We start from the raw sequence: 57,671 nt of genomic DNA on the forward strand, positions 1-57,671 counted from the left end.
TGAGTTTATACTCATCCTGTGGAAAGGATGGTGAGGTCTTTTTTCTACGTCCGAATGAATTTTTCCTGCAAAAAACCTAGAAATATTTTACACTATCAATGACTAAAAATAAAATTCTTCCATAAATTGATTTTTTAATATTTGAAGTGATATAATATTTTCATGATGAACAGGGAAAACAAAAGCAAATGGTCTATTCTTATAGCCGTAATGCTTGGAAGCATAATGGCTCCCATAGACGGCAGTATCATGAATATAGCAATGCCTACCTTGACGAAGGTTTTTAATGCTCCGCTGGAAATTGTAAGCTGGGTATCTATGGCGTACCTTTTAGTAGTAAGCAGCACGCTGCTTATGTTCGGCAGGCTAGGCGATATAAAAGGTTATAGGCCTATATACCAAACAGGACTTTTAATATTCACAGTTGCATCGGCCCTGTGTGGATTATCGCACAGCATATCTGCCCTTATAGCCGGCAGAGTTTTTCAAGCCATAGGTGGGGGAATGCTGCTTTCCATGGCACCTGCTATTTTAACTGCTGTATTTCCCGCAACAGAGCGGGGTAAAGCCCTGGGAATGAATGCTATGTCGGTAGCGGTGGGACTTGCAATAGGTCCGAGTTTAGGCGGATTTCTTGTATCAACACTTGGGTGGGAATATATCTTTTTCATTAATGTGCCGATAGGCTTTATAGCACTGATATGGGCACAAATTGTTTTACCAAAGACTTATGATCGCAGAGATGAGCGCTTTGATACAATAGGCGCTTTACTGGCGTTTCTATTTTTATTTTCCTTGCTTTTATACATAAACCGGGGAAGCCAATGGGGATGGACATCGGCTATAGGAATAGCACTGCTTGCCCTGGGAGTGCTTTCAATATTGGCGTTTATTAGCATAGAGAGCCGGCATCCTGAACCTTTGTTAGATTTGTCGCTGCTTAAGAACAGACTTTTTACAGCCGGAACAATAAGTACACTGCTTAATTTTAGCGCTCAATACATAATGACGTTTTTAACACCTTTCTATCTTACCCAAAAAGGACTGTCAGCAAGTACTGCAGGTGCGGTTATGACAGCTTTTCCTGTGGTAATGCTGATAGTATCTCCTATCAGCGGCATATTATCGGATAAAATAGGCGCCCGCGGGCTTAGCACCCTAGGCGCTGCAATAAGTGCTTTAGGTATATTTTTAATGTCTACACTAACGCTGGATAGCCCAATTTTGCATATTGTGGTAGTTCTAGCAGTATTCGGGATAGGAAATGGCCTTTTCCAGTCGCCTAATAACAGCTCAGTGATGGGCAGTGTGCCGCGTGACAGACTGGGCATCGCATCTTCTTTCCTGGCCACAATGCGAAATGTAGGAATGGTAATGGGAATCGCTATAGGCGGTGCGGTATTTTCTAATTACAACCAATATTTTTCTATAACTAAGGGACTGCCTGAGCCGGATGCATTTATGGCTGCCATACGTATAGCTTACTTAGCCGGTATGGCACTGGATATATTGTGTGCCCTTACATCGGCGGTAAGAGGTAAACCGGATATAAAGAAACAAGAAGATTAATAAGCTATCAATGGCTGCAGGAACTGCAATTGCCGCTGCATGAGCTGCAAGATGAGCCGCCGGAGCCGTTTTTTCTCGTAAATAGAAATCCGGTAAAAAGCTGTTTTACTTCACCTTCGCAAATCGGACAGCGTACTTTTTCTTTATCTTTTATGCTTACAAACTCACTAAAGCGGTGACCGCATTTTTGACATTCAAAATCAAATGTTGGCATTTTTTCACTTCCTCAATAAGCTGATATTATACTTTATTAAATTCTTTAAAAGCCTTTTCTATCTCTCGAGATGCGTCCTTTTGCCGCGCATCTTCCCGCTTATCATATAAAGCCTTGCCTTTGGCTAAAGCAAGCTCGACTTTAACAAGTCCTCGTTCGTTAAGATATAATCTGAGCGGCACAAGAGTAAGCCCCTTTTCCTTTACTTTTGATAAAAGACGATTTATTTCTTTTTTATGCATAAGCAGTTTTCTAGGTCGCAATGGGTCCTTGTTATAAATATTTCCTTTTTCATATGGGCTTATATGCATATTGTATAAAAAAATTTCTCCATTTTCAATTCGCGCAAAGCTATCTTTTAAGTTTCCCTTTCCTTCTCGCAGCGATTTTACCTCAGTTCCGGAAAGGGCAATTCCCGCCTCGAAAGTTTCCAAAATATGATAATCATGTCTGGCCTTACGATTAATTATAAGGTCTCGGGACTTTTTCTCCAAGTTGTCACCTCCGTTTACTGAAAACTATAAATTAGATTAATTTCTAATATTAACGGCTGAAATATTGATAATAATAACATTTTATCATGCCGTTGTATAATTTCCTATTTTTATCTGCCTTTTCACCAAAAAAGTATTCAAAGTTTTTATGAGGGGTCAATATATATTTTGACCATGTATCAAATCGCTTAAAAGCCTTGCCCATTTTTCTGTAAATCTCCTCGACTTCATGTTCCTCTCCCATACGTTCACCGTAAGGCGGGTTGCATACGATGCAGCCGTAATCGCCAAATGGTTCTATATCTTTTACATCTGCTTGCTCAAATATGATATGTTCGCTTACCTGTGCTCTACGAGAATTTTCCTCAGAAAGAGCTACGGCATCTTTGCCAATATCAGAGCCGCGAATTTCGAGTTTTTCATTCTTTATCAAAGAGCGAGCTTCTGTTCTTGCACTATTCCACATTTTTTTTGGAATCTGCGGCCATTTTTCGGATACAAATCTCCTTCTAAGGCCTGGCGCAGTGTTGGTTCCTATAAGAGCAGCTTCAATTGGGATAGTTCCGGAGCCGCAAAACGGATCTAGAAAAGGTTTATCGCTTTTCCATTTAGTTAAAAGTACCAGGGCTGCTGCAAGAGTTTCTTTCAATGGGGCAATATTGGATTTTTCTCTGTAGCCTCTTTTGTGCAGTCCGACACCACTGGTATCTATCATTAAAGTAGCTTCGTCTTTCATTAGGGAGAATTGGACTCTGTATAAAGGTCCGTCTTCTTCAAACCAATTCTTCTTATAAAAAGTTTTCAGTCTCTCAACAATTGCCTTCTTTATAATTGACTGACAGTCAGGCACACTGTGAAGTTGAGATTTTAGGGAATATCCCTTTACAGGGAATTGGCCGTTTTCAGGTATCCATTCTTCCCAGGGAAGAGCCTTTGTTCTTTCGAAAAGTTCATCGTAGGTGTCAGCGTGAAATTCTCCCAATTTTATCAAAACCCGTTCAGCAGAACGCAGCCAGATATTTGATCGGCAAATTGCCTCCTCGTTTCCTACGAACTCAACTTTGCCGTCTTTTACAGATATATCTTCATACCCTAGTTTCCTCAGCTCTCTTGCTGTAACAGATTCTACCCCAAAAACCACAGGTGCTATAAATGTGATTGTTGCCATGCTCTTTCCCTCCCGATACCGATTAATATTTTGCATTAATTATATCAGATATACAAGCGAAATTAAAATAGAACTTAAAGCCTTGAAACAGTTGAAAATGATTATCGGATAAGATAAGCTGTAGGTACAATGGCGACAATGCAAAGTTGGAGGTCATGCAAGTGAAAGAACAATTAAAAGAAGTGTCAAAAAATTGCTATACAATGGTACCAAAAGGAAACAATATAGAAATCCGAGTTTATCTGAGCCAAAGACTTTTTAATGAATTTACCGAGGATGAATCCATTTTTCAACTTTACAATGCTTCACTTCTTCCCGGTATAGTAAGCCCTGTAATTGGCATGCCTGACATCCACACAGGCTATGGACTGCCAATAGGAGGGGTCATGGCTGTGCGGTACGATGGAGGTGTAGTTTCTGCCGGAGCGGTGGGCATGGATATAAATTGCGGTGTTAGATTGATGACAACAAAAATTTCAACTGATGAAATTGACAAAGAAATTATTGGTAAAATTTTAAAAGAAATCGCAAAGAAAGTACCAGCCGGAGTCGGGAAATCCAGCGAAATAAAGGAATTTAAAAAACCGGATATGGAGAGCATAGCATTAAAAGGCGCAAAATACTATGTCGAAAAAGGATTTGGCAGAAAAACAGATTTAGAGGCTACTGAAGATAATGGATGTATTGAAGGCGGAGATATTTCTGCTATACCGCAGGAGGCCTTAAACCGAACCGACCAATTGGCTACAATTGGAGGCGGTAATCACTTTTTAGAGATTGGAAGGATAGAAAAGATTTTTGACGAGAAGCTTGCATCAGAATTCGGGCTTAAGAAACAACATTTATATGTAATGATTCATACAGGCAGCCGCGGTTTTGGTCATCAAATTTGCACTGATTACACAAATATAATGTGGAAAAATTCAGACAAAAATGGAGTAAGACCTCCGCAAAAAGGTCTGGCATGTGCGCCGATTCTTTCAAAAGACGGTCAAAACTACCTAAAAGCTATGGCCTGTGCAGCAAACTACGCTTTTTGTAACCGTCAGTTAATAATGCATATAGCAAGAGAAGTCTTTGTCGATGTATTAAAAAAACCAGAATCTGAGTTGGGGTTGGATTTGCTTTACGATGTGGCACACAACATAGCAAAAATAGAAAAACATAAAGGCATCAAACTTTTAGTTCACAGAAAAGGAGCAACAAGAGCTCTGCCCAAAGGTCATCCGGCAAATCCGCAATGTTACAGCGAAACAGGACACCCCGCCATTATTCCGGGAAGCATGGGCACGGCTTCGTATGTTGTGGTGGGCACAGATAAAATAGAGGAAACCTTCTGTTCAGTAAACCACGGAGCAGGAAGATCGATGTCAAGAAAGAAAGCCAGGTCGGAATTTAGCAAAAGAGATTTCCGAGAGCAGGTAGGCAATGTGATAGTTAGCACGAGCAACATCAAGTCCTTGCTCGATGAAGCTCCCCTTGCATATAAAGATATTGATGAAGTTGTTTATACACTGGTGGAAGCAGGTCTTACAAAGCCTGTCGCAAGACTTAAACCCTTAGGAGTTATAAAAGGCGAGGGCGAGGAAGCATGACTTAAATTTTTTAAGCCTTATATGAGTAGCGATAATCCCTTCTGTCATTCTGAACGAAGCAAAGAATCTAGAAGACCTAATCTACCTTGGCTCTCCTGCCATGGCAAGGATTCTTCGCCGGTGCTTGGGATAGTATTTTGCATCAGAAATTTTGCGGTTTTATAAGCTTAGCCGGCAAAATATAGCCGGTGCTCCAAATGTAAGCCATATTCCTACAACAAAGTATTTTAAAAGGGAGAAGAAACTATGTTGCGGCATTATAAGTTTTAAAACGGTGTATATTAATAGAAATCCTCCCAAGCCTATCGCATATTTTTCCAATGTTTTAAGTTTATTTTTCGACTGTGGCTTAAAACCTATCAAATAATCTTCAAACTTGTAGCCCGCAAAGCTTCCCGCTGAAAGACCCATATATATAAAATTATCCTTATATGGAAAAAGAAACGCAAGCCCAAAAGGTATCGCTATCATAAGTATTATGCTATAAAGCATTGGAAGAGGCTTTAATTTTTTTGGCACTACTGTAAATATCCATGACATTAAAAGACCCAATATTATTCCCGCTGCCACATCCCAAGGCCAGTGCAAGCCTAAATACAATCTTGATAAACTTACCAAAAAAATCATTATAATGCCTATAAAATATATTTGTCTGCTCCTGTAATACTGCATAACAACTCCCCAAAAAGTAGCGGTTCCTTGGGCATGGCCGCTGGGAAATGAAAACCCTCCGGCTGATGATACAAACAAACTCCGAATCCCTGGGTTGCCGATAGGCCGCGGGATGGCTGTAATATTTTTTAGTGTAACATTCAGATACATTGAAAACATTAGTGATATAACTAAAGTTATTCCGATTTTTTTATCTATGCTCCAATAAAATATAGGTATCATTATAAGATAAAAAATTGCGCTGCCAAAGTTTGTAATTATAATAAAGAAAATATCAAGAAACGGATTACTAAATGATTGAATAAATTGAATAATTTCAGCTTGTAGTTCCATATCTGCCCTCCAAAATCACATTTCATAATTAATAATAGCATTTTTATAATGTCTTGCCGAGTGATTGCTTTAAAGATATAATCATATAAAAAGTCAATAAATTTTGTAGGAGGTAATCTCATGGATTATCAAAAATATGTTGCCCAAAGGGCAAAAGATATCGAAATTTCTACCATACGCTATTTTTTCAACATGGTAAATGAAGTTGAAGGAGCTATATCGCTGTGCATCGGCGAACCGGATTTTACGACACCCGAACACATAAATCAGGCTGCAGTCGAAGCACTAAATCAGGGACATACGTTCTATACGCCTAATGCCGGACTTTTAGAGCTTCGAGAAGAGATAGCAAAATATTTAAGCCGCCGCCATAAAGTTGATTATAAGCCGGAATCAGAAATAATTGTTACTATCGGAGCAAGTCAGGCCATAGATGTGGCAATAAGGACTTTAATTGAGCTGGAAGATGAAGTGTTAATACCCCAACCTTCCTTTGTAGCTTACAAGCCTTGTGCCATTCTTGCCGGAGGAAAACCGGTATCAGTGCCTACATATCAGGAGGATGACTTTGTGCTGAGGCCGGATGTACTGGAAAAATATATAAGCAAGAAGTCAAAGGTCTTAATACTGCCTTATCCGAACAATCCTACCGGTGCGGTAATGACAAAAGAAGCATACGAAAAACTTGCACCAGTGATAAAAAAACATGATCTTCTTGTTATAGCCGATGAAATATATTCAGAGCTGACCTATGGTGCGGATTACATGGCTTTTGCCGGAATTTCTGACATGAGGGAGCGGACGATTACCATAAACGGATTTTCCAAATCTTACGCAATGACCGGTTGGAGGCTTGGATATATTGCTGCCCCTGAAGACCTTGCAAAAGAAATGCTGAAAGTTCATCAATACAACGTGACCTGCGCTGCTACTATGGGTCAATATGCGGCTATAGAGGCGCTGAGAAAAGGTGATGAAGATATCAAAAGAATGCGCAGCGAGTATGACAAGAGAAGGAAATTTTTATTTGAAAGCTTAAGAGAAATGGGTTTGGAAAGTTTCGAACCAAAGGGAGCATTTTATGTTTTTCCATCTATAAAGAAAACCGGACTTTCTTCTGAGGAATTTGCCAAAAGGCTTCTTCATGAAGCAAAAGTGGCTGCGGTGCCTGGCAATTCCTTTGGGGAAAACGGTGAAGGCTTCGTGAGAATGGCTTATGCCACTTCCATGGAAAATCTTGAAGAAGCAGTGAAGAGAATAGGAAATTTCATAAAGAAGTTTTGAGCATTTTTTTCCAACAAAAACCGCACATTATTATAAAAATGAAATAAAATGTTCGTAAAAACTATTGATTAATGTTCGCTACTGTGATAATATGTATTTACTAAAATTAAAAAATGCCAGTAAATTTATTCTCTATATAGACAGATAATACTTTTGGCCAGAGTATTATCTGTTAAAAATTTTATTTAAAAGGAGAGCTGCATATGTTAGTAGCAAAGATTTTTACTTTTCCAAAGGCGGGAGTTTTAGATCCTCAGGGCAGCGCAGTAAAGCCGGTTATTTCAAATCTGGGCTTTACAAGCGTTAAGGATATTCAAACAGGCAAGTATTTTGAGGTAAAAATAGACGCCTGTGATGTGGCGGAGGCGCGCAAGACAGTGCAAGAGCTATGCTCAAAGGTTTTAGTAAATTCGGTTGTTGAAGATTATGAATTTGAAATATTGGAGGCTTAAAGATGAGGTGTGCGGTTATACAATTTGCCGGAAGCAGCGGCGATGGTGACTGTTGTCATGTATTTAAAAATATTTTAGGTCAATCCGCAGACTATGTCTTTCACAAAGAAACCTTTAAACCTGCGGATTTTGATATTGTGGTTTTGCCGGGAGGAGCATCCCATGGAGACTATCTAAGGCCTGGAGCTCTTGCTGCACATACAAAGGTTATGGAGTCGGTTAAAGAAGCGGCAAATTCCGGAAAACTCATACTTGGAATAGGGAATGGGTTTCAAATATTACTTGAAGCCGGCCTTTTGCCCGGGACAATGCTCATTAATAAAGATATAAAGTTTTATGCCGATGAAGTGCTTGTTAAGGTGGAAAATAATGCCACTCCATTTACCAATCTTTACAAAAAAGATGAGGTAATCCGATTGATTCTTTCGTGCAAATACGGCAGCTATTTTGCCGATGCAAAGACTATAGAACAGCTCAAAAGTCAAAATAAAATAGTTCTTACTTACTGCGGTTTTGGAAAAAACGGTGACGAAGAAGATCCGGTAGCTTCTATGGAAAATATAGCAGCAATAGCAAATCAAGAAGGAAATATTTTAGGCCTTATGCCTCATCCTGAACGCTGCGCGGAAGAAATCTTAGGCAACACTGACGGCCTTAGAATGTTTCAGTCTATCTTGCAATATTTTGAAGGAGGCAAAACGCTATGACTGCTAGAGAAGAAGCTAAGAACCTTGGTTTAACTGATTTAGAATTTGACGAAATAGTTAAAACTCTCAAAAGAGAGCCTAATTACCTTGAACTAAGTTTGTACAGCGTAATGTGGTCTGAACACTGCAGCTATAAAAATTCAAAGGCAGTGCTTAAACGATTTCCTACAGAAGGACCGCAGGTATTGCAGGGCCCTGGAGAGAATGCGGGAATAGTTGATATCGGCGATAATCTCGCGATTGCTATGAAAACAGAAAGCCATAACCATCCCTCGGCAGTAGATCCGTATCAAGGCGCGGCTACAGGTGCAGGCGGCATGCTTAGGGATATTTTTACAATGGGCGCAAGACCTATTGCGCTTCTAAATTCATTGAGGTTTGGAAAGCTCGACGATGACAGGGCAGAATATCTGTTCAGAGAAGCTGTAGCAGGCATCGGTGATTATGGAAATGCCATAGGAGTGCCGACGGTAGGCGGAGAAGTTTATTTTGATGACTCTTATGAAGAAAATCCTTTGGTAAATGCCATGTGTCTTGGTATAGTACCTCACGATAAAATAGTTTTAGGAAAAGCGGCAGGAGTAGGCAATTCCGTTATGATAGTCGGCGCGGCTACAGGGCGCGATGGTATGCACGGTGCAAGTTTTGCATCAGGTGAGCTTACGGAAGGCAATGAAGATCAGGGATCACCAATGCAAGTCGGCGACCCTTTTAAAGAGAAACAACTTATGGAAGCATGCATGGAGCTTCTCCAAAAAGAATGGGTTGTAGGAGTTCAGGATATGGGTGCTGCCGGAGTAGTCTCATCAACAAGCGAAACAGCTGCCCGCGCAGGAAATGGTATAGAAATCGATGTGGCTTTAGTTCCTCAAAGAGACAAAGATATGAAGCCTTATGAAATAATGATCTCAGAGTCCCAGGAGCGTATGCTGGTAATTGTTGAAAAAGGTCACGAGGATGATGTTAAGAAAATCTTCGAAAAATGGGATTTAGACGCAGTGAAATTTGGCACCGTAACTGATGATGGCATGCTGAGAATACTTGAAAATGGTAAAGTAGTAGGCGAGGTACCCGCAGCTTCATTAGCAGGTGGTGTGCCAATAGTTAAAAGAGAAAGCAGAAGACCGGAATATCTGGATAAATTACAGACAGATTTTTCAAAAATCCCAGTGCCTTCAGATTTAAATGATATACTTCTTAAGTTACTGGATTTACCGAATATTGCCAGCAAGGCTATAGTTTATCGCCAATTCGATCAAACTGTAGGCACAAATACTGTAGTTACTCCGGGTTCGGATGCTGCAGTGCTCAGGATAAAAGGCACAAAACGCGGAATTGCAGTTACAATAGATGGCAATGGTTACTACTGTTATCTGGATCCTTATGAGGGAGGAAAGCAGATAGTCGCAGAAGCTGCAAGAAATCTCGTTGTAACTGGCGCTAAACCTGTTGCGCTTACTGATGGATTGAATTTTGGAAATCCTGAAAAACCTGAAGTTTATTACCAATTCGAAAAATGTGTTGATGGTTTGTCAGATGCGGCAAGAAAACTAGGTGTTCCTGTTATAAGCGGAAATGTCAGCTTCTACAACGAAGGCAAACACACTGCTATTTATCCATCGCCTGTTGTCGGCATGCTCGGAGTTTTAGAAGATGTAGAAAAACACTGCACTATGGACTTTAAGCAAGACGGAGATGTGGTAGTACTTCTGGGTGAAAATACTGATGAACTTGGTGGATCAATTTACCTACAGGAATTACTAGATATAGTTGCAGGTCCTGCTCCTAAAGTAGATATCGAAAAAGAGAAAAAAGTTCAGGATTGCTGCTTAAAGGCAATACAGCTCGGCCTTGTAAATTCGGCACATGATATTGTTCAGGGCGGTCTTGCCATAGCGCTTGCCGAATGCTGTATAGCAGGAAACATCGGTTTTGAAGGAGAAATAGAAAGCAATCTTAGACCTGATACATTGCTTTTTGGAGAAGGACAATCAAGAATTATAATGAGCCTCAAACAAGACAACCTTTCTACTTTAAATAAGCTTGCATCAGAACTAGGTGTAAAAGTCAGCGTAATCGGCTTTGTAAAAGGCGACAGCTTAAAGATCACCATAAACCAGAAGGATAAAACAGTAGGCAATATTGAAGTTCCCGTGAAAAAAATGGCAGAGGTCTCTAAAAATGCTATTAAAGGAAGAATGAAAAAATGAGTGATGAATTAAAAGAAGCCTGCGGTGTATTGGGCATATATGAAAATCGAAACAATGCCGGCCTGGGGCGCGATATATTTTACGGCTTATATGCTCTACAGCACAGAGGCCAGGAAAGTGCGGGGATAGCGGTTAGCTCAGGAAATGGAATAAGATACCATAAAGCAATGGGCCTTGCCTCTGAAGTATTTAACGATGAAATACTAGATGACCTTACCGGGCGCATAGGCATAGGACATGTCAGATATTCTACGACAGAGCCTAATACTTTGATAAATTCTCAGCCGCTGGTAGTGCGGTATAAAAGAGGGTCCTTGGCAGTTGCTCACAACGGCAATTTAGTAAACTCTTTAGAACTTAGAACAGAACTCCAAGAAAACGGTGTCGCATTTCAAACAGAAATAGACAGTGAAATAATAGCATTTTTAATAGCACAAGCTCATTCCGGCGACATTGCTGAAGCGGTAGAAAGCTGTATGGGTAAACTGAAAGGTTCTTATGCGCTTGTAATAATGACAGAGGATACACTTATAGGTATGAGAGACCCTAATGGCATAAGGCCGCTTTGTCTTGGCAAAAAAGGTGATTCATATGTCCTTTCCTCTGAAAGCTGTGCTTTAGATACCATAGATGCTGAATTTATCAGAGATGTAGAGCCCGGAGAAATAGTAATAATTAATAATAAAGGCCTGCAAAGCATAAATAAAAATAAAGAAACTTCAAAAGCAGTTTGTATTTTTGAATTTGTGTATTTTGCAAGACCTGACAGCACGATAGATGGTACAAACGTTCATATGGCAAGGCTAGAAGCAGGAAGACTCTTAGCTCAGGAACATCCTGCTGACGCTGATCTTGTAATAGGTGTTCCGGATTCAGGCACTATATCAGCTATGGGCTATGCCCAGGCGTCGGGGATACCTTTCGGCATAGGCCTTATCAAAAATCACTATGTGGGCAGGACATTTATAAAATCTACACAAAACTTAAGAACCATAGGGGTCAAACTCAAACTTAATCCAATAAAAGAAGTTGTTCAGGGCAAACGTCTAGTAATGGTTGATGATTCAATAGTAAGGGGAACTACCAGCGGACTTATTGTAAAAATCCTAAAAGATGCCGGAGCAAAAGAAGTGCATGTGCGGATAAGTTCTCCCCCGGTAACAGACTCCTGCTATTTTGGCATTGATACTTCTAGCCGCAAGGAACTCATAGGTGCTCAGCGAAAAGTTGAAGAAATACGGGAGTATATCGGCGCCGACAGTTTGGGTTATTTGAGCCTTGATGGACTTGTAAAATCGACGGGATTTCCTCGGGAAAAATTCTGCTTAGGGTGTTTTTCCGGTGAATATCCTATTGATGTTCCTGGAGAAGGCAAGGGTTACCTATTTGAAAAACGGTAAATTTGGAAAGGGTGTGTGTTAAAATAAAGCGCGCAACTTATAGAGATGCCGGAGTAGATGTAGATGCGGGCAATCGTGCCGTAGAACTGATGAAAGAACATGTGCGTTCTACTTACAGACCGGGTGTGCTTGGAAACTTAGGCAGTTTTGGAGGTTTTTTTCAGCTGGATACAAAAAAATACAAGGAACCAGTTTTAGTATCCGGCACTGACGGAGTAGGAACAAAACTTAAAATTGCCTTTATGATGGATAAACACGATACAGTAGGCATTGACGGCGTAGCAATGTGCGTAAACGATATTATAGTTCATGGAGCAGAGCCACTGTTTTTTCTAGATTACATTGCGCTTGGCAAACTCATACCTGAAAAAGTTGCCGATATAGTGAAGGGTGTATCAGCCGGCTGCAAGATGGCCGGCTGTGCGCTTATCGGCGGCGAGACGGCAGAAATGCCGGGTATGTATGCCGAAGACGAATATGACATTGCGGGTTTTGCCGTGGGCGCTGTTGAAAAAAGCAAGGTTATAGACGGTTCAGCTATAGAAAAGGATGACGTAGTTATAGGAATAGCCTCATCAGGCCTGCACAGCAATGGTTTTTCTCTTGCAAGAAAGGTATTTTTTGAGATTGGCAAATTTTCATCATCAGATTATATAGAAGAACTTGGGAGAACCTTGGGAGAGGAACTTTTGGAGCCTACCAAAATTTATGTAAAAACCGTGGAATCTCTTAGCAAATTCGATATTCACGGCATGGCCCATATCACCGGCGGCGGCATTATAGAAAATCTGCCACGCATACTGCCTGAAGGCATACATTTTTCTATCAAAAAAGGTTCATGGGAAATTCCACCGGTATTTAGTTTGATACAGAAAATAGGACAAGTAAGCGATAAGGAAATGTACCGCACCTTTAATATGGGTATAGGATACGCGGTTGTGGTATCTTGCGATGCGGCAAATGAGGTCTTAAATGTCTTGCAGAAAAATGGTGAGAAAGCATGGATAATAGGCAGGGCAGTTAAAGGAAAAGGCGGGGTGGTATTTTGCCGAAGTTAAAGATTGGGGTTCTTGTATCAGGCTCAGGTACCAACCTTCAATCGATAATCGACAAGTCAGAATCCGGTTATATTCCGGGAAGTGTGGAATTAGTAATTTCAAGCAAAAGCGGTGTTTATGCCATAGAAAGGGCAAAAAACCACAATATACCGGCATATGTAGTCGCTCCGAAAAATTATAGCACTAAAGAGGATTACGAAGACAAACTAATAGAGATTCTCCAAAGCTATAATGTTGATTTAGTTGTTTTAGCTGGCTTTATAAAAGTCCTTTCACCACATTTTGTTCAAGCTTTTGCCGGTAGAATCATGAACATTCATCCCTCACTTATTCCGGCATTTTGCGGTGAAGGATTTTATGGCGAGAAGGTTCACAAAGCCGTGCTGGATTATGGAGTCAAAATAACCGGTGTGACGGTTCATTTTGTTGATGAAGGTGCGGATACAGGACCTATAATTTTGCAAAGAGCTGTACCTGTAATGGATGATGATACTGTCGAAACCCTGGCAGCTCGGGTTTTAGAGGAGGAGCATAAGATATACCCCGAGGCCGTAAAATTATTTGCTGAAGGAAGATTGAAAGTTGAAGGCCGAAGGGTAAAAATAATCAAACAGGAGGATGGCAATGATTAAACGAGCATTAATATCAGTTTCAAACAAAGAAGGCCTTATCGAATTTGCCAAAGGCCTTAGCGATTTAGGGACACAGATACTATCGACGGGAGGTACTGCTAAGGCCTTGCAAGATGCGGGCATAAAAGTTACACCCGTATCTGATGTTACAGGCTTTCCTGAAATTCTCGAAGGCCGAGTCAAAACCTTGCACCCAAAAATACACGGCGGTATCCTGGCAAAAAGAGATAGCGAAGCTCATATGCAGCAAATTGCAGAATTGGGAATTGAGCCTATTGATTTAGTCGCTATCAATCTTTACCCATTTAAAGAAACCATAGAAAAACCCGAGGTAACCTTAGAAGAAGCAATAGAAAATATAGATATCGGCGGCCCGTCGATGCTCAGATCTGCAGCAAAAAACCATAAAGACGTTATAGTAATCGTAGATCCGGCAGATTACGAACCGGTAATCCAAGAACTAAAAGAAAAAGGCGATATAGATATAACCAAGAGAATGAAACTTGCCTGCAAGGTTTTTAAACATACAGCTCATTACGATGCATTAATTTCTGATTATTTAGAGAAACAGCTTTTGGCCGGAGAAAAAGAAACCTGCAAAACTTTAGAATTTCCAAATGATCTTACATTAGCTTATGAAAAAATCCAGGATTTGCGTTATGGCGAAAACCCCCACCAAAAAGCTGCTTTTTATGGAGAAATTGGAAGGCATCAAGGCACCCTTGCAGGAGCAAAGCAATTATGGGGCAAAGAGCTCTCATTTAATAATATTAACGATGCTGATGCTGCATTAAAGGCAGTTAAAGAATTTGATATACCAACAGCCGTTGGCTTAAAACATACAAATCCCTGCGGTGTTGCATCAAGCGATAATATCTATGATGCATATGTTAAAGCGTATGCAGCCGATCCTACGTCGATTTTTGGCGGGATCGTGGCCTTTAACAGACCTGTGGATGCGAAAACTGCCCAAGAGCTGGTAAAGATATTTTTAGAAATCGTTATAGCTCCGGCTTTTGAACCGGAAGCCTTAGAAATACTTAAGACTAAGAAAAATTTACGCCTGCTTGAAGTAGATTTTAGCGGCAAAACCGACTTCGGTCTTGACATGAAGAAAGTATCCGGGGGTTTGCTGGTTCAGGAGTTGGATACAAAAGATTTTAACAAGGAAGATTTGAAAGTCGTAACAAAACGTGCTCCATCAGAGAAAGAAATGCAGGACTTGCTGTTCGGATGGAAAGTAGTAAAACATGTAAAATCTAATGCCATAGTTTTAGCCAAAGATCTTGTGACCGTAGGCATAGGCGCAGGGCAGGTGAACAGGATATGGCCCACAGAACAAAGCATAGCTCATGCAAAAGACAAGGCAAAGGGCTCTGTTCTGGCCTCTGATGCATTCTTCCCGTTCTCGGATGTTGCAGAAACAGCGGCAAAAGCAGGTGTTACGGCAATTATCCAACCTGGTGGTTCGCTAAGAGATGAAGACTCTATACAAGTTTGCGATAAATATAACGTAGCAATGGTATTTACAGGAATGCGGCATTTCAAACATTAAAAAGTAAGTAAATTCTAATAAAGGAGGCGCCTTGCGTGAAAGTCCTAGTGGTGGGAGGAGGAGGCAGAGAACACGCGATTGTGTGGAAACTTGCCAAAAGCCCCCAAATTGACGAAATATATGCTGCGCCCGGAAACCCCGGTATCGGCCGATTGGCAACATGTGTAAATATAGCTGCAGAAGACATACCAGGACTTGCTGAGTTTGCAAAGAAAAATAACATAGATCTTACCGTTGTAGGGCCGGAAGCGCCGCTTGTAGCAGGGATTGTAGATGAATTCAAAAACAGAGGATTGACTGTTTTTGGTCCCGACAAAGCTGCAGCTCAAATAGAAGGAAGCAAAATATTTTCTAAAAACTTGATGAAAAAGTATAATATACCAACAGCAGATTACAAGGTTTTCGAAGATCCAAATGATGCCATATCCTATATTGACACTGCTCCGATGCCGATTGTAGTAAAGGCTGATGGTTTAGCTGCAGGCAAAGGAGTTATAATCGCTCCCGACAGAAGCACTGCCAAAGAAGCGGTAAAAACCATGATGATAGATAAAGCCTTTGGCAAATCCGGCTCCCGCATAGTTCTTGAAGAATATTTAGAAGGGCCCGAAGTAACAGTGCTGGCTTTTTGCGACGGAAAAAGAGCGGTGCCTATGGTAAGCAGTAGAGACCACAAAAGAGTCTTTGACAATAATAAAGGGCCAAATACAGGCGGCATGGGGGCAGTTTCCCCTGCCCCTGCATATACTCCCGAAATAGCAAAAATAGTAGAACGCGATATAATACAGGGGACAATTGATGCAATGGCTAGCGAAGGAGCTCCTTTTCAAGGAGTTCTATATACCGGTCTCATGATTACAAAAAACGGCCCTAAAGTTCTTGAATATAACTGCCGCTTCGGCGATCCGGAAGCTCAAGTTGTAATTCCAAGACTTAAAACTGATTTGGTGGAAGTTATGCAAGCTGTAATAGATGGCGATCTAACGAATGCGAAAATAGAATGGAAAAGTGAAGTTGCAGTATGCGTAGTAATTGCCTCCGGCGGATATCCGGGCCATTATGAAACAGGTAAAGTTATAAGTGGTTTAGATGATGCTGAAAAGAATGGAAGCATAGTTTTTCATGCCGGAACAGCAGAAAAAGACGGGAAAATCATTACTGCAGGAGGCAGGGTTCTTGGGGTTACCGCTTTAGGTAAAGATGTTGATGAAGCAAGAAAATTAGCTTATGAATCTGTATCAAAAATACGTTTTGAGGGCATGCATTACCGAAAAGATATCGGCTTGTAAGCAAGGTACACAAGGTACACAGGGGTGAACACAGGGGTGAACACAGGGGGACGGTTCTTTTGTGTTGTCTGACAACACAAAAGAACCGTCCCCCTGTGTTCAAAAAATGACTTGACTTTAGTTAGCTGGTCTCTATGCTGTCCTGTTTAGTTAGCTGGTCTCTGTGTTCCTGTGTTATGTTATGTTTGTTTGTTCCTCCCCTGTGTTAGCTGTTATATAAAATTTAAAAAATGCATAAAAATTATATAAAAATAGTTATTGAATAATAAAAAGTAACGTGGTATTATTACAAATAATTATAATTTTTATTGTTGATAATGAATAATTGTCGCAACTTAAAGGAGGCTAAAGGTATGATAAAAGTAGTAGTAAGCGGCGCTGGGGGTAAAATGGGACAGGCCGTTACAGACCTTATAAACACATCAGATGATATAAAAGTTATAGGAGGATTCGATTTATTTGCAAAAGGCAGCGAGAATTTAAAAATTTATGATGACTTATATAAAATTCCTGAGGTACCTGATGTAATAATAGATTTTTCAAATCCTTCTGCTATAAAAAATCTTACAAAGTATGCTGTAGAAAAAAATGCAGCACTTGTTATAGGGACTACCGGACTTACAGATGAGCATAAGGAGATGCTTCATAATGCCGCAAAATCTGTGCCGGTATTTGTTTCACATAATATGTGCCTTGGGATAGCGCTACTTTCCAACATAACAAGACAAATGACTGAAGTTCTCACAGACCATGATATTGAGATTATTGAAAAGCACCATAATCAAAAAATAGATGCGCCAAGCGGCACAGCGCTTATGATTGCTGATTCTGTAAAAAAAGTGCGCAAAGATGCTTTTTATGTCTATAATAGAGCAGATGTCAGAAAAAAGCGTGACAAAAACGAAATCGGAATACATTCCATTCGCGGCGGTAACCTGGTTGGAGAACACACTGTTCTTTTTATAGGAGAAGATGAGACCATATCAATTTCACATAACTTGACATCTAGGAAAGTTTTGGCCTCCGGAGCTCTTAAAGCGATAAGATTTACCGCAGCCCAAAAACCGGGATATTACTCTATGGATGATTTGGTTCAAAGCAGCTTTTGTCCGCAAAAAGGACAATAAGCAAAACTTGGATTTATAAAGCTTCCACAATTCGGGCAAATATTTTTTGGTATTTTTATCTTTTGAAGACGGTTGAAATCTATTTCACCATCTCGCTTCAGCTCTTTGGCGTAATCCGGGTCTACCATGAATATGGCTCCGCAGCACCTTAATTTAATGTAATACTGACGATTCCATTTAAAAATAGGTATAAAGAAAAAATGAAAGTATGTAAATGACTCCCAAAGTTCTGCCCTAGTAAGCTTACCACATTCAGGGCAAATTACATTATCAAATTCTTTAATCGTACGCTCTTTTTGTTGGATTCCAAAAATGCCAAAGAAAAACATAAAACTCCTCCTGAAATTTTGAGTATTTTGTTAGGCCTTTTTGAATAAATTATACATTATTGAACCTTTAAAATAAAGAGCAGCTTGTATACATAAAATTATATACAAACGACCACTCGCAAAATGAGTGGCCGTTTGTGCATGATAGCGTGAACTTTATATATCTTTTTATTTTGAAGAAACACCGGCTTCACTAAATGTAGCCATTTCCCTTAATATTTTCAGACTTGCATCTACTAAATTCATTGCAAGGGCGGCTCCGGTGCCTTCACCAAGCCTCATGTTCATAATCAAGATAGGTTTGATGCCTAGAAAGTCAAGTATCACTTTATGACCGGGTTCTTCAGAAAGGTGAGAACCCAACATATAATCTTTTGCAAGAGGCGCCATTTGTGCTGCAATAAGTGCCGCTGCGCCTGAGATAAATCCGTCGATGATGACCGGAACGCGGTTTGCTGCGCATCCAAGTATTACCCCTGCAAGACCTGCTATTTCAAGTCCGCCGACTTTAGACAGGACATCTAACGGATCGCTGGGGTCAGGATTATTTACAGATAGAGCTTTTTCAATGGCGGATATTTTTATTTTAAGTCTTTCGTCATCTACTCCGGTGCCTCTGCCTACCACTTCTCTAACCGGCATTTTACTATATGTCGCAACGATAGCAGAACTTGGGCTAGTATTTCCTATACCCATTTCACCTATAGCTGTCAAACCGGCACCCTCGTTTATAGCCATTTCAGCCACTTCTATGCCTACCTCGATTGCCTTGGCGGCTTCTTGACGAGTCATTGCAGGACCTTCTGCCATGTTTCTTGTGCCATAGGCAACCTTTTTCTTTATAATATTAGGCACATCCGGCAAATCTTGGGCAACTCCTACATCTACCACATATAATTTAGCGTTTTCGTGCCGCGTAAGGACACTCATGGCAGCTCCACCGTTTACAAAGTTAAACAGCATTTGGGATGTGACTTCCTGAGGAAAAGGAGCTACCCCCTCTTTTACGATTCCATGATCGCCTGCCATTAAAATTGCGGCTTTTTTTGGTAAATCAGGTATAGGAGTGCGCGTTATACCGGCTATCTGTTTTGCAATAGCTTCCAACATGCCTAAGCTTCCCTGGGGTTTTGTAAGATCATCTAATCGAGCTTGGGCTTTTTTCATAGCATCTTGGTCCAAAGGACCGATCTTTTGAATTGTCTCTTCAATCTTATCCATTTCAAATTACCTCCTTAGGGTAAATAAATAATTTTGTAGTAAAATAAAAAGTCCTAAGATTGAAAGTTCAATCTTAGGACTTTGCCATCATCCTAAAGACTCATAAACATTTTTAGGCAGGTCTCCTGGCTTGCAGTTCAATGCTGATTCACGCCTTCCCGAAAGACTTCTATCTTCGGTGGCAATTGTGAACAGCTCCCTGCTTACAGTGGCGGGTCCGCTGCAGGATTTTCACCTGATTCCCTATTCTCCCGTAATACATTACAGGCACCTAAAAAGTTTATTATTTATTTTCCATAATATATATTCTCCAGAGATTTGGTTTTTCCTCTTTTTTATCTAGTTAAATTTTAAATTTTTTATCTAGTTAAATTTTAAATTTAAAAAGGGATTTTAGACACCATCGAAGAAGTAAGCATTATAAGGCTTTTCATAAAATCTTAAGGAGCTATATAAATGCATCGTCCCTTTCAATTTTTTGTTACATATTTCTCCATAGGAATAATAGCAGCAGCTTATATGGAGAAAATCAATATTATAATTATAGCTACAGTTGCTATCGTTTTGGCTTTAATAGTCTCTTTAACCATTGTGCAAAACAAAAACAATAGAAGGAAAGTCTTATCCGGCATCTTAATCTTTGTAATAGGGATTTGTTACTGCAATTTTAGAGTTTTAGCATCTAAGGGCACAATAGCTGAATTTACAGGAAGCCAACAGATCGTAATAGGAACGGTAAACGATACGCCTACCATAAAAGGCGATCGCGCTATTTATAATGTAAAAGTGTCTTCTGTGCTGCAAAACAGGAAATACATACCTGCCAGCGGAAAAATCAGGCTTTCCACTATTATTAATCAAGACAAGAGTATATATAACTATGGTGATATAATAAAGTTTTCGGGAAAGCTTAAATTGCCCCAGCAAAGGAGAAATCCAAATGGCATAGATTACAGAGCATATCTTTTGCAAAAAGGCATCGGTGCCAAAATGTTTTCTGATAAAGTAGAAAAGATATCCGAGGCTCGGAAAAACCCATTTATGGCAGCGGCTTTTTCTTTAAGACAGCATCTTACAGCATTTTATAGCCTTCATCTTCCCGAGGACATTTCTCCAATAATGACGGGAATTACTCTTGGGATAAAAGATGAAATTCCAAAAGATACAATGAAAGCAGTAAAAAACGTCGGAGCAGCTCACATCTTGGCGGTTTCCGGCCTTCATGCCGGCATAGTTTATGGGGCTCTTGAATTCTTGACTTATAAATTAAAACTTCCACCTGTAATATCTTTTATGAGCAAAACCGGCGCACTGATATTTTATAGTGCAATGGCAGGACTTTCACCTTCTGCGGTTAGAGCTGCCATAATGATAATAACTTTGATGTTTTCAAAACTTGTTGGCAGAAAAAACGATTCAATAAACACATTGTGTCTTTCTGCGACAGTTTTATTAATTATAAATCCGTTAAATCTTTTTTCGATAAGTTTTCAACTTTCATATGCGGCGGTCAGCGGGATTGTCGTTTTATTTGAGAAACTAAGGGCACTTTTTGATAAAATCCCGGCTTTTTTAAAAGACCCATTAGCTGTAATGATTTCAGCCCAGCTTGCAGTAGCGCCTTTTGCAGCATATTATTTTAACAGCATATCGCTTACGGGATCTATTGCAAATCTTCTCGTAGTGCCGCTGGCAAGTGCTGCACTAATTACAGGACTTGTATCCGGGATTACAGGTCTCTTATTTCCTGCTGTCGGAGCCTTTTTTATCAAGGTTCCATATGTTTTACTAAAACTTATTGAAAAAATTGTAATGACAGCATCTAAATTTCCCTTTGCTTCCGTAATAATTTCTACACCTTCTCCTTTGATCATAGCCCTATATTTTTTGTTATTACTCCTTTTATTTGATATTCTGCAGATTGCCGGGATAAGCGAGAAAAATAATGTAAAATGGAAAAAGCCTATAGCACTGATTTTATTTGTTATAATTGCGATTTTTTCTGCTGGGCCTTTCAAGAGTTTCGAGGTGACTTTTGTAGATGTGGGACAGGGTGATTGCATTTTGATAAAAACAAGAGGAAATAAAACAATCTTAATTGATGGGGGAGGAGCTCCTCCATATTATGAAGGGGACTTTGATACTGGAGAAGATATAGTGATTCCGCTTCTTTATTCGAAAGGAATTAAAGAAATTGACCTGGTGATATTTAGCCACTTTGATGACGACCATGCAAAAGGGTTGCTTTCTGTTTTGGATTCCGTGAATGTTGGAGCTATTATGTATGGAGCACCTGAAGACGTTGATATATACAATGAGATGATAGAAATTGCACGAAAAAGAGGAATCAAAACGCTAAAAGTTCAAAGAGGTGATAGATTTAGTGTAGACGGTGCACATTTTAAAGTGCTAAATCCCGATCCGCTTGCACAAGGGAGCCAATCAAGTAACGACAACTCTGTTGTATTAAAAATGAAATACAATGATATAAGTTTTCTTTTCACCGGAGATCTTGAATACCAGGTAGAAAGAGAGCTTGTGGCATCGAGGCTTGACATAAAAGCAGATGTACTTAAAGTGGGCCATCACGGCAGCAGATCATCTACATCCAAGGAATTTCTTGAAAAAGTTCAGCCGGCATGTGCGGTGATTTCGGTAGGAGAGGATAATAATTTTGGCCACCCGACGCCGGAAGTTTTAAATCGGTTGGACGAAAACAATGTAAGGATTTTTCGAACTGATAGCAGCGGTGCTATAATCTTTAAAATTTCCGGTCAAAATGTTAAAATATATAAAACGATTAATGAAGGGCCGAAGTTCTTATGAAAAACCTTATTCTTTTTTTTGGCGAAGAAAAACTGCTAATCGATGAAGCAATAGCTAATTTAAAAAATAAAACTATCCCTCAGGGCTTACAAGCTATAAATTTCATCTCTTTCGACGGTAAAAACGCAAAGGAAGAAGACATACTCGATGCTTGTGACACTGTTCCTATGATGTCCGAAAAGAAAATTGTAGTTGTCTATGATGCATCATTTTTTAAAAATGAAGGCAAGATGAGCAGTGAAAGGCAAAAATGGTTTTTGGACAGGCTAAAAAGGGTGCCTGCACATACTTATCTGATATTTACCACATCTCAAGTCGATAAACGCAGTAAGATTTTTAAGTTTTTTCAAGCAAACGGCGTGGCTTATGAGTATAAACCTCTTTTGCAAAAAGATAAAGCATTTTGGATTCAAAAAAGAGCCAAGCTTTACAATAAAAGCATAGATTTAAGAACCGCTTACTTTATCGCCGAATATACCACAGATTTATATCAGGCAGATAATGAATTAAAGAAGATAGCGTCATTTGTGGGAGAGAGAGTAAAGATTGAACAAAACGATTTAAATGAGATTTTCTCTAAATCCCTTGAAGGTAATATATTTGAAATGATGGACTATATAGGTTCTAAAAGACCTGCAGAGGCTATTAAATCCCTGAATTACCTTATGGAGCGAGGAGAAAAGGGAGCGGTAATTTTATATATGATATCAAAACATATAATGAATTTGCTTACGGTAAAATCTATGAAAGGCATAGAGCGTGAAATGATTCAAAAAAAGACAGGAATGCATCCTTTTGTGCTTAAAAAAGCAATATCTCAAGCCGAAAATTTTTCAGTTGGTGAATTAGAAAAGGCATTAAAACTTTGTCAAGAAATAGATATTGCGATAAAAACCGGTAAAATCGATGAAAAAATTGGCATTGAACTTTTAGCGGCTAAAACAGCTATTTGAGATATATTGTAAGCTTTAATCTTTTATAAAGAAAAAATGCGTAAGCTTTGCTTACGCTAATTTAGCTGGCATTGTTTAATTGGGAAAGTTTCTTGTATAGACTTGATTTTTTGCGAGCAGCTGCATTTTTGTGAATAACGCCGTTGGATGCAGCTTTATCAATAGTCTTAATAGCTTCCCTCAGGCTTGCCTGTATTTGCTCGGAATCAGCTGTACTGATAGCTTCCGAAAATTTCTTTATGGAATATCTTACCTGTGATTTGATCTTGTTATTGTGAAGCGTCCGTTTAATTGTCTGACGTGCACGCTTCTTTGCCGATGCAATATTTGCCAAATGTGTTCACCCCCTTAAACGCTAGGGATATTTTATCACGTCATTTACCAAAATGCAAGGGAAGGCCAAATATTTAAACTGGACTTTTTCACTTTAATCACAGGGAAGAATCTTATCAACTTTTTCAAGGATCCTTTGCTGCGTTCAAGATAGCAAGCACTATTTTCCGGAAAAGAAATTATTTCAGCTTCCAAATAGCATTAACTGCTTTGATATATGGTATATTGCTAAAAAATGCTTAAAAATATATAATTAGATTTAAGTTTAGAAATTAAGAGGAGGAACATCATTGCCCATACCTCGTGAGAGAATAAGAAATTTTTGTATTATTGCCCATATAGATCACGGCAAATCAACACTTGCTGATAGGCTTTTAGAATATACAGGCACTATCTCTGAACGAAAGATGCAAGAGCAAGTAATGGATAAGATGGAGCTTGAAAAAGAAAGAGGCATTACCATAAAAGCTAAAGCAGTGAGAATGATATACAAAGCTAAAGATGGTGAAGAATATCTTTTAAATCTGATAGATACACCGGGGCATGTAGACTTTAACTATGAAGTATCAAGAAGCCTTGCTGCCTGCGAAGGCGCCCTGCTTGTGGTAGATGCTACCCAAGGTATTGAAGCCCAGACTCTTGCAAATGTTTATCTTGCCTTAGAACACAATTTGGAGATTATTCCTGTAATAAATAAGATTGATCTTCCAAGCGCTGATCCTGATGAAACAAAGCGAGAGATTGAAGATATCATCGGCCTTGATGCCCAAGACGCTATATTGGCTTCGGCAAAAACCGGCGAAGGAATAGAAGAGATATTGGAGGCTGTAGTCAAACGCGTGCCTGCTCCGACAGGATCCGCTTCTTTACCTCTAAGAGCTTTAATATTTGATTCCCTTTATGATGCTTATAAAGGAGCGGTAGCTTTTGTCAGAGTTATAGATGGAACCATAAGGGCAAAACAAATGATAAAGATGATGTCTACCGGAAAAAATTTTGAAGTAGCAGAGGTAGGCATGTTCAATCCTGATATGCAGCCGGTAGATTTGCTTGAGGCAGGGGAAGTAGGATATGTGGCAGCCGGCATAAAAAATGTTATCGATACCCGAGTAGGAGATACAATAACCGATGCGGAAAAACCGGCAAAGCAGCCTCTACCCGGCTACAAAAAAGCTGTACCGATGGTGTTTTGCGGCATATATCCGGCAGAAGGGGAAGAATATGAAGATTTAAAAGATGCTCTCGGCAAACTTCGGCTCAGCGATGCTTCACTATTTTTTGAGCCCGAGATATCTGCTGCCCTAGGTTTTGGATTTAGATGCGGCTTTTTAGGCCTTTTGCATATGGATATTATTCAGGAAAGACTAGAACGAGAATATGATCTTAATATTATAACAACAGCTCCAAGTGTTGTCTTTAAAGTTATTAAGACCGATGGAAGTATAGTAGAAATAGATAATCCTACAAATTTCCCTGATCCTTCTGAAATTGACTATATTGAAGAACCTTACGTACGAGCATCTATAATGCTGCCAACAGAATATGTAGGTGCTATTATGGAACTGTGCCAAGAAAGACGTGGGGAAATGAAGGATATGGAATACATCAATGAAAAGCGGGTTATTTTGAGATACGATATGCCGCTTTCCGAGATAATATATGACTTTTTCGACCAGCTTAAGTCAAGAACTCGAGGCTATGCTTCACTAGATTATGAAATAACCGGATACAGAAAATCCGAGATGGTAAAACTTGATATTCTCATTAATGGCGAAATCGTCGATGCACTTTCTTTTATCGTACACAAGGACAAGGCATATATTCGCGGGCGCCAAATAGCAGAAAGATTAAAGGATGTTATTCCCAGACATTTATTCGAGATTCCTATACAAGCAGCTATAGGAGGCAAAATAATCGCCCGGGAGACAGTAAAGGCATTAAGGAAAAATGTGCTTGCAAAATGCTATGGCGGAGATATAACCCGTAAGAAAAAACTTTTAGAAAAACAAAAAGAAGGCAAAAAGAGAATGCGGAAAATCGGCAACGTAGAACTTCCACAAGAAGCCTTTATGTCAGTATTGAAGATGGATTAAGATGAAACCAATAGGACTTTATATTCATATTCCTTTTTGTGTTAAAAAATGCAATTACTGTGATTTTAATTCATTTACAAAACCGGAACTCATATCTTCGTATATTTCTGCTTTAAAAAAAGAAATCGAAACTCTAAAAGACAAAGACTATATTGCGCAGACTATATTTGTCGGCGGCGGGACGCCTACCATCCTCAGTCCCGAGGAACTGGAAGATGTTTTCCATACAGTTTACAAAAATATCCCGGTATCAGATAATGCCGAAATTACGATAGAAGCTAATCCTGGAACGCTGACAGAAGAAAAGCTTCTGGCTTTAAAATATGCTAAAGTAAATAGGCTAAGTATAGGTCTTCAGGCATCTCAAGACAGATTACTAAAAACAATTGGCAGAATTCATACCTTTAAAGATTTTAAAATAAATTTCGAAGCAGCTCGCCGCATCGGTTTTGATAATATTAATATAGATTTGATTTTTGGCCTTCCTACACAATCTGTAAATGATTTTAGAGAAACCTTACAACAAGTTTTGGAATTAAATCCTGAGCATATATCGTGCTATTCCCTTTCTATTGAGGAAGGTACAGTATTTTATCGCCTATTGCAAGAAGAAAAACTTAAATTGCCTTTGGAAGATGAAGAAAGACAAATGTATTATGAAGCGATTAAAATTCTTAATCAAAGCGGTTACGAACACTACGAGATTTCAAATTTTGCGGTGCCGAAAAGGCAATCAGAGCATAATAAAATCTATTGGAGCTATAAGGAGTATCTTGGACTTGGAGCAGGAGCCCATTCTTTTATAGAAAATCAAAGATTTTACAATTATCCACTGATTGAAGACTATATTTATTCCATGAAAAACTTATCAAGTGCTGTGGCTGAAAGAGAAGATATAAGCATTAGAGAACAGCAAGCAGAATTTTGTTTTTTGGGGTTGCGTCTTTTGGAAGGTATAGATAAAAAAGTTTTTAAACAGAGATTTGGTACAGAATTTATGCAGGTTTACAAAAATGCTGTTGAAAATATGAAAAAAGAAGCACTTATTGAAGAAAAAGGCGATAAAGTCAGATTAACCAAAAAGGGATTGGATTTTGCCAATATAGTTTTTGCAGAATTTTTACCTTAAATTCTTGACAAAAAGTAATGTAAGTGGTATTTATATATTAGGTTTAGCACTCTAAAGATGAGAGTGCTAAAGGAGGTGGAACAGGGTGCTTGATGAGAGGAAACTAAAGATACTAGCGGCAGTGATTGAGGAATATATTGCAACTGCCGAACCTGTCAGCTCTAGAACGATAGCCAGGAAATATAATCTAGGTATAAGTCCTGCGACTATACGCAATGAAATGGCGGATTTAGAAGAATTAGGTTATTTATTCCAGCCGCATACATCGGCAGGACGAGTTCCATCACATAAGGGATATAGATATTATGTGGATTTTTTGCTGCCTTCGCGAAAACTTAATGAGATGGAACAGCAGTTAATAAGACGTGTTTTTGAAAAAAGATTAAATGATCTAGAAGAAATTACTAAGCAGGCTGCCCGAGTGATTTCGAGACTTACAAGCTATACTGCAGTAATAATGGGGCCACAACTTGAAAGCAGCTCCTTAAAACACATACAAGTCAGCAGAGTTGATGAAGAAAAAGGATTACTGCTTATTGTTACAAATTACGGCAACATCAGCCACCATATTATAGATCTGCCTAAGAACTTTACAGATTCTGATCTTACCAGAATATCAAATATACTAAACGACAATCTTACAGGAAAAACTTTCTCAGAAATTACGGAAGAATTGATGAATGCTATAAGAAATGAAATGATCGAATATGATGAGCTGCTGAATATATTGTTGGAAATATTACTAAACAATCTTGAAGAAATGCAGCAAAATGCGCCGCTTATTTCCGCGGGCAGTTCAAAAATGCTGGAATATCCGGAATTTCAAGATGTAGAAAAGGTAAAAACTTTCCTCTCATTGTTAGAACATCATGAGTTGATTACAAGAGCCCTAAAGGAAGTATCAAGACCCAATACAATTACCGTAACTATCGGCAATGAAAACAGGCTTGTTGAACTGCAAGATTTCAGCATAATAACGGCCGATGTTTCTATAAACAAAAAGAACGTGGGAATATTTAGCATAATGGGTCCTACGCGCATGGAATATTCAAGAGCGATATCGATACTTGAACAAGTTACAGATTATATTATTAAAACAATAGCCGAAATGCTATAATATTTAAGGCTTATAAAGCAACAAGATCACAAGCAGCTTGAGTAAAAAGGAAAGGGGGAAGGAGATACCATGACTGCGGATAACTTTTGCAGTAACGGTAATGATAAAGAAGGCAATATAGAGCCTAAAGGAAAGGCTTATGATAGTATGCAAAAAAATGGGCCGGATGGTGAGGCTCAAGGAGAAAATAAAGGAGAAATAACTGATAATATGGAACAAAATCTTGATATGAGCCAGATTATTGAGGCTAAAGAAAAGGAAATTGATAACTATAAAAATAAATGGTTAAGAACTCAGGCCGATTTAGAAAATTACAGAAAACGGGTTGAAAGAGATATCCAGGAAATTCACAAATATGCAGGTGAAAAATTAGTAAAAGACATCCTACCCATTCTTGACAACTTTGAAAGAGCTTTGTCTGCAATTGAAGATAAGGAAAGCGACCTTTATCGAGGCGTAGAAATGATATATGAAGAATTTAAAAGAATGCTGGAAAAACATGGTGTTAAAGAGATCGAAGCACTTGGAAAACCTTTTGATCCGTACTACCATGAGGCTATAATGACTGTAGAAAGTAATGAACATGAACCAGGTATAGTTGTTGAGGTTGTAAGAAAAGGATATATGTATAATTCTAAAGTAATAAGACCTAGCATGGTTAAAGTTTCTAAGAATAATTAAAAGGGGTGATTTGATATGACTAAAGCAATAGGAATAGATCTTGGAACAACTAACTCAGTAGTAGCATACATGGAAGGTGGCAAACCTGTAATAATACCGAATGCGGAAGGCTCTAGACTTACCCCATCGGTAGTTGCATTTACAAAAGATGGTCAACTTTTAGTCGGCCAATTGGCAAAAAGGCAAGCTATAACCAATCCCGAAAGAACTATTCAATCAATAAAAAGATATATGGGAACAGATTATAGGGTTCATATAGATGATAAAACTTATACTCCGCAAGAAATATCCGCGATGATTCTGCGAAAACTGAAACAAGATGCGGAGAGCTATCTTGGAGAAAAAATTACGAAAGCAGTTATAACGGTGCCTGCTTATTTTTCAGACAGTCAGCGGCAGGCTACAAAAGATGCAGGTACAATAGCCGGTCTTGAAGTGCTCAGAATAATAAATGAGCCTACAGCTGCAGCACTTGCTTACGGCCTTGATAAAACCGGAGATCATACGATTTTGGTCTTTGACTTAGGTGGTGGTACCTTCGACGTCTCTATCCTTGAAGTTGGCGATGGAGTATTTGAAGTAAAAGCTACCAGTGGAAACACTAGACTTGGCGGCGATGATTTCGATCAACGCATTATCGATTATATAGCAGAAGAGTTCAAAAAAGAGCACGGTATTGATTTAAGAAAAGATCGTATAGCTCTACAGAGATTGAAAGAAGCAGCTGAAAGAGCCAAGATAGAATTGTCAAGTGTTTTAAGCACTGAGATAAATCTGCCTTTTATTACAGCAGACGCGAATGGTCCCAAACACTTAGAGATGACCTTAACTAGAGCAAAATTCGAAGAACTTACAAGAGATCTGGTAGAGGCTACTTTAGGTCCTACAAAGAGGGCATTATCAGATGCTGGTTTAGAGCCTAAGGACATTGATAAAGTAATATTAGTGGGCGGTTCAACGAGAATTCCGGCAGTACAAGAAGCAATCAAAAAATTAATGGGTAAAGAACCCCAAAAAGATCTTAATCCGGATGAAGTTGTAGCCCTTGGAGCTGCAATTCAAGCCGGGGTTTTAATGGGAGAAATAGATGACGTGGTTCTCCTTGATGTAACACCACTGTCTCTTGGAATTGAAACTTTAGGCGGCGTATTTACGAAGATAATTGATAGGAATACAACTATTCCCACATCCAAGAGTCAAATATTTACAACTGCAGCAGATGGTCAAACAAGTGTTGAAATCCATGTGCTTCAAGGCGAACGTCCGATGGCTGCAGACAATATTACGCTTGGAAGGTTCCAGCTTACCGGAATTCCGCCGGCTCCAAGAGGGGTGCCGCAAATTCAAGTTACTTTCGATATAGATGCTAATGGTATTGTAAGCGTAAGCGCTAAAGACCTCGGAACAGGTAAAGAACAGAAGATTACAATTTCTGCGACTTCAACCCTTAGCCAAGATGAAATTGAACGAATGATAAAAGATGCAGAAAGATTTGCCGAGGAAGACAAGAAGAAGAGAGAAAAAATCGAGGCAAAAAATAAAGCTGACTCGTTAGTATACGAATCAGAAAAAATGCTGTCTGATTTAAAGGATAAGATTAGCAAAGAAGATGAAGAGAAAGTCAGAAATAAGATTGCAGATGTGAAAGCTGCTATCGAATCTGATGATATCAATAGAATCAAAAGTGCAACAGATGAACTTACAAAAGTATTCTATGATATTTCTTCCAAATTGTACCAGAGCGGAGCTCAAGCTGGTTCTACTCCTCATGATTTTTCAGGTTCTAGCCAAGAGGATGCGGGAGCCGGCGCTGCAAGCGATGAGAAAGTTGTAGATGCTGATTATAAAGTGGTGGATGATGATAATTAACGGCTCTTTTCGGGCTGACTTAGATGAGGTGATGCCGATTGGCACAAAAAAGAGATTATTATGAAGTGTTGGGCGTCAGCAGAGATGCAACCGAAGAAGAAATAAAAAAAGCATATAGAAAGCTAGCCCGTAAATATCATCCTGATGTAAACAAAGAGGATAAGGATGCTACTGAAAAATTCAAGGAAATAAATGAAGCTTACGAAGTTCTTAGCGATCCCGAAAAGAGAGCGCAATATGATCGATTCGGCCATGCAGGAATGGGTGAAGGTGGTTTTAGCACAAGCGGTACCGGTGGATTTGGCAATTTTGGTGGATTTGGCAATTTCGGTGGTTTTACTGATTTTGGTGATTTTGGCGGCGGTAGTATCTTTGATGATATATTTGATATATTCGGCGGAGGTTTCGGAAGCACAGGTTCCAGAAGGAGCCAAAGCAGAAGAAAGGCCCCTATGCGGGGAGCCGATCTTCAATATGAATTAGAGATAACTCTTGAAGAAGCCGCCTTTGGTGCGGAAAAGGAAATTGAACTTTACCGTATGGAGAATTGCGAGGCTTGCGCCGGCACTGGAGCTAAAGCCGGCACCGGCGCAAAGACATGTCCCACATGCCAAGGCACTGGTCAGGTAAGGCAAGCTCAAACAGTAGGTAATATACACTTTACCAATGTAACTACATGTCCAAAATGTGGTGGCAGTGGTCGTATTATCGAGGAAGTATGTCCTGAGTGCAACGGCCTTGGGAAAAAAAGAGTTGCTCGCAAAATTAAAGTAAATATTCCCCCCGGAGTAGATAGCGGTTCTAAATTGCGTATTGCAGGTGAAGGTGAAGCGGGAGAAAACGGCGGACCTCCAGGAGATCTGTATATTGTGGTTCGGGTAAAGCCCCACAAGCTTTTTGTAAGAGAAGGAGACGATCTTGTTTATAAAGTCCCGATTTCCTTTGTCCAGGCAGCTCTGGGAACCGAAATAGAAGTTCCTACTTTAGACGGCAAAGTTAAGCTTAAAATACCGGAAGGAACACAGCCGGGAACTCGATTCCGCTTAAGATCAAAAGGCATGCCGCGCAGTAAAGGCCGTGGCAGAGGGGATATGTATGTGGAAGCAGAAGTGATAATACCTAAGAATCTAACTGAGGAACAGCGAGAGCTTTTGGAGCAGTTTGCTAAAATCAGCGGAGAAGATGTAAAATCCTCATCAAAAGGTTTTTTTGGTAAAATGAAAGGCGCCTTTGGCGTATAATATCAAGCAGGAGGGTTTAAATGAACTGGGTAGAAATAAGAGTAAAGACTACAACAGAGGCCATTGAAGCGGTTTCGAACATTTTTTACGAAGCCGGCGTAGCCGGAGTTGTTATCGAGGATCCAAAAATCTATCTTCGCCCTCATGATACAGAGGAATGGGATTATATAGAAATCCCGGAAGGATTAGATTTTGAAGTAGCTCAAGTGACAGGGTATTTAGTAGAAGACAGCAGCCTTGCCGAGAGGGCGGAAACGATCCGAAAACGAATAAATGAACTTCCGAATTATGGTCTTAACATCGGTAAGGGTGAAATAATTCTAACAACTATTTCTGAAACCGATTGGAGTACCGCATGGAAAAAATATTACAAACCTACCCATATAGGAAATAGAATTGTAATTAAACCTTCCTGGGAGACATATACTCCAAAACCCGAAGAAATTGTTATAGAACTGGATCCGGGTATGGCCTTCGGCACAGGCACACATGAAACTACAGTTTTATGCCTTGAAATTTTAGAGAAATACGTAAAACAAGGAATGACAGTAATTGATGTAGGGTGTGGTTCCGGCATATTGTCCATAGCAAGCGGGAAGCTGGGAGCAAGCCAAGTGTTAGCAATTGATACAGATGAAAACGCTGTACGTATTACCCAAGAAAATGCCGAAAGGAACGGACTGGATACAGTTATTCAGGCTATAAAAAATGATAAATTAAAAGACATTGATTTTAAAGCCGATATAATAGTTGCCAATATAATAGCCGACGTTATAATCGATTTGAGTAAAGAAGCAGCATTATGCTTAAAAGATGGCGGCATATTTATAGCGTCCGGAATTATAAAAGACCGAAAACTTTCTGTAATTGAAGCTTTAGAAAGGAACGGTTTCGACTTGGTTGAACAATTTGAAAAGGGCGAATGGGTTGCTCTTGTGTCAACTCAGACCCCCATCGGCAAGTAGGATGGGGGTGTTTTGTTTTATGCCAAGATTCTTTATATTTAAAGATTTGAATATAGGTGAACACACTGGGATTTCGGGAGAAGAAGCCCACCACATTGCCCGAGTGCTTAGGTATAAAAAAGGCGATATTATAAGTATTTCTGATGGCAAAAATATAGAGTATACAGGCTTAATTTTAGATATCGACATTAAAGGTCCTATAATCGAAATTGAAATTATAGATAAGAAAAATGCAGATCCAATTCGACCTTATATTACATTATATTGCGGCTTGCCTAAGGGTGAAAAGTTTGAATGGATACTCCAGAAAAACACAGAAATAGGTGTAAGCGAATTCGTACCCATGATAACTGAGCGAACAGTAGCTAATATCATGCCTTCTAAATCTGAATTTAAATTAGCGCGATGGAGCAAAATCGTTCAGGAGGCCGCAAAACAATGTATGAGGATTAATATACCAGAAGTAAGAGAGATATGCGACTTTGACACGGCTCTTAGCAAAACTGGCGACTGCCAGCTAACCATAATTCCCTGGGAAAATGAACGTGAGACTTCATTAAAAGATGTATTAAAATATAAAGGTAGAGGTGCTTCGAAAGTTGCGGTATTTATAGGTCCTGAGGGCGGTTTTTCCGAAAAAGAGATAGAAAAGGCAGTGGCTATAGGAGCAACGCCTGTAAGCTTGGGCCCTAGGATTTTGAGAACAGAAACTGCTTCATTTGCAGTATCCAGCATTATTATGTATGAAATAGGCGACATAGGAGGAAGATAATGCCTAAAGTAGCTTTTTACACATTAGGGTGTAAAGTTAACCAATACGAGTCGGCAGCGATGGCCGAACTTTTTGAAAATAGAGGCTATACCATAGTGGATTTTGATAGCGAAGCAGATGTCTATATTATAAATACTTGCAATGTTACAAACGAAAGCGCCAGGAAATCGCGCCAAATCATCCGAAAGGCTATTCGCAGCAATCCGACGGCAAAGATTGCGGTAGTCGGCTGCTATGCTCAGACAAATGCCGACGAAATCCTTAAGATACCAGGCGTATCAGTTATTCTAGGGACTAAAGACAGACAAAAAATTGTAGATTTACTGCAGCAGTCAGATAAAACCGAGGCCCCTGTAGTCGATATTAAAAATGTAATGAAAGAGGAGACATTTGAGGAAATAGCAGTAAAGGGACATCGCCAAAAAACAAGGGCTTTTTTAAAGATAGAAGATGGCTGCAATATGTTCTGCTCTTATTGTATAATCCCATATGCAAGAGGACCGGTTAGAAGCCGCATGCTTAATAACATTCTAAACGAAGCCGAGAATTTGGCTAAGGATGGTTTTAAAGAAATAGTGCTTACCGGCATTCATCTTGGCTTGTATGGGACCGACTTAAAAGATAAAACAAGTCTGCTGGATGTAATCTCTGAAATTGCAAAAATTCAAGGCATCGAAAGAATAAGGTTAAGCTCTATAGAAATCATAGAACTTACTGACGAATTTCTATTAGGACTTTCAAAAATAGATAAATTCTGCCATCATTTTCACGTGCCGCTGCAAAGCGGATGTGATAGCGTTCTACAAAGGATGAATCGCCGTTATACTACAGCTGAATTTGCAGAAAGGGTAAGCCGCATAAGAGAATTACTGCCGGATGCATCCATTACTACAGATGTAATTGTAGGATTTCCGGGAGAAACTGATGAAGAATTCGAACAAACCAAAAACTTTATAAAAGCAATCGATTTTTCAAAACTACATGTGTTCCCCTTTTCTCCCCGCAAAGGAACACCGGCAGCCGCTATGACAAATCAAGTTGAAAAAGATATTAAAAGTACAAGATGCCATGAACTCTTAAAACTGAGCGAAAAACTCGAGGGAAACTTTCGAAATAAATTTTTAAATTCTTCACAAAAAGTACTCTTTGAGGATAAAACAGGTAACGGCCTCTATGAAGGTTTTACTGAAAACTATATTAAAGTTGTAGCACCCTCGACTTCGAATGCCAATCTTCACAATAAAATAGCTTGCGTTAAGTTAATAAAGAACCTAAACGATTGTGTTTATGGCGAAATAGCAGAACCATAAAAAATATTTGCCGAAAAGAAGGAAATTGATAAGTCGATGTTGAATAAATTTAAATAAGCTTTTATTTAATTACGAAATAGTAAGGAGGTGGAATTTCGATGGACTGTGTATTTTGCAAGATAATAAACAAAGAAATCCCGGCTAAAATTGTTTACGAAGATGAAGATCTAATTGCTATTAACGACGCCAATCCCCAAGCACCCATCCATCTCCTTTTGATTCCAAAGCAGCATCTAAAGTCAATCATGGAAATAAACGACGAGAACGCACAAATACTTGAGCAAATTATCAAACTTGCACAAAAACTTGCAGGAGAATTTGGGATAGATGAAAAGGGTTTCAGGCTAGTAGTAAACACAGGTAATGATGGAGGCCAAACTGTCCCTCATTTGCATTTTCATTTACTGGGCGGCAGATTTATGAAATGGCCCCCGGGTTGATATTGACGATAACAAAATGAAGGCATATAATAAGCTATAATCCCAGCGTATTATATAATTAAAGCAATGTTTAAGGCAGAAAGTGCAGCGGAGGGAGGGAATAAAGAATGTCAGAAGAAGTAAGAGTGGGAGAAAATGAGTCGCTTGATAGCGCGCTTCGCAGATTTAAAAGAAAATGTCAAAGGTCAGGAGTACTTTCCGAAGTGAGGAAACGCGAACATTATGAAAAACCCAGCGTTAAACGCAAGAAAAAATCCGAAGCAGCCCGTAAAAGAAAAACCCGTAAGTTTTAAGGAGCGTATGCGGCATGTCGCTAAAAGATATGTTGAATGAAGATATGAAAGTTGCTCTAAAATCAGGAGATAAAGACAGGCTTTCCGTTATTCGGATGGCAAAGTCCGCTATTGTCTATGCTGAAAAAGAAAAATGCCACGAGCTAAATGATGAAGAAGTGGTAGAGGTTCTTTTAAAGGAAATAAAAAAACGCAAAAACGATATTAGCGAATATGAGCGATTAGGTAAATCCGAAGTTGTAGAAAGTCTGGAAAAGGAAATAGAAGTTCTATCAAAATATCTCCCTCAGCAATTAACTGCAGAAGAACTTGAAGAAATAGTGCGTCAAAGTATTCGTGAGGTTGGCGCGACAAGTATAAAAGATATGGGCAAGGTTATGGGTGCCGTAATGCCCAAAATAAAAGGCAGAGCTGACGGCAGCTTAGTCAGTGAGACTGTAAAAAAGTTTTTACAGCAGTAAATATAATTTAAGAGCTTGGTGTCTTGTGATACCAGGCTCTTTTAACAATTAGGCAAGAAAGCACATACACAGATTGAGAATTTAAGGAGAAAAGCATGAGATATAAAAAAGCTTTAATCACATTTGTTTCGATTTGCTTGATATTTACTTTTCTTCAGATATGCAAAGCTGAAAACAATTCGGATGGCAAGACATATATATATGTTATTCCGGTAGAAGGGGTAATAGATAACGGTGTTGCTGTATTTACTGAAAGAGCTATAAATGAGGCTGAAAAAACTCAGGCAAAGGCCCTGATTTTTGAAATAGATACACCTGGTGGCGAAGTCAATTCAGCTATAAAAATTAGCAACAATATTCTTCGCACATCTATTCCTACAGTTGCATTCATAAATAAAGAAGCTACTTCGGCTGGCGTTATTATCGCGATATCTTGTGAGAAAATCATGGCAGTTCCGGCAGCGACCATAGGGGCCGCTGAAACTCGCCCGAATGAGGAGAAATATATTTCTTATTGGTCTTCGGCCCTAAGAGCAGTAGCGGAAGCAAGAGGTAGAGATCCACAGCTGGTTGCGGCGATGGCAGATTCAGATATAGTTATCGAAGGGGTAAAAGAAAAGGGCAAGATTTTATCCCTTACTACCAAAGAAGCCCTAAAACTGGGGCTCATAGATGAGCAAGTGGAAAATTTAGACGAAGTTATACAAAAAATCTTGCCAGAAAACAAAGGCAATGCCGAGATTATTAGAGCAAAGATGAACCTTCCGGAACAAATTGCGCACGTAGCCTCAAATCCCTACATAGCACCGATTTTATTAATGATTGGGATAGTAGGCATTGTGACCGAGATACTCTCACCGGGTTTTGGAATTCCTGGAGTAATCGGACTTATAGCCTTTGGTTTGTTTTTTGGCGGAAGTTTTATGGCAGGGGCTGCGCCTGCTTGGGTTCTCGGCCTGTTTATATTAGGAATGGCACTTCTTTTAATAGAAATATTTATGCCTGGTTTCGGAGTTTTCGGAGTAACAGGGATTTTATCAATAATTGCAGCTATAATAATGGCTTTTCCAAATCTTGAGCAGGCACTGATATCTGTCATTTTTGCTATAGCAGCAAGTAGCATCATAATATACTTTTTGATGAAGAGAATTACCGTAAACCCGATCTTTAACCGTATAATATTAGGCACAAAACAAGAAAAAGCCAAAGGTTATGTAGCAACAAGTAAAGATGCAAGTGAATTTCTCGGAGCTAAAGGCAAAACAATTACCCCATTAAGACCTACCGGTGCAGCAGTAATAAATGGAGAAAAGGTCGATGTTTTGGCAGAAGGAGAGTTTATACCAAAAAATTCAGAAATCGTAGTTATAAAAGTTGAGGGAAGCAAGATTATAGTAAGAAATGCTAACAATAAGGAGAGTGAATAATTTATGGGATTCACGATAGGAATGCTTTTAATTGTTGCTGTAGTTTTTATTTTCTTAGCAGTTGTTTTAAGCTTTGTCCCCTTGGGCCTTTGGATTTCGGCCTTAGCTGCGGGAGTAAAAATAGGGATATTCAATTTGATAGGCATGAGACTTCGCCGCGTCCCTCCACATAAGATCGTAAATCCATTGATAAAAGCAGTGAAGGCCGGATTAGATGTGGGAGTTGACAAACTTGAAGCTCATTATCTTGCAGGCGGTAATGTAGACAGAGTGGTAAATGCTTTAATAGCAGCTCAGAGAGCTGAAATTCCACTTACCTTCGAAAGAGCCGCAGCTATAGATTTGGCAGGTAGAAATGTTCTAGAAGCTGTCCAAATGAGCGTAAATCCTAAGGTAATCGAAACCCCTGTAGTAGCGGCAGTAGCCAAAGATGGCATTGAGGTGAAAGCGAAAGCCCGGGTTACCGTAAGAGCTAATATTGACAGACTGGTAGGAGGTGCAGGCGAAGAAACAATTATTGCAAGAGTTGAAGAAGGAATAGTTACAACAGTAGGCTCAGCGGAAAGCCATAAAGCTGTTTTAGAAAACCCTGATTCCATATCACGGACAGTTTTAAATAAAGGCCTTGATTCAGGAACAGCCTTCGAAATCCTTTCAATAGACATAGCAGATGTTGATGTAGGCAGAAACATAGGCGCACAACTTCAAACAGATCAAGCCGAAGCAGATAAGCGCATTGCCCAGGCGCGAGCCGAAGAACGCAGGGCAATGGCAGTAGCAAAAGAACAAGAAATGAAAGCTATGGTACAAGAAATGCGGGCAAAAGTTGTTGAAGCAGAAGCGGAAGTTCCAAAGGCTTTAGCTGAGGCCCTAAGACAGGGAAAGCTTGGAGTTCTGGATTATTATAATATGAAAAATATCATTGCAGATACACAAATGAGGGATTCTATATCAAAACTTGCACCTAAAACCGACGATGATTCTCAACATAACAAAGAGTAGGTGATTTGGTGGAAGATCTAATTGTAATAATTCTTCTTGCAGTGCTTGGCATGATAGCCAAAGGGCGAGAACGATCTCAAAAATCAAAAAAGCCGGATATAAAGCCGATTCCAAAGAAAGAAGTCATTGCTCAAAAAAGCACCTCTCCCCTTCCTACAGCTGATGTTTATAATCCAGTAGGAGAAGCTGCCTTGGCTTTTGAAGAGTCTGTAGGAGTTGAAGAGAAATCTAATTTATTACATGCTCAAATTAAAACGAGACTTCCGGAAAAACAAACAGAGGTGAAAAATGAGCAAAAACCTAAGGAAGGCATAGATCTTTCCGATGCTTTTGATCGTGAAGGCATTCTTAAAGGGATAATAGTGCATGAAATACTTTCACCACCGAGAGCACTGGATAATAAAAGGCGCTGACTAATAAATGTTTGGTTATTAAACCTTATAGCTTAACTGCTGTAAGGTTTTTTACTATAAAATATGGAATTCTACTCAATACTATGGTATATTAAAAGTACAAAGAGAACAAAACAGAATGTTCTCGAAGTAATTTATTAATCTATATCAGGGAGGAAAGAATTTGAGAGATAACACAGCAGAAGCCAGGGTTGCCGTAGATAATATAAATAAAATGACATCCTTGTTTGGCAACCGCGATATAAATGCAAAATATATCGAAGAGCAATTCGATGTGAGAATAGTAACTCGCAATGACGAGATTTCAATAATCGGAGAGGAAAAGGATGTTAAAACCGTAGAGCAGCTTTTAAATCAGATGGTTGAAATGCTGCAAAAAGATGATGCTCCTACGGCAAATGATGTAAAATATTTTGTAAGACTTGCAAAGAATGGAGAGGGAGAAAAGATAAACGAATTATATGATGACGTGGTATGCTATACCCACCGTGGAAAACCGATAAAACCGAAGACAATTGGCCAAAAGCTTTACACACTTGCAATGAAGAAAAACGATATAGTTTTTGGAATAGGCCCCGCTGGAACCGGTAAAACCTATCTTGCTATGGCGATGGCAGTTACAGCATTTAAAGAGAAAGAAGTCAACAGAATTATCTTGACAAGACCTGCTGTTGAAGCTGGCGAGAAACTCGGATTTTTGCCGGGAGACCTTCAAGATAAAGTTGACCCGTATTTAAGGCCGCTGTATGATGCTTTATATGATATTTTAGGAGTAGAAGCTTTCCGCCGTTACATGGAAAAGGGATTGATTGAAGTGGCTCCCCTTGCCTACATGCGCGGACGAACTTTAGATGATTCCTTTGTTATACTTGACGAAGCCCAGAACACTACATCGGAGCAAATGAAGATGTTTTTGACGCGCCTTGGCTTTGGGTCAAAAGCAGTGGTTACCGGTGACTTAACGCAAGTTGACTTGCCTAAAGGGGTTTATTCAGGCCTTGAAGAAGTGAGAGAGATATTAAAAGATATAAAAGGAATACAGTTTGTATACCTTGATGATAAAGATGTGGTAAGACACGAAGTTGTTCAGCGAATAATTAAGGCTTATGAAAGGTTTGACGAAAAGCGCCTTAAAAAGAACGTGGAGTGATATATAACCGTGGCAAAGCTTGCTTTTCCCAAGAGATTTATAGAATCAGTCCTTACTAGTTCAATGTTCCAGAAGGTGGCGCTGGGGCTTTTTTTCTTTATAGCACTGACAGCAATGATATTTTTTTCTGCAATTCCTCCAAAATACGATGTAAGAATTGGCGAGGTTCTCCAAGAAAATATTATAGCAAAGAAGGATACAATAAATTCAATTGAAACAACTAAACTTCGACAGGCCGCAGCCGATGCTGTCCCCAAAAAATATACCTTAAATCAAACCGTTACTGCTGAAGTAAAAAACCAAACTGATAATATATTTAATTACATTAAAGAAATTAGAAACAAAGATTTCCTGACTGATGAAGAAAAAATTAAGTCATTAAGAGAAGAAATCTCAACCGAGATATCCGATGAATCATACAACAAACTTGTTGCGATAAGCGACACATCTCTAAAAGAACTTGAGACAATAGTAAAGGCCGTAATTGAAGAAGTTATGGAGGAAGGCGTTAAAGAAGATTCATTAGAAAGGACAAAAAAATATGTAATAGATGAGTTTAAAGACCTAAAACTGCCTGCAGAATATAAAAATATAGGCGAAGAAATTGCCTTATTTACGATTAAGCCTAATATGATATATGACAGAGAAGCAACTGAGGAACAGCAGCGGGAGGCCATGGAAGCCGTAGCCCCAGTAAAAGTTGTTGCAAATCAGGTGCTAATTGAAAAAGGAACAGTTATAACAAAAGAGCATAAAGAAATGCTAAAGGAATTAGGATTACTTGTGGGAGAGCCGTGGGCAGATTTAAGCTTGATTGCCGGAGCTTGCATAATATCGGCTCTCCTTACCGGTATGTTAGGCTACTCCATATATACTTTTCATAAAAATGTATACGCCAACAATGTATATTTAGCTCTATTTGTAACGATAATACTCGCTACTCTGGTTATTTCAGTAGGGATAAAACCTATTTCAAAATATCTGGTGCCTTTGGCGGCGGGCAGCATGCTTATATCTATTCTCATCAATCCCAATATAGCGATACTTTCAAGTTTTGCCATGAGTGCGGTATGTGGGATAATGTTTGAAAATGATTTTTCATTTATATTAGTTGCGCTTGCAGGGGCGCTTGCAGGAGTTTTTTGCTCAACAAAAGTGTCGCTAAGATCTGATCTTACAAAGGCTGGAGTGATAATTAGCACAATAAATGTTTTTAGTATAACGGGCCTTCTGCTTTTGAATAATAGCAGCACGTTTTTGGAAGTAGCAAGGCAAAGTGCCTGGGGACTCGTCAATGGGATTTTATCTTCCATACTTGCAATTGGCATGCTTCCTTTTTTAGAAACTGCCTTTGGAATTACAAGCGCCATAAAACTGCTAGAACTTTCAAATCCGAACCAGCCACTGCTTAGAAAATTAATGCTGGATGCACCGGGCACCTACCATCATTCCGTAATAGTCGGCAACTTGGCAGAGGCAGGCGCCGAAGCTGTTGGTGCAGATGCCTTACTTGCCCGGGTGGGGGCAGATTATCACGATATTGGTAAATTAAAACGCCCATATTTTTTTATAGAAAACCAATTTATGTCGGATAATCCTCATGATAAATTAACTCCTGCTCTTAGTGCGTTAATTATTACATCGCATGTAAAAGACGGGATTGAATCGGCGGACAAATACCATCTTCCATCCTGCATTAAGGATTTCATTCAGCAGCATCATGGGACTACCTTACTATCATTTTTTTACAATAAGGCTTTAGAAGAAAACGGTGACAATAAAGATAAAAAAGTAGATAAGGAAATATATCGTTATGAAGGCCCCAGGCCTCAGAAAAAAGAAGTTGCAATAGTAATGCTGGCAGACTGCGTTGAAGCTGCAGTTAGGTCTATGCCAAATCCTACTCCCGGCAAGATCGAGGGATTGATTCGCCAGATAATCAAAGATAAACTTTCCGACGGACAATTAGATGAGTGCGATTTAACCTTAAAAGACCTTGATAAAATAGCAATCGCTTTTTCTAAAGTGCTTACGGGAATTTTTCATACGCGTATCGAATATCCCGAAAAACTAAGGGAATTACAAGGAAAGGACTTGGAATGATGGCAGATGTAATAATAAACAATATGCAAAACAAAATTGAGGTTTCAAAAGAACTGGAAGATCTTATAGCGAAGGTAATTAATGCTGCACTACTAGCTGAAAACGTGTCAGGTGATGTGGAAGTCAGCATTGTGCTTGTAGATGATGAATATATTCAAAATCTTAATAAAAACTATAGATCAATCGATGCACCGACAGATGTACTTTCTTTTGCTATGCGGGAAAGCGTGGATGAATCGGATATCAGCTTTGAATGTGAAGAAGAAGAGTTATTGGGAGATGTGGTCATTTCATTGGAAAGGGCTAGGAGCCAAGCTGAGGAATATGGTCATTCGATAGAACGGGAGATCGGATTTTTAGTAACTCACGGCATATTACATCTTTTGGGTTATGACCATGAGACTGAAAGCGAAAGAGCAGTTATGAGAAATAAAGAAGAGAAGATTTTAGAATCCATAGGTTTAACAAGATGACAAAAGAGGTTGGCTAAGATGAAAAAAACCCGAAGCCTGGGAGAAAGTTTTTTATGCGCTTTAGCAGGGGTGGTTTACGCATTTAAAACCCAACGCAATATAAAAATTCATTTTTCTGCTGCAATAATAGTTGTATTACTAAGCTTTATACTCAAACTTAGCATATCTGAAATCTTAGCGATTTCCTTGACGGTTACAATGGTATTAGTTGCAGAAATGATTAATACAGCAATTGAGACAGTTGTTGATATGTATACCACAGAATATCATCCGCTAGCTAAAGCTGCTAAAAATGTAGCGGCCGGCGCTGTGCTCATATCTGCAGTAAATGCAGTAATAGTCGGATACATAGTTTTCTTTAAAAAAATAATTATGTTTTTAAATATGTAAAATACTGATTGTATTAATGAAGGAGTAAACTTTAAATGGCTCTTTATAGAACTGATGCCGTAGTCTTAGGCCACAGAAATTTAGGCGAAGCAGATAAAGTGCTTACGCTTTTTTCGCCTGACAAGGGCAAAATCCATGTTGTGGCAAGAGGAGTTAGACGGCCTCGCAGTCCCATTTTAGCCGGTACTCAGCTTTTTTGCTACAGCAATTTTTTGATTTTAGAGAACAAAAGTCTGGATTCTGTAAGCCAATGCGAAATCAAGGAATCTTTTTTTAGAATACGCCAGAGCCTAGAGGCTGTAGCATATGGATTGTATTTTGCAGAGCTTCTGAGAGCATCGACGCCCTTAGAAGATAAAAATAAACAGCTTTTTGATTTCTTTTTAAAAACAATGTATCTATTGCAGGAATCAGAAAATCCGGAGGTACTAAGCAGGATTTATGAAATAAAGCTTTTAGCACTTAATGGTTTTACACCGGAACTTTTTAGGTGCGTGAACTGCGGCAAAAAAAATTTTAATATAATTTATTTTAGCCCTTCAATGGGAGGCATTCTCTGCAGAGATTGTATCGAAAAAGATAAAAAAGCGGTAAACATTACTACAGATACCTTAAATGTAATGAGAAAGATGCTGACAAAGACCTATGAAGAACTGGAAGACATTGAAATTAAAGAATATACTAAACAGCAGCTACAGGAGATATTAGAGCTTTTTATAGAATATCATATTGATAAAAAACTTAAAACAACCCAATTTATAAAAGACGTCCAAAGCTTTCACTCATAATGCCTAAAATAATTCTTTCTGTAAAAAGAGGATTTTTGAAAGTTTTGTAGTATAATATTAGTTGGCATTTGCAGCCTGTGCGTTTTTGAAGGGAGTGAAAACTCATAAAATTATCACCAAGACAGGCTTTGATAGTAGATATAGTAAAAAAAAATGAGCCAATTACAAGCGAACAAATTGCGGAAAAACTTAATTTGACCCGATCGGCACTGCGACCGGATCTTGCAGTTTTGACTATGCTTGGTGTGCTGGAGGCAAGACCTAGAGTAGGCTATTTCTTTACCGGTAAAGCCGTAGATACTTTAATATCAGAGAAAATAACTGATATTAAAGTAGACGAAATCAAAGCAACTCCGGTAATCGTAAAAGAAAGCACTTCTGTATATGATGCAATAGTTACCTTATTCTTGACAGATGTGGGCACCTTATTTGTTTCAGACGATGAGGGGAATCTGCAGGGGATAGTTTCCCGAAAGGACTTGCTTAAAACAGCCATAGGAAATACTAATACGCATCAAATACCTATAGGTGTTGTTATGACTAGGATGCCCAATATAGTAACTGTAACTCCCGAGGAAAGCGCATATGAAGCCGCAAGAAAGATTGTAGATCATCAAGTCGATGCACTACCGGTGGTTAAAGCTGTAATAGAAAACGGTCAAGAAAAGTATAAAATAGTTGGCAAAGTGACTAAAACAACTATTACTAAACTTTTTGTTGAGCTTGGAAAGAACTGAAGGGAGGGATAATTATAAAAGAAGATAAAAACCAGCCGGTGGTTTTTGTTGTTTCAGATTCTATTGGAGAAACAGCAGAAATTGTAACCCGTGCAACAATGGTTCAATTTAACTCCGGAAAAGTAGAAATCCGTAAAATCCCTTATGTAACGGATAGTGAATATGTGACAGACATAATTGAAGAGGCAAAACATACGGACAACTGTATAATTGTTTGCACTATCGTCCTGCCTGAGGTAAGGCAGCTTCTTATAAATCTTGCAAACGAAAACAACATTCCAATTGTGGATTTAATGGGACCCATGATGGAAGCCTTCTCAAAAATAATTGATGTGAAACCTCATCTGCAGCCTGGCTTAGTTCATCGAACAGATGAAGATTACTTTAAAAAGGTAGAGGCAATAGAATTTGCCGTGCAGTATGATGACGGCAAAGACCCGAGAGGCCTTTCCCGTGCCGATGTAGTGCTTATCGGTGTTTCCAGGACTTCCAAGACTCCCTTAGCAATGTTCCTTGCTCATAAAAGACTTAAAGTGGCTAATTTAAGGCTCGTACCTGAAGTGGCGCCTCCGGATGAATTGTTCACTCTAGCGCCCAATAAAATTGTAGGTCTTACTATAACTGCGGAAAAATTATATGAAATAAGACGTGAAAGACTAAAGGCTATGGGACTTGACGAAAAAGCAAGCTATGCGCAACTTGACAGAATAAAAGAAGAACTTGAGTATGCTGAAAACATTATGAAAAAAATCGGATGTCCACAAATTGATGTTTCGAATAAAGCAGTAGAAGAGATAGCAAGTAATATATTGGAAATAATACAGAAAGGGGAAATGTAAAGATGGCAAAAAAATATGTTTACAATTTTCGCGAAGGCAATGCTCAAATGCGCAAGCTACTTGGAGGAAAAGGCGCAAATCTGGCAGAAATGACAAAAATAGGTTTGCCTGTACCTATGGGCTTTACAATTACCACGGAAGCTTGCTTGAACTATTATGAGGAAGGTGAAAAAATATCGGAGGATATTTTATCCCAGATTTTTCAAGCATTGGAAGAGCTAGAAAAAGAAATGGGCAAAAAGCTTGGAGATCCTAAAGATCCTCTCCTTGTGTCCGTAAGATCAGGCGCTGCTATATCTATGCCCGGTATGATGGACACGATACTTAACTTAGGCCTAAATGATGAGAGCGTAAAAGGGCTTGCAGAGAAAACCGGCAACGAGCGCTTTGCCTATGACAGCTACAGAAGATTTATTCAGATGTTTGGAAATGTAGTTATGGAAGTTCCTCATGAAAAGTTTGAAGAAATAATAAGCGAGGTCAAAAAGAAAAAGAATGCTACATATGACACAGAACTAGATGCTGAAGACTGGAAGGAAGTTATAGAGGGCTATAAAAAATTGATAAGAGAAGAGACTGGGCGAGATTTTCCCCAAGATCCAAAGGAACAGCTTCTAATGGCAGTAGAAGCGGTGTTTAAATCTTGGAACAATCAGAGGGCAAAAGTCTACCGCAGGATTAATAAGATACCTGATGATTTAGGAACTGCTGTGAATGTTCAGGCAATGGTATTCGGGAATAAGGGCAATGATTCAGGAACCGGTGTTGCATTTACAAGGAATCCCTCTACCGGCGAAAAAGAAGTTTATGGCGAATTTTTAATGAATGCTCAGGGCGAAGACGTAGTTGCAGGTATCAGGACACCTCAAGATATAAAACAGCTTAAAGAAGTAATGCCTGAGGTTTATGAGCAGTTTATAAATGTTTGCAACTTACTTGAAAAACATTATCGGGATATGCAGGATATAGAATTTACCATTGAAAACGGCAAACTATACATGCTGCAGACCCGCAGCGGCAAACGCACAGCACAAGCAGCCGTTAAAGTGGCAGTTGATATGGTAAAGGAAGGCCTCATAACTAAAGAGGAAGCAATTCTTAGGGTGCCGGCGGGCCAAGTAGAGACCCTGCTGCACCGCAGAATAGACCCAAATGCAAAAGTGCAGCCAATAGCCAAAGGATTGCCGGCTTCACCAGGTGCAGCCTGCGGCCGTGTGGTTTTTGATCCGGATGAGGCAGAAGCTCTTGGAAACAACGGCGAAAAAATAATCCTTGTCAGAACGGAAACTACTCCTGACGATATTCATGGTATTGTAGCGGCTCAAGGCGTACTTACAAGCCGTGGAGGCATGACAAGCCATGCTGCTGTTGTGGCAAGAGGAATGGGCAAACCATGTGTATCAGGTTGTGAAAGTATTCGAATCGACTATGAAAAACAAGAGTTTAAAGTCGGGCAGATTACAGTTAAAAAAGGTGATATAATTTCTATTGATGGTTCGACAGGAGAGGTTATGCTTGGCCAAGTCCCGTTAATTGATCCTGAGCTTTCTGAAGAATTTAATCAAATTCTTGCTTGGGCCGATGAAATACGCAAACTAAAAGTTAGAGCAAATGCTGATACACCATCTGATGCTCAAAAGGCATTGGAATTTGGCGCAGAGGGAATAGGTCTTTGCAGGACAGAGCATATGTTTATGGCTCAGGATCGGCTGCCGGTAGTTCAGCAGATGATTATGGCGGAGACCAAAGAAGAAAGGGAAGAAGCACTGAGCAAGATTCTTCCAATGCAGCAAAAAGATTTTGAAGGCATATTCCAAGCAATGGAAGGTCTGCCTGTTACCGTAAGGTTATTAGATCCCCCGCTTCATGAATTTTTGCCTAATGAGGAAGAACTCATAGTTGAAATAATGGAACTTAAGGCGAAAGGCCCATCCAAAGAATTAGAAGAAAAACAAGAAATATTAAAGAAAGTTCGTGCGCTAAGCGAAATGAATCCAATGTTGGGACTTAGAGGATGCAGGCTTGGCCTCTTATATCCCGAAATATATACTATGCAAGTTAGAGCGATACTTACGGCAGCATGCAATCTTGCAAAGAAAGGCGTAAAAGTTCTTCCTGAGATCGAAATACCATTAGTAGGACATGAGGCTGAACTTAGAATTCTAAGAGAAGCCGTAGAAAAAACAGCAGAAGATGTGTTTGAAGAAGAAGGAATTAAAGTACACTACCTAATAGGTACAATGATTGAGCTGCCGAGAGCTTGCCTTACTGCTGATAAAATTGCAAATTATGCAGATTTCTTCTCTTTTGGAACAAATGATTTGACACAGACAACATTCGGCTTTAGCCGAGATGATGCTGAGGGCAAAATACTTCCACATTATATTGAAAACAAGATACTAAGCGATTCACCGTTTATTGTTTTAGATAGAGATGGAGTCGGCTTATTAATGAAGATGGCAGTAGAAAAAGGCCACAGTGTAAAACCTGATCTTCTGATAGGTATTTGCGGTGAGCACGGCGGCGAACCCAGTTCGGTAGAGTTTTGTCATATGATAGGGCTTGATTTTGTAAGTTGTTCGCCCTTTAGAGTACCAATAGCACGACTTGCTGCGGCACAAGCTCAGCTTACAAATCCCAGAGAGGATAATAATTAAGATAGGTTAAAAAGCTTATATCCGTAAATATAAAAACAAAAAAGCAAGAGTGCCAATTACGTTTTGTTGCACTCTTGCTTTATCTATTTTTTAATAAATTAGAGGAAAAAGGGATCTTGATATCGAATATCATATATACGAGAATGACCAAAAGCTGATTCGGAAATCTTTAAGGAGTGGTGTCCTGTGAATTTTCGCGAAAGACAGGAGGACTTTGAAAGAAATTATCTTTCCCCTTACGCCTCTCTGAGCTGTAATACGAAAGGCCGATGCAGAGAGGAGGAAAAATGTAGTATAAGAACAGATTTTCAAAGAGACCGAGACAGAATAATTCACTCAAAAGCTTTCCGACGATTAAAACACAAAACCCAGGTATTTATTTCGCCTGAAGGCGACCATTACAGAACTCGTATCACTCATACACTAGAAGTATCTCAGATAGCACGGACGATATCTCGAAGTTTAAGATTAAACGAAGACCTAACAGAAGCTATTGCATTAGGGCACGATCTAGGACACACACCTTTTGGGCATACGGGCGAACAAGTGCTAAATGAGCTTTTAGACGAGGGCTTCAGACATGAAGAGCAAAGCCTTAGAGTCGTAGATTTTTTGGAAAAAGGCACAGGGCTTAATCTTACATGGGAAGTGCGAGATGGGATTAGAAACCATACCACAAGGGGAAAACCTGCAACATTAGAAGGATATGTAGTAAGGCTATCTGATTGGATTGCATATATAAATCATGATATTGATGATGCTGAAAGAGCAGGAATACTTAAAGAAGAGGACCTGCCGCGAAAATCAGTTGCCATTTTAGGCAAAAAGCACGGAGAGCGTATTGATACAATGATTAAGGATGTTATCGAGACAAGCTATGAAAAAGCCGAAGTAAAAATGAGTGATAATGTTTTTAATGCAACTTGGGAACTGAGAACATTCCTCTTTGAAAAGGTTTATATAGGTTCATCTGCAAAGACCCAGGAAAACAAAGTCAGAGAAATGATCAAACTCTTATTCGAACATTATATTAATAACCCGGATCTTATGCCTTTAGAATTTGTAAAAATATCCCAGGAGTCAGGAATTCAAAGAGCGGTGGCTGATTATATAGCAGGAATGACGGATATTTTTGCAATAAGCAAGTTCAAAGAGTTTTTTGTTCCATCATCATGGCCCTTGGAAATATAAAAAATTTTGCTCATAGATTTGTAAAAATAAAAGAAGGAATAATGGGTATTAACGTAGAATAATGTTTTATGTAAATTTGAAAAGAGGAGAGATAAATCAATAAACCAAAAAAGAACTACTTTATTAATGATTGAGGAAGTTTTTGAGGTTTGGTGAAGAAAATGGGGTTTTATCCTGAAGACATTATTAAAGAAGTGCAAAACGCAGCTGATATAGTGGCTGTTGTTTCAGAATATGTTTCTCTCAAAAAGCAGGGTGAGAATTACAAGGGTCTATGCCCTTTTCACGATGAAAAAACTCCTTCATTTAGTGTAAATGGAGAGAAGCAGCTGTTTTATTGCTTTGGGTGCGGCGCAGGTGGAAATGTTTTTAACTTTGTAATGAAAAAAGAAAATCTTAGCTTTCCTGAGGCTGTCAGGTATCTTGCAGATAAATTTAATGTAAGACTTCCGCATGATATGAATCAGGAGTTTTCCGAGGAATTTCGAACAAAACGTGAATATTTTTCAATAAATAGGTTAGCGGCAAAATACTATAACTACTGCTTACTTCATACAAGCGAAGGTAAAAACGCGATAAATTATTTGAAAAAACGCGGTATAAGAGACGAGACAATAGAAAAGTTTTGTATTGGTTATGCTCCAAAATCCTGGAATTCGCTTATCAAATTTTACAAAAGTAAAGGTATAAGCGCTGAAGCCTTGGAGAAAATAGGTCTTGCCATACCGCGAAAGGATAAAAAAGGTTTTTATGACAGGTTTAGGAACAGGATAATTTTTCCTATAGAGGATATTACAAGAAACATAATAGGATTTGGAGGGCGCGCCCTTGATGAATCCCTTCCGAAATATTTAAATTCTCCTGAAACGCCGCTGTTTTCAAAAGGCGATAATTTGTATGCTCTTTCAAAAATAAAAAAAGATCCGTCTTTAGACGTTATTATAGTCGAAGGTTATATGGACTGCATAATGCTGCACCAACACGGCTTTGAAAATGCCGTAGCTTCTTTGGGCACTGCCCTTACAAAAAACCAGGCAAAGCTGCTTAAAAAATATACAAATAGTGTTATTCTCTCATATGATGGAGATGCAGCCGGAGAAGCTGCTACTGTAAGAGGAATGGAAGTATTGGCTCAAGAAGGACTTTATGTAAAGGTTCTAGCTTTGCCTGAAGGCAAAGACCCTGACGAAATAGTAAGCATATACGGTCCGGATTATTTCCGAGGTCTTCTAAATAATGCAGAAGATCTAATAAATTATAAATTGACTTTAGCAAAAAAAGGTATTAATATAAATAATTCGGAGGAGAAATTAAAATTTATTGAGCGAGCTATAGAGATCCTCAGCGCTGTGGACAGCGAACCGGAACTAGAGATATATGCTAGGAAACTAGCTTCAGAAATTGGCATTTCTGCCGGTTCTATAATAAAGGAAGCAAAGGGAAAAAGAAAAAAATCAGCTCAAGCAATGTCGCGAGCCGGTTCTAGAGAAGGTTTAACCGGTTCGAATAATTTTGTCTTATCTAAAGCACCCGCAATCAGCGGAGTTCATAAGGCCGAGCGTAAGCTGCTAAAATTTATGCTTGAAAGTGATAATCGTATGTGGAAAAACTTGGGAGAAAAAATTGAACCTCGATTTTTTACAAATAAAAACACAAAAAAAATTGCTGAAATTATATTTGAAATGGTCAATAAAAATCAAGAGGTAAATGCCTCTGACATTTTTAATTATTTAGATGAAGAAGAAGGCGCAGAACTTTCAGCGATACTTTTTGAAAATCTAATTTCAGACGACAAAGAAATTATAAATTCTCTTGTTGTCAAGATAAAACAAGGATATCTTAAAAAAGCCATATCTCAAGTGAGACGAGAGATAAAGGAAGCTGAAATGCTAGGTCAAAGAGAGGAGATCAACAGTCTTTTGAATACCTATCAACAACTTAAGACTGAAATGAATGGATTAAAGACTTACACTAATCCGGGGAAGGAGGGGGCATAATGGCAGAAAAAGAGCAGATGGAAAAGAAAAACAGCAAAAAAGCAACGCAGGACAAAATGCAGGATAAAATGAAAATTGTAAAGGACCTAATAGAAAAAGGCAAGAAAAATGGGACACTTTCTTACGGAGAAATTATGAATGCCTTAGAAGATTTGGAGGATCTGGATGCTGATCAAATTGATAAAATATATGAATCCTTGGAAGAAATGGGGATTGAAATTATAGACGATAGCGAAGAAGCTTCTACAGAAGAAGATCTTGAACTTGAAGAGGTTCCTCCGGAAGAAATAGACCTTTCCGCTCCAGAGGGAGTGGCCATCGATGACCCGGTAAGGATGTATTTAAAAGAAATAGGAAAAGTTCCACTTCTTTCGGCTGAAGAAGAAATAATGCTTGCAAAGCGCATTGAAGCAGGAGATAAAGAGGCAAAACGCCGATTAGCAGAAGCAAACCTGAGATTAGTGGTCAGCATTGCAAAAAAATATGTAGGCAGAGGTATGCTCTTTCTTGACCTGATTCAAGAAGGCAACCTGGGTTTGATGAAAGCAGTAGAAAAATTCGATTATAAAAAGGGATATAAGTTCAGCACTTATGCTACATGGTGGATAAGACAGGCAATTACCAGGGCCATAGCCGATCAAGCAAGGACCATAAGAATACCTGTGCATATGGTCGAAACAATAAATAAGCTCATTCGGGTTCAGCGGCAGCTACTGCAAGAACTTGGCAGGGACCCTACCCCGGAAGAGATTGCGGAGGAAATGGAACTACCTGTTGAAAAAGTAAGAGAAATAATGAAAATAGCACAAGAACCTGTTTCCCTTGCAACTCCCATAGGTGAAGAAGAGGATAGCTTTTTAGGAGATTTTATCCCTGATGACGAAGCATTAGCTCCTGCAGATGCAGCAGCTTATCTTTTGCTAAAAGAACAGCTGGAAGATGTATTGGAAACCTTGACACCTAGAGAAGAAAAGGTGCTGCGCTTGAGATTTGGTCTTGATGACGGGCGCCCTAGAACATTAGAAGAAGTCGGACAGGAATTTGGAGTAACCCGGGAAAGAATTAGACAAATTGAAGCTAAGGCCTTGAGAAAACTGCGTCATCCCAGCAGGAGCAAAAGGCTTAAAGATTTCTTGGAATAAGGCGAAAACAGTGGGGAATTTTCTCCGCTGTTTTGCTTACTTTGACAGAGGTAGAAATGAGAATCAAAAAGAGATTACAACTTATAGCGTCAAAAATCCCTAAAGGTTCAAAAGTAGCCGATATAGGAACAGATCATGCTTATTTACCCATATATCTTGTGACTGAAGGCATCTGTCCTAAAGTTATAGCAACTGAAGTGCTGCCCGGACCATATCTAAAAGCAAAGGAAAACATTGGAAGATTCGGATTTATGGATCGCATTGAACTGCGATATGGTTCTGGATTTAAACCTTTAACATCAAAAGAAAGCGATGTAGCTGTAATTTCCGGAATGGGAGCCATGACAATTATCGACATTTTCGAAGAATCAAAACAAATTGCATCTTCATTTCAAACTATTATATTGCAGCCAATGAAAAATGTTGCCGAACTTCGAAAATATCTTCTGACTCATTGCTACAAAATAATAGATGAGGATGTTTGCAAGGAAGACGGAAAATTTTATGAGGTGTTAACGATAAAAAGCGTAGGAACTCTAGCTTTTGTTGAGGCAGATGTGCTGTTTGGTCCTATACTGCGGCACAAAAAGGATCCAATTACTGTATCATACATGAAATATCAAGAAAAACATCTTAAGATGATTATTGAAAGCCTAAAAGACTCTCGAAGGACAGACAGCAAACAGATGATTCTTGAATATAAAAAAAGGCTTGATGTGTTAAAGGAGGCCATAAAATGATTTCTTGCAAAATGTTAATTCAAATATTAGAAAAATGGGCAATGACGAACCTTGCATTAGACTGGGACAATCCCGGTTTAGCAGTAGGCGATCCGTCCAAAGATATATCAAAAGTCTTGCTGACTCTCACGGTAACCCAGGAGACAGTTGATTTTGCCTCAAAAAATGATTTTGATATGATAATTTCGCATCATCCGCTTTTTTTTAAACCTTTCAAATCATTAAGAACAGATACCCCCATTGGAAGGCTAGTTTCTACTGCAGTTAAAAATGATATAATTATTTATTCGGCTCATACCAATATGGATATAGCTTATGGAGGCATCAACGATATTTTAGCCAATACCCTCGGGCTTGAACAAGTTGAAATTTTGAAACAAACCTATGAAGAAAAATTAAAGAAAATAGTTGTTTTTGTGCCCAAGGGATATGAAGATACGGTAAGAGATGCGATGTGTGATGCAGGGGCAGGCCATATTGGAAATTACAGTCACTGCACCTTTAATATAAACGGCACAGGCACCTTTAAACCATTAAGCGGTACCCATCCATTTATCGGGGAAGAAGGTAAGCTGGAAAAAGTTGATGAAGTGCGTATAGAAACTATTATTCCGGAAAGTTTGCAAACTAAAGTTATAGATGCAATGCTAAAAGTTCATCCGTATGAAGAAGTTGCTTTTGATATATATCCAGCTGAAAATCAAGGCAAAATTTATGGAATAGGAAGAATGGGCTATATAAATGAATCCATGCCCTTAAAAGAATTTTGTGAAGTTGTAAAGCAAAAACTTAAGACCCCTTATGTTAGAGCTGTCGGCGACTTAAACAAAGAAATTAGAAAGGTGGCCATATGTGGCGGAGCAGGAGCAGACTTATTGCAGACCGCTGCCTTAAACGGTGCAGACGTTATGGTTACCGGCGACTTGAAATATCATGAAGCTGTTGATGCAGGTGAGATTGGCATAGCGGTTATTGACGCCGGACATTTTCCAACGGAGAACATTCTACTTTTGGCTCTTAAAAACTATTTAGACAATGAAAGTAAACTGCAAAACAAAGAAATAGATTTTCATATATTTGAAAATAAGGATCCTTTTATTATTATATGAGAACAGGAGTTATCCCGTTCTCTTTTTATTTTGAAAGAGGTGCATAAAATGGCTAGTGTAAAAGAAGAACTAATTTTACTGTATGAATATCAAACGTTGGAAAAGCAATCTAAGATACTTGAGGCATCATTGAATAATCATATGGCCTTAAAAGAATTAGGAAAACTAAAAAGGGAAATGAGCGAGGAAAAGTCTTTTATCGATAGTAAAAGAGAGCGCTTTTTATTTTTAGACAAAGAGCTAAAAAAAGTAGAAAAGAAGATAAATGAATTTACCGATGAAATAGGACAGTTTGAAGAAAGGATTTATGGCGGAGAAGTGACTACAATAAAGGAATTAAACGCTTTAAAAGACAAGCAGGAATTGTTGCAAGACAGGACTAAAAAAAGTGAAGAAAGTGCCATTGAGATGATGGAAGAAATTGAAATACTTAGCAAGGAAATCGAAAAGTCTCAGGAAATTATTGATACTATCAAGAAAGAATATAGCGAAAAACGATTGAAAACTTGTCAAGAACTTGGTAAAATAAAAGAGGAGCTTGAATCAATTGAAGTACGAAAAACTAAATTAGAAAATACGATTTCTCCCGAGCTGCTTAATATATACAAAAGAATAAAGAAAAATAAACCCAATCCAGTTGCTCCGGTGATAGAAAACTCTACGTGTGGAGGATGTATGACCGAATTATCTATTATGATAGCCGATGAGGTAATGCGCTCAGAAAAAATAGTTTACTGCGAGCACTGTGGTCGTATATTGGTTAAACAGTGAAGAAAAATACTAAATAAATTCGTAAAAATATAAGCAATGGGAGGATTTATGAGTAAACTTACAGTTTATACAGATGGGGCTTCTCGAGGCAATCCGGGAAGCGCGGGTATAGGCATAGTTTTCGTAGACGAAAATAATAATGTCATAAAAGAAATCAATGATTACATAGGCGAGACCACAAATAATATTGCAGAGTATACGGCGCTTGTTACCGCTTTGAGAGAAGCTCTTGAGATGCAGTGTGATGAAATTGAGGTATTTTCAGACAGCGAACTTATGGTAAAGCAGATAAATAAAGAATATCAGGTAAAAAATGCCGGACTTAAGCCGTTGTATGAAGAAGTATGTTCTTTGATAAATGAATTCAAAAATTTTACTATAAGGCATATAAGAAGAGAATATAATAAGAGAGCAGATGAGCTGGCTAATCAAGGAATTGATGAAGCTATTGATGAAGAAGATATAGAATTTGATTAAAAGCTATAAAATGTAACTGATTTTACATAAAATAACACATACATAAATGAGTAAGTCAGATGGTCGCGGACACTTTGTGTTCGAGGAAAGTCCGAGCTCCATAGGGCAAGGTGCTGGGTAATACCCAGTGAGGGCGACCTCAAGGATAGTGCAACAGAAATATACCGCCCGGTATTTTCCTTGGGATGATACCGGGTAAGGGTGGAAAGGTAAGGTAAGAGCTTACCGGCGGGATGGTGACTTCCCGGCCCTGTAAACCCCACCTGGAGCAAGACCAAATAGAGGAGCTTATGCAGTGGCCCGCTGCGCTCCCGGGTATGGTCGCTTGAGGTGTCAGGCAACTGACATCCTAGATAGATGACCATCTAAAACAGAACTCGGCTTATAGACTTGCTCATTTTGCCAATAAACTCGCGTGCAAAAACATGCGAGTTTTTGTGTTATTTACTTTCAGGTTCTTCACTGACAAACATAACTAGAAATCCTCCTAATACTGATATAGCTGCAGCCACATAATACGCAGCAACCAGTGAGCCTGTAACATCCTTGATAAATCCTGTAATTATCGGTGCAACTACTGCCGACATCATACCGGAAAAGTTAAATATGCCCATAGCTGTGCCGAGTGCTTTTTTGTCCATTGCAAAGGCATGACTCCCGGTCCAAGCAACTGCTATCGGATCCCAGGAAGATTTGCCTACTATGCCATAAGCTATGAGCGAAAGAATTATGGCAGCTTTGGAGCGGGCATAGGCCATGAGAAAAATAGTAAGGCTTCCGAGGGGAAAAAGAACAAGAGCTATTTTTTTTCTTCCGATTTTATCTGAGATACTACCCATTACCAGGCTCGGAATTATGGCGCTTATTCCTACGATTGCAACAAAAAGACCTGCAAACTCCATACTTATACCTCTTTCCTCATAGAAAAAAGTGGCACCCCATGTAACCGCAGTCCAATAACCATATAGTGCACAAAATTGAGAAAGATTTATAAATAATAGATTTTTATTTTTAAGCACCTCTAAAACCTTAAAGTTTTCCTGTTGGCCGGCTATGCTTTTTTCTATATTCGGTATTGCTTTATTTAAAATAAATGCGGACAGCAAAGTAAGAATTGCAAGCAGAAGAAATATTGCAGAATAATTACCAAAATGTATGTATAAAGGGCCGCTTGCAGCAAGACCTATAATAAGCCCTAATGACATTCCAAGATTTACAATAGCAGCACCCCTACCCCAAGAGTCAGAATCCACTATTTTTAGCATTATTCCATATGCACAAGGATAGAAAAATCCTGCGCCGAATCCGTGAAATACAGTAAATAAAAGCAAAGATAAATAACTTTTAGCAAATAAAGCAAATCCAATAAGAGCAAATCCTACAATTATAAAAGTTGATATCAAAAGCCTTTTCTGTCCGATTTTATCGGCAAATATTCCGGATGGTATCTGCATTGCTACATAGATGAGGAAATAACTGCCGGTAATTGTCCCTATTTGAGTGTTTGTTAAGTGAAAATTATCTCCTATTACCGAAAGAAGAGGATACATTGCAGTTCTATCTGCGTAGATAAGTGTCCATCCGAGACATAAGGCGATTAAAGGCCATAATATCTTGCTGTCTATTTTGGATTTTGACAATTTGACACCTCCGGAATAGATTTTTCTAATACCTTTTTAATATTATAACAGAAATATCATATATATAGTTAAAACAAAAATTAGTTAGAACAAAGATCTTTTATAAAAATCAAGAAATTTACTGGAAATTTTGTGAAAAATATTGTAAAATAATAGTATAAAATGTAGATTAGTATGAATAGTAGTAATAATTGTAAAACCTAGAGGAGCTTTACTGTGGTTACTATCGTACTAAGGCGGTGAAAAATAGTGCAATGGGAAAAAAGTTTATTCGGAAAATCTATGTTTTCCTTTAACAGCTGCACCTTGTCGATACTTCTCTTTTCGCTTTATTCCGGTTGGTTGCTTGCTTTTCCCTTTGAAGGACAAATTTTTTATGCTTTAGGGGAAAGCAACAATATTTCTGTACAAAATATGCTTTTTTCTGGAATAGCAGCACATTTCGCAGGACTTATTTCCTGCGGCTTATTAATAAAAAATATTCATGAGGCAAAACGGGTTTTTTCAATTTCAGCCTTAGTATGTATAGCCGGCAGCAGCATTTTCTTCACTCCTTATTCTGCAGCATGGCATGTTTCAATAATAGTTATTTCATTTTCGGCAGGTTTTGCGATAGCATCTTGGGGTTTTTATCTTAAGAATTTTACACCCCCCGAAAAAAGAATAAAAACTGTTGCAGATGCACTTATTTTCTCTAATATTTTAATGATAATTTTTAATATAATTGCAGTAAACTTTTCTCCATATACAGCTCTTGCAATATCAATCTTTTCTCTTGTCTTTTCCTTTTTTTTAAATATTAAACTAGATGTTGATGGAGCACCGGAAACAAA

53 protein-coding genes, 1 other RNA gene and 1 riboswitch (1 of these 55 running past the window's edge) are annotated in these 57,671 nt (G+C 38.9%); of the genes, 46 read left to right on the plus strand and 8 right to left on the minus strand.

Going from position 1 to position 57,671, the window contains the following annotated elements; genetic code table 11:
- The first annotated feature begins 165 nt into the window (after positions 1–165).
- Complete coding sequence (locus BUE08_RS02015; protein ID WP_353682072.1) at positions 166–1,569, plus strand: MFS transporter; 1,404 nt, start codon at positions 166–168, stop codon at positions 1,567–1,569.
- A 7-nt stretch (positions 1,570–1,576) separates the two neighbouring features.
- Here BUE08_RS02015 and BUE08_RS02020 read toward each other — a convergent pair whose 3' ends face one another.
- Genes BUE08_RS02020 through BUE08_RS02030 form a run of 3 tightly spaced genes read right to left on the minus strand, consistent with a single transcriptional unit; the run spans position 1,577 to position 3,445 of the window.
- On the minus strand, positions 1,577–1,783 hold the full coding sequence (locus BUE08_RS02020; protein WP_059031301.1) for an FmdB family zinc ribbon protein: 207 nt from the start codon (positions 1,781–1,783) through the stop codon (positions 1,577–1,579).
- Positions 1,784–1,809: 26 nt separating this feature from the next.
- Positions 1,810–2,277 carry an SsrA-binding protein SmpB gene (gene smpB, locus BUE08_RS02025; RefSeq protein WP_059031300.1) on the minus strand — a complete coding sequence of 156 codons (468 nt, stop codon included), beginning with the start codon at positions 2,275–2,277 and terminating at the stop codon, positions 1,810–1,812.
- Positions 2,278–2,326: 49 nt separating this feature from the next.
- Entirely contained in the window at positions 2,327–3,445 is a 1,119-nt protein-coding gene (locus tag BUE08_RS02030) for a THUMP domain-containing class I SAM-dependent RNA methyltransferase (RefSeq protein ID WP_286680235.1), read from the minus strand.
- 155 nt (positions 3,446–3,600) lie between these two features.
- Here BUE08_RS02030 and BUE08_RS02035 point away from each other — a divergent pair, with 155 nt between their 5' ends.
- Entirely contained in the window at positions 3,601–5,040 is a 1,440-nt protein-coding gene (locus BUE08_RS02035; RefSeq protein ID WP_286680236.1) for an RtcB family protein, read from the plus strand.
- A gap of 159 nt (positions 5,041–5,199) precedes the next feature.
- On the opposite strand, the gene BUE08_RS02040 is transcribed toward BUE08_RS02035, so the two are convergent.
- Complete coding sequence (locus tag BUE08_RS02040) at positions 5,200–6,045, minus strand: phosphatase PAP2 family protein (protein WP_286680237.1); 846 nt, start codon at positions 6,043–6,045, stop codon at positions 5,200–5,202.
- Positions 6,046–6,165: 120 nt separating this feature from the next.
- Here BUE08_RS02040 and BUE08_RS02045 point away from each other — a divergent pair, with 120 nt between their 5' ends.
- The 10 genes from BUE08_RS02045 (at position 6,166) to dapB (ending at position 17,759) form a co-directional block, all read left to right on the plus strand.
- Positions 6,166–7,329, plus strand: a complete 1,164-nt coding sequence (locus BUE08_RS02045) for a pyridoxal phosphate-dependent aminotransferase (RefSeq protein ID WP_281742829.1) — start codon at positions 6,166–6,168, stop codon at positions 7,327–7,329.
- 203 nt (positions 7,330–7,532) lie between these two features.
- The gene (purS, locus tag BUE08_RS02050) at positions 7,533–7,781 is read left to right on the plus strand and encodes a phosphoribosylformylglycinamidine synthase subunit PurS (RefSeq protein WP_286680238.1); all 249 of its coding nucleotides are present in this window, start codon (positions 7,533–7,535) and stop codon (positions 7,779–7,781) included.
- A 2-nt stretch (positions 7,782–7,783) separates the two neighbouring features.
- Complete coding sequence (gene purQ / locus BUE08_RS02055) at positions 7,784–8,488, plus strand: phosphoribosylformylglycinamidine synthase subunit PurQ (RefSeq protein ID WP_281742833.1); 705 nt, start codon at positions 7,784–7,786, stop codon at positions 8,486–8,488.
- A complete protein-coding gene (gene purL / locus BUE08_RS02060; protein ID WP_286680239.1) occupies positions 8,485–10,698 on the plus strand; it encodes a phosphoribosylformylglycinamidine synthase subunit PurL in 2,214 nt (737 codons plus the stop codon). Before purQ ends, purL begins: the two co-directional genes overlap by 4 nt.
- Positions 10,695–12,098, plus strand: coding sequence for an amidophosphoribosyltransferase (gene purF, locus BUE08_RS02065; protein ID WP_059031293.1), 1,404 nt, complete (start codon positions 10,695–10,697; stop codon positions 12,096–12,098). The genes purL and purF overlap by 4 nt, the downstream gene beginning before the upstream one ends.
- 2 nt (positions 12,099–12,100) lie before the next feature.
- On the plus strand, positions 12,101–13,156 hold the full coding sequence (purM, locus tag BUE08_RS02070) for a phosphoribosylformylglycinamidine cyclo-ligase (protein WP_353682071.1): 1,056 nt from the start codon (positions 12,101–12,103) through the stop codon (positions 13,154–13,156).
- Positions 13,144–13,788 carry a phosphoribosylglycinamide formyltransferase gene (gene purN, locus BUE08_RS02075; RefSeq protein ID WP_281742839.1) on the plus strand — a complete coding sequence of 215 codons (645 nt, stop codon included), beginning with the start codon at positions 13,144–13,146 and terminating at the stop codon, positions 13,786–13,788. The genes purM and purN overlap by 13 nt, the downstream gene beginning before the upstream one ends.
- On the plus strand, positions 13,781–15,343 hold the full coding sequence (gene purH, locus BUE08_RS02080; RefSeq protein WP_286680240.1) for a bifunctional phosphoribosylaminoimidazolecarboxamide formyltransferase/IMP cyclohydrolase: 1,563 nt from the start codon (positions 13,781–13,783) through the stop codon (positions 15,341–15,343). Before purN ends, purH begins: the two co-directional genes overlap by 8 nt.
- Before the next feature lie 35 nt (positions 15,344–15,378).
- Positions 15,379–16,632: a phosphoribosylamine--glycine ligase gene (gene purD, locus BUE08_RS02085; protein ID WP_286680241.1), complete on the plus strand. Its 1,254-nt coding sequence runs from the start codon at positions 15,379–15,381 to the stop codon at positions 16,630–16,632.
- Between the two features lie 353 nt (positions 16,633–16,985).
- The gene (gene dapB / locus BUE08_RS02090) at positions 16,986–17,759 is read left to right on the plus strand and encodes a 4-hydroxy-tetrahydrodipicolinate reductase (protein WP_059032974.1); all 774 of its coding nucleotides are present in this window, start codon (positions 16,986–16,988) and stop codon (positions 17,757–17,759) included.
- Here dapB and BUE08_RS02095 read toward each other — a convergent pair.
- A complete protein-coding gene (locus BUE08_RS02095) occupies positions 17,726–18,088 on the minus strand; it encodes a zinc ribbon domain-containing protein (RefSeq protein WP_213951682.1) in 363 nt (120 codons plus the stop codon). The genes dapB and BUE08_RS02095 overlap by 34 nt on opposite strands.
- Positions 18,089–18,256: 168 nt before the next feature.
- On the minus strand, positions 18,257–19,309 hold the full coding sequence (gene cobT / locus BUE08_RS02100) for a nicotinate-nucleotide--dimethylbenzimidazole phosphoribosyltransferase (protein ID WP_213951683.1): 1,053 nt from the start codon (positions 19,307–19,309) through the stop codon (positions 18,257–18,259).
- Positions 19,310–19,407: 98 nt separating this feature from the next.
- Positions 19,408–19,599: riboswitch (cobalamin riboswitch) on the minus strand.
- A gap of 166 nt (positions 19,600–19,765) precedes the next feature.
- Here cobT and BUE08_RS02105 point away from each other — a divergent pair.
- Positions 19,766–22,135, plus strand: coding sequence for a DNA internalization-related competence protein ComEC/Rec2 (locus BUE08_RS02105; protein WP_286680242.1), 2,370 nt, complete (start codon positions 19,766–19,768; stop codon positions 22,133–22,135).
- Positions 22,132–23,088: a DNA polymerase III subunit delta gene (gene holA, locus BUE08_RS02110; RefSeq protein ID WP_286680243.1), complete on the plus strand. Its 957-nt coding sequence runs from the start codon at positions 22,132–22,134 to the stop codon at positions 23,086–23,088. Before BUE08_RS02105 ends, holA begins: the two co-directional genes overlap by 4 nt.
- Positions 23,089–23,149: 61 nt before the next feature.
- Here the strand turns inward: holA and rpsT are convergent, their stop codons facing one another.
- On the minus strand, positions 23,150–23,422 hold the full coding sequence (gene rpsT / locus BUE08_RS02115; RefSeq protein WP_059032969.1) for a 30S ribosomal protein S20: 273 nt from the start codon (positions 23,420–23,422) through the stop codon (positions 23,150–23,152).
- 289 nt (positions 23,423–23,711) lie between these two features.
- On the opposite strand from rpsT, the gene lepA reads away from it, so the two are divergent.
- The 31 genes from lepA to rnpB all read left to right on the plus strand — a co-directional run bounded on the left by lepA (position 23,712) and on the right by rnpB (position 55,599).
- Positions 23,712–25,514: a translation elongation factor 4 gene (gene lepA, locus BUE08_RS02120; protein WP_059032968.1), complete on the plus strand. Its 1,803-nt coding sequence runs from the start codon at positions 23,712–23,714 to the stop codon at positions 25,512–25,514.
- Position 25,515: 1 nt separating this feature from the next.
- The gene (hemW, locus tag BUE08_RS02125; protein WP_286680244.1) at positions 25,516–26,643 is read left to right on the plus strand and encodes a radical SAM family heme chaperone HemW; all 1,128 of its coding nucleotides are present in this window, start codon (positions 25,516–25,518) and stop codon (positions 26,641–26,643) included.
- Between the two features lie 85 nt (positions 26,644–26,728).
- The gene (gene hrcA, locus BUE08_RS02130; protein WP_273039255.1) at positions 26,729–27,760 is read left to right on the plus strand and encodes a heat-inducible transcriptional repressor HrcA; all 1,032 of its coding nucleotides are present in this window, start codon (positions 26,729–26,731) and stop codon (positions 27,758–27,760) included.
- Positions 27,761–27,829: 69 nt separating this feature from the next.
- Complete coding sequence (gene grpE, locus BUE08_RS02135; RefSeq protein WP_083497715.1) at positions 27,830–28,441, plus strand: nucleotide exchange factor GrpE; 612 nt, start codon at positions 27,830–27,832, stop codon at positions 28,439–28,441.
- Positions 28,442–28,456: 15 nt separating this feature from the next.
- A complete protein-coding gene (gene dnaK, locus BUE08_RS02140) occupies positions 28,457–30,310 on the plus strand; it encodes a molecular chaperone DnaK (RefSeq protein WP_059032965.1) in 1,854 nt (617 codons plus the stop codon).
- Positions 30,311–30,348: 38 nt separating this feature from the next.
- Positions 30,349–31,551: a molecular chaperone DnaJ gene (gene dnaJ, locus BUE08_RS02145; protein WP_286680245.1), complete on the plus strand. Its 1,203-nt coding sequence runs from the start codon at positions 30,349–30,351 to the stop codon at positions 31,549–31,551.
- 20 nt (positions 31,552–31,571) lie between these two features.
- Positions 31,572–32,516, plus strand: a complete 945-nt coding sequence (gene prmA / locus BUE08_RS02150) for a 50S ribosomal protein L11 methyltransferase (RefSeq protein WP_059032963.1) — start codon at positions 31,572–31,574, stop codon at positions 32,514–32,516.
- Between the two features lie 19 nt (positions 32,517–32,535).
- Complete coding sequence (locus BUE08_RS02155) at positions 32,536–33,288, plus strand: 16S rRNA (uracil(1498)-N(3))-methyltransferase (RefSeq protein WP_059032962.1); 753 nt, start codon at positions 32,536–32,538, stop codon at positions 33,286–33,288.
- A complete protein-coding gene (mtaB, locus tag BUE08_RS02160; RefSeq protein ID WP_286680246.1) occupies positions 33,288–34,598 on the plus strand; it encodes a tRNA (N(6)-L-threonylcarbamoyladenosine(37)-C(2))-methylthiotransferase MtaB in 1,311 nt (436 codons plus the stop codon). Before BUE08_RS02155 ends, mtaB begins: the two co-directional genes overlap by 1 nt.
- A gap of 98 nt (positions 34,599–34,696) precedes the next feature.
- A complete protein-coding gene (locus BUE08_RS02165; protein ID WP_059032960.1) occupies positions 34,697–35,038 on the plus strand; it encodes a histidine triad nucleotide-binding protein in 342 nt (113 codons plus the stop codon).
- Positions 35,039–35,145: 107 nt separating this feature from the next.
- The gene (gene rpsU / locus BUE08_RS02170) at positions 35,146–35,331 is read left to right on the plus strand and encodes a 30S ribosomal protein S21 (RefSeq protein ID WP_059032959.1); all 186 of its coding nucleotides are present in this window, start codon (positions 35,146–35,148) and stop codon (positions 35,329–35,331) included.
- A gap of 14 nt (positions 35,332–35,345) precedes the next feature.
- On the plus strand, positions 35,346–35,792 hold the full coding sequence (locus BUE08_RS02175) for a GatB/YqeY domain-containing protein (protein ID WP_059032958.1): 447 nt from the start codon (positions 35,346–35,348) through the stop codon (positions 35,790–35,792).
- Positions 35,793–35,887: 95 nt separating this feature from the next.
- The gene (locus tag BUE08_RS02180) at positions 35,888–37,219 is read left to right on the plus strand and encodes an NfeD family protein (protein WP_213951692.1); all 1,332 of its coding nucleotides are present in this window, start codon (positions 35,888–35,890) and stop codon (positions 37,217–37,219) included.
- A 3-nt stretch (positions 37,220–37,222) separates the two neighbouring features.
- Positions 37,223–38,221 (plus strand): flotillin-like protein FloA, encoded by a 999-nt coding sequence (gene floA / locus BUE08_RS02185; RefSeq protein ID WP_286680247.1) that lies wholly within the window; start codon positions 37,223–37,225, stop codon positions 38,219–38,221.
- Positions 38,222–38,229: 8 nt separating this feature from the next.
- On the plus strand, positions 38,230–38,634 hold the full coding sequence (locus tag BUE08_RS02190; protein ID WP_286680248.1) for a hypothetical protein: 405 nt from the start codon (positions 38,230–38,232) through the stop codon (positions 38,632–38,634).
- A 214-nt stretch (positions 38,635–38,848) separates the two neighbouring features.
- Positions 38,849–39,784, plus strand: a complete 936-nt coding sequence (locus BUE08_RS02195; RefSeq protein WP_059033233.1) for a PhoH family protein — start codon at positions 38,849–38,851, stop codon at positions 39,782–39,784.
- Between the two features lie 9 nt (positions 39,785–39,793).
- Positions 39,794–41,887, plus strand: a complete 2,094-nt coding sequence (locus BUE08_RS02200) for an HD family phosphohydrolase (protein WP_286680249.1) — start codon at positions 39,794–39,796, stop codon at positions 41,885–41,887.
- The gene (ybeY, locus tag BUE08_RS02205) at positions 41,884–42,360 is read left to right on the plus strand and encodes an rRNA maturation RNase YbeY (RefSeq protein ID WP_238142663.1); all 477 of its coding nucleotides are present in this window, start codon (positions 41,884–41,886) and stop codon (positions 42,358–42,360) included. Before BUE08_RS02200 ends, ybeY begins: the two co-directional genes overlap by 4 nt.
- An 18-nt stretch (positions 42,361–42,378) precedes the next feature.
- Positions 42,379–42,750, plus strand: coding sequence for a diacylglycerol kinase family protein (locus BUE08_RS02210; protein ID WP_213951695.1), 372 nt, complete (start codon positions 42,379–42,381; stop codon positions 42,748–42,750).
- Positions 42,751–42,785: 35 nt separating this feature from the next.
- Positions 42,786–43,538: a DNA repair protein RecO gene (gene recO, locus BUE08_RS02215; protein WP_059032952.1), complete on the plus strand. Its 753-nt coding sequence runs from the start codon at positions 42,786–42,788 to the stop codon at positions 43,536–43,538.
- Between the two features lie 104 nt (positions 43,539–43,642).
- Complete coding sequence (gene ccpN / locus BUE08_RS02220; RefSeq protein ID WP_059032951.1) at positions 43,643–44,275, plus strand: transcriptional regulator CcpN; 633 nt, start codon at positions 43,643–43,645, stop codon at positions 44,273–44,275.
- 38 nt (positions 44,276–44,313) lie between these two features.
- On the plus strand, positions 44,314–45,114 hold the full coding sequence (locus tag BUE08_RS02225) for a pyruvate, water dikinase regulatory protein (protein ID WP_238142661.1): 801 nt from the start codon (positions 44,314–44,316) through the stop codon (positions 45,112–45,114).
- A 2-nt stretch (positions 45,115–45,116) separates the two neighbouring features.
- Positions 45,117–47,771 carry a pyruvate, phosphate dikinase gene (gene ppdK, locus BUE08_RS02230; protein ID WP_286680250.1) on the plus strand — a complete coding sequence of 885 codons (2,655 nt, stop codon included), beginning with the start codon at positions 45,117–45,119 and terminating at the stop codon, positions 47,769–47,771.
- A 186-nt stretch (positions 47,772–47,957) separates the two neighbouring features.
- On the plus strand, positions 47,958–48,962 hold the full coding sequence (locus tag BUE08_RS02235; RefSeq protein ID WP_059032948.1) for a deoxyguanosinetriphosphate triphosphohydrolase: 1,005 nt from the start codon (positions 47,958–47,960) through the stop codon (positions 48,960–48,962).
- 152 nt (positions 48,963–49,114) lie between these two features.
- Entirely contained in the window at positions 49,115–50,959 is a 1,845-nt protein-coding gene (gene dnaG, locus BUE08_RS02240; RefSeq protein WP_286680257.1) for a DNA primase, read from the plus strand.
- A gap of 17 nt (positions 50,960–50,976) precedes the next feature.
- Positions 50,977–52,101, plus strand: a complete 1,125-nt coding sequence (gene rpoD, locus BUE08_RS02245) for an RNA polymerase sigma factor RpoD (RefSeq protein ID WP_337957029.1) — start codon at positions 50,977–50,979, stop codon at positions 52,099–52,101.
- Positions 52,102–52,157: 56 nt separating this feature from the next.
- Entirely contained in the window at positions 52,158–52,841 is a 684-nt protein-coding gene (locus BUE08_RS02250; protein ID WP_286680251.1) for a tRNA (adenine(22)-N(1))-methyltransferase, read from the plus strand.
- Positions 52,838–53,950: a Nif3-like dinuclear metal center hexameric protein gene (locus tag BUE08_RS02255; protein WP_286680252.1), complete on the plus strand. Its 1,113-nt coding sequence runs from the start codon at positions 52,838–52,840 to the stop codon at positions 53,948–53,950. Before BUE08_RS02250 ends, BUE08_RS02255 begins: the two co-directional genes overlap by 4 nt.
- Before the next feature lie 48 nt (positions 53,951–53,998).
- Complete coding sequence (locus tag BUE08_RS02260) at positions 53,999–54,721, plus strand: zinc ribbon domain-containing protein (RefSeq protein WP_281742881.1); 723 nt, start codon at positions 53,999–54,001, stop codon at positions 54,719–54,721.
- A 48-nt stretch (positions 54,722–54,769) separates the two neighbouring features.
- Positions 54,770–55,198: a ribonuclease HI family protein gene (locus tag BUE08_RS02265; protein WP_059032943.1), complete on the plus strand. Its 429-nt coding sequence runs from the start codon at positions 54,770–54,772 to the stop codon at positions 55,196–55,198.
- A 47-nt stretch (positions 55,199–55,245) separates the two neighbouring features.
- An RNA gene (gene rnpB / locus BUE08_RS02270) (RNase P RNA component class A) lies at positions 55,246–55,599 on the plus strand.
- Positions 55,600–55,638: 39 nt separating this feature from the next.
- On the opposite strand, the gene BUE08_RS02275 is transcribed toward rnpB, so the two are convergent.
- Positions 55,639–56,838 (minus strand): MFS transporter, encoded by a 1,200-nt coding sequence (locus BUE08_RS02275; RefSeq protein ID WP_281742884.1) that lies wholly within the window; start codon positions 56,836–56,838, stop codon positions 55,639–55,641.
- Between the two features lie 249 nt (positions 56,839–57,087).
- Between BUE08_RS02275 and BUE08_RS02280 the strand changes: the two genes are divergently transcribed.
- Positions 57,088–57,671 carry the start of a helix-turn-helix transcriptional regulator gene (locus BUE08_RS02280; protein ID WP_286680253.1) on the plus strand. The gene runs 859 nt beyond the window's last position, so the window shows 584 of its 1,443 coding nt (coding positions 1–584); its start codon is at positions 57,088–57,090; its stop codon lies beyond the right edge, outside the window.

It is taken from the genome of Tepidanaerobacter sp. EBM-49 (assembly GCF_001896645.1).
Lineage (GTDB): Bacteria > Bacillota > Thermosediminibacteria > Thermosediminibacterales > Tepidanaerobacteraceae > Tepidanaerobacter > Tepidanaerobacter syntrophicus.

What these genes read in the sequence shown, in the direction of transcription:
- BUE08_RS02015 (WP_353682072.1), top strand. Translation starts at nt 166, where the DNA reads ATGAACAGGGAAAACAAAAGCAAATGGTCTATTCTTATAGCCGTAATG.
- BUE08_RS02020 (WP_059031301.1), bottom strand. Translation starts at nt 1,783, where the DNA reads ATGCCAACATTTGATTTTGAATGTCAAAAATGCGGTCACCGCTTTAGT.
- BUE08_RS02030 (WP_286680235.1), bottom strand. Translation starts at nt 3,445, where the DNA reads ATGGCAACAATCACATTTATAGCACCTGTGGTTTTTGGGGTAGAATCT.
- BUE08_RS02035 (WP_286680236.1), top strand. Translation starts at nt 3,601, where the DNA reads ATGCAAGTGAAAGAACAATTAAAAGAAGTGTCAAAAAATTGCTATACA.
- BUE08_RS02040 (WP_286680237.1), bottom strand. Translation starts at nt 6,045, where the DNA reads ATGGAACTACAAGCTGAAATTATTCAATTTATTCAATCATTTAGTAAT.
- BUE08_RS02045 (WP_281742829.1), top strand. Translation starts at nt 6,166, where the DNA reads ATGGATTATCAAAAATATGTTGCCCAAAGGGCAAAAGATATCGAAATT.
- purS (WP_286680238.1), top strand. Translation starts at nt 7,533, where the DNA reads ATGTTAGTAGCAAAGATTTTTACTTTTCCAAAGGCGGGAGTTTTAGAT.
- purQ (WP_281742833.1), top strand. Translation starts at nt 7,784, where the DNA reads ATGAGGTGTGCGGTTATACAATTTGCCGGAAGCAGCGGCGATGGTGAC.
- purL (WP_286680239.1), top strand. Translation starts at nt 8,485, where the DNA reads ATGACTGCTAGAGAAGAAGCTAAGAACCTTGGTTTAACTGATTTAGAA.
- purF (WP_059031293.1), top strand. Translation starts at nt 10,695, where the DNA reads ATGAGTGATGAATTAAAAGAAGCCTGCGGTGTATTGGGCATATATGAA.
- purH (WP_286680240.1), top strand. Translation starts at nt 13,781, where the DNA reads ATGATTAAACGAGCATTAATATCAGTTTCAAACAAAGAAGGCCTTATC.
- dapB (WP_059032974.1), top strand. Translation starts at nt 16,986, where the DNA reads ATGATAAAAGTAGTAGTAAGCGGCGCTGGGGGTAAAATGGGACAGGCC.
- BUE08_RS02095 (WP_213951682.1), bottom strand. Translation starts at nt 18,088, where the DNA reads ATGTTTTTCTTTGGCATTTTTGGAATCCAACAAAAAGAGCGTACGATT.
- cobT (WP_213951683.1), bottom strand. Translation starts at nt 19,309, where the DNA reads ATGGATAAGATTGAAGAGACAATTCAAAAGATCGGTCCTTTGGACCAA.
- BUE08_RS02105 (WP_286680242.1), top strand. Translation starts at nt 19,766, where the DNA reads ATGCATCGTCCCTTTCAATTTTTTGTTACATATTTCTCCATAGGAATA.
- holA (WP_286680243.1), top strand. Translation starts at nt 22,132, where the DNA reads ATGAAAAACCTTATTCTTTTTTTTGGCGAAGAAAAACTGCTAATCGAT.
- hemW (WP_286680244.1), top strand. Translation starts at nt 25,516, where the DNA reads ATGAAACCAATAGGACTTTATATTCATATTCCTTTTTGTGTTAAAAAA.
- grpE (WP_083497715.1), top strand. Translation starts at nt 27,830, where the DNA reads ATGACTGCGGATAACTTTTGCAGTAACGGTAATGATAAAGAAGGCAAT.
- dnaK (WP_059032965.1), top strand. Translation starts at nt 28,457, where the DNA reads ATGACTAAAGCAATAGGAATAGATCTTGGAACAACTAACTCAGTAGTA.
- prmA (WP_059032963.1), top strand. Translation starts at nt 31,572, where the DNA reads ATGAACTGGGTAGAAATAAGAGTAAAGACTACAACAGAGGCCATTGAA.
- BUE08_RS02155 (WP_059032962.1), top strand. Translation starts at nt 32,536, where the DNA reads ATGCCAAGATTCTTTATATTTAAAGATTTGAATATAGGTGAACACACT.
- mtaB (WP_286680246.1), top strand. Translation starts at nt 33,288, where the DNA reads ATGCCTAAAGTAGCTTTTTACACATTAGGGTGTAAAGTTAACCAATAC.
- BUE08_RS02165 (WP_059032960.1), top strand. Translation starts at nt 34,697, where the DNA reads ATGGACTGTGTATTTTGCAAGATAATAAACAAAGAAATCCCGGCTAAA.
- rpsU (WP_059032959.1), top strand. Translation starts at nt 35,146, where the DNA reads ATGTCAGAAGAAGTAAGAGTGGGAGAAAATGAGTCGCTTGATAGCGCG.
- BUE08_RS02175 (WP_059032958.1), top strand. Translation starts at nt 35,346, where the DNA reads ATGTCGCTAAAAGATATGTTGAATGAAGATATGAAAGTTGCTCTAAAA.
- BUE08_RS02180 (WP_213951692.1), top strand. Translation starts at nt 35,888, where the DNA reads ATGAGATATAAAAAAGCTTTAATCACATTTGTTTCGATTTGCTTGATA.
- floA (WP_286680247.1), top strand. Translation starts at nt 37,223, where the DNA reads ATGGGATTCACGATAGGAATGCTTTTAATTGTTGCTGTAGTTTTTATT.
- BUE08_RS02195 (WP_059033233.1), top strand. Translation starts at nt 38,849, where the DNA reads ATGACATCCTTGTTTGGCAACCGCGATATAAATGCAAAATATATCGAA.
- ybeY (WP_238142663.1), top strand. Translation starts at nt 41,884, where the DNA reads ATGATGGCAGATGTAATAATAAACAATATGCAAAACAAAATTGAGGTT.
- BUE08_RS02210 (WP_213951695.1), top strand. Translation starts at nt 42,379, where the DNA reads ATGAAAAAAACCCGAAGCCTGGGAGAAAGTTTTTTATGCGCTTTAGCA.
- recO (WP_059032952.1), top strand. Translation starts at nt 42,786, where the DNA reads ATGGCTCTTTATAGAACTGATGCCGTAGTCTTAGGCCACAGAAATTTA.
- ppdK (WP_286680250.1), top strand. Translation starts at nt 45,117, where the DNA reads ATGGCAAAAAAATATGTTTACAATTTTCGCGAAGGCAATGCTCAAATG.
- rpoD (WP_337957029.1), top strand. Translation starts at nt 50,977, where the DNA reads ATGGAAAAGAAAAACAGCAAAAAAGCAACGCAGGACAAAATGCAGGAT.
- BUE08_RS02250 (WP_286680251.1), top strand. Translation starts at nt 52,158, where the DNA reads ATGAGAATCAAAAAGAGATTACAACTTATAGCGTCAAAAATCCCTAAA.
- BUE08_RS02255 (WP_286680252.1), top strand. Translation starts at nt 52,838, where the DNA reads ATGATTTCTTGCAAAATGTTAATTCAAATATTAGAAAAATGGGCAATG.
- BUE08_RS02260 (WP_281742881.1), top strand. Translation starts at nt 53,999, where the DNA reads ATGGCTAGTGTAAAAGAAGAACTAATTTTACTGTATGAATATCAAACG.
- BUE08_RS02265 (WP_059032943.1), top strand. Translation starts at nt 54,770, where the DNA reads ATGAGTAAACTTACAGTTTATACAGATGGGGCTTCTCGAGGCAATCCG.